Below are 56,857 nucleotides of genomic sequence, written 5' to 3'. Positions count from 1 at the left end.
TCATCGGTTCCGCGTCGTGGTGCCTGCTGCTGCTCGGGTCATCGGCGACCCGGCACGCGGTCGGGATCGGCGGGGACGTAGCGCCACGTCGACTCACCACGAACACCCTGACCGCGATGGCCGCCGCCACGGCGAGCGCCGTCCTCGTGATGGGCTTCCCGGTGCTGATCAACCTGACCGCCAACCTCCGCGGCACCCCCGACGCCGACGAGGCGCGGGTCATCGGCGCACTGATCCTGGCGGTGACGCTCACCCGCGCACCGCTGCTGGTGCCGCTCAACAGCTTCCAGGGCGTGCTGATCTCACGGTTCGTCGACCGTCGGGATCGTCGGATCGCCGCGCTGGCCGCTCCGCTGGGCATCGTCGGCGTGATCGGCGGGGTCGGGATCGCGGCCGCGTGGGTCGTCGGACCGTGGCTCTTGCGATCGATCTTCGGCGCCGACTTCGACCTCGACGGCTACGTCGTCGCCCTGCTCACTGCAGGTGCCACGTGCCTGGCCCTGCTGACCGTCACCGGCGCCGCCGCGGTCGCCGCCGGCGCGCACCGCTGGTACGCGGCCGGGTGGTGGGTCGCGACCGTGGTCGCCGTAGGGATGCTGCTGGTCCCGGCCGACGTCGAGATCCGCACCTGCGTCGCCCTCGTCGTCGGACCACTGGTCGGGCTGTGCGTGCATCTGGTCGGGGTGTTGCGGCGGCCGGCCACCTCCGCTCCCTGATCCGAAAGAACGCGACGTGAGTTCCGGAGTTCGCGTCCCCGAGAGCGACATCCGAGGGCATCATGCCCTCGGACACCCCTGAGCGGGACGCGAGTTCTCGCGCACCCGGTCCGTAGGAGGGTGAGCGCCGACGAACGCGTTCACGTGAGCACTGTCGGAGGGCGTATCGCCCTTGCCGGCCCCTGAGATGGACGCGATTTTCTGCCCCACCCGGCCAGAAGTGCAGCCTTCACTCCTGGCGGCTCCGGCGCGCACGGTATCGGGATCGGCCTCATCTTCTGCGCGGGTGCGACGAGCCTCGAAGACCCGGTGAGGTGGCGTCGCCCACCCGATCACCGGTCGACTTCAACCCGGCCTGCGGACGTCGATCGACGTCTGCAGCTCGAGTTGAGGTTCGGCAGTCAGGGCCTCGCCGGAAAGTGCAGCCCCTGCCGCCTGGCGACATACGTCGCCGACCCTTCGAGACGCGTCCTCCGCAAGCTCCGGACGCCCCTCAGCAAACGATCTTCTCGTCCTCCGCAACGGCCGACATGCCGGCCGCGGGTACTCAGGTGCGACGACCGGCGAGCCTACCCGCGGGTGAGCTTGCCGACCCCCGCACCCACCCGCGCCTGCAGGTGATTCAACCTCGACGTCGCGTGAAGCCGGGCAGCCCGCGCCGCCTTCGGCCAGTCGCGTTCGGCGCACCGCTGCGCCTCCCCCGCGAAGAAGCGGTTCTCCTCGTCGAAGCGCCGTCCGTCGACGGCCTGCACCGAACTCACCGATGCGCTGTGGCGGCGGTAGGAGAAGACGACCTCGGGGTCGTAGACGAGTGAACCGTCTGCGGCAGCGAGATCGACGAGCAGCGCGAGGTCGAGGACGATCTCCAGCCCCGGTCGGAAACCCACCTCACGCACCGCGGCGGTCCGCCACAGCAACGACGGGAAGTACGTCCAGTTGCCGTGGTAAAGGCTGGTCGCGAGGCGTTCGCCGGTCAGCACGGTCGCGCGGGAGGGGGCCAGCACGTTCTTCATGCGATCCCCGAGCGGACGAACCGTGCGGCCGTTCTCGTCGATGACATCGACGCCGGGCGCGATGACCGAGGCATTCGGGTGGTGTCCGGCCAGCGTGCGGACCGTCGCGAGATAGTCGGCGTGCATCACGTCGTCGCAACCCATGACGACGAACCAATCCGCGGTCACGAGGTCGACGCATCGTCGGAAATTGCCGTTGACGCCGAGGTTGGTCTTGTTGCGCACGTAGCGGACGCGCGCATCGTTCAGCGAGTTGAGCCATTCGCGGGGCGTCGGGTCGGGGTAGCAGTCGTCGACCACCACGAGCCGCAGATCCGGGTCGCTCTGGTCGAGGACGCTGGTCACCGCCTCGCGGAACTGCTCGACGTCGCCGTAGAAGGGCATCATCACGTCGATCGGCACCCGACAAGACTAGCCGGGCGTGCCGGGCGACGGGCGCCGCGACCGGCCGGGATAGGGTTGTTCACCATGGCCGAACCCATCACCAACGCCGACGTGTGGCTGGTGGTACCCGTCTTCAACGAAGGGCAGGTGATCCGGGAGGTCGCGGCCAAGGCACGCGAGACCTTCCCCAACATCGTCTGCGTCGACGACGGCTCGTCGGACAACTCGGCCGAGGAGATCAAGGCCGCCGGTGTCCATTTGGTGCGGCATCCGGTGAACCTCGGACAGGGCGCCGCCATCCAGACCGGCGTCGAATATGCGCGCAAGCAGCCCGGCGCCCGATTCTTCGTCACCTTCGACGCCGACGGCCAGCATCAGGTCGACGACGTGTCGGCGATGGTCGCACGTCTGCGGACCGAACCGGTCGACATCATCGTCGGCACCCGGTTCGCCGAGGGCCGCAGCGAGTCCGTCCCGCTGTTGCGGCGGATGGCCCTGCGCACCATCGTCTTCCTGAGCCCGCGCACGCGCCGGCTCGGTCTGTCCGACGCGCACAACGGACTTCGCGTCTTCAACAAGAAGGTCGCCGACGACCTCGACCTCCTCATGAGCGGGATGAGTCACGCATCGGAGTTCATCGCGCTCATCGACCACCACAAATGGCGGGTCGCCGAGCAACCGGTCACGATCCTCTACACCGAATACTCACGCGCGAAGGGACAGTCGCTGATCAACGGGGTCAACATCGTCGCCGACGGCCTGTTCCACACCCGGATGAGGAAGTGAGCAACGCATGATCTGGTTCCAGGTCCTCGCGATCATCGGACTGCTCGCGCTCGTCGGCTTCTTCGTCGTCAACCGCGGCACCGCACGGTCGTCGGCGGGGGTGAAGATCCTGTTCGTCGCGTTCGTGGGCTTCGGTCTCTACGCGATGCTGCGCCAGGACGACGTCACCTGGGTGGCCAACAAGATCGGCATCCAGCGCGGCCTCGACCTCGTGCTGTTCCTCCTGGTCATCGCGTTCGCGTTCACCACGGTGTCGACGTACCTACGGTTCCGCGACCTCGAGGTGAAATACGCCCGCCTCGCCCGCGCGATCGCGTTGCAGAACGCGGAGAAGCCGGAGCCTCCGCAGAGTGCGTCCTGAGTGCCGCTTTCCGACGCTCAGAACGCATTCTGGAATTTACTGTTCCGCGGCTAGGCCCTGCAGGAACGCCATCACGTCGTCGTAGTCCGGCAGCAGTCCGGCCTCGCGCGCCTCGGTGAGACCGGGTGCGGCGGTGTCCTTCTCGGACAGTTCGTACTCCAGCGGCGATCCGTCGCGGGCGTGCGTCGGCCATTCGATCCCCAACTCGGGGTCGAGCGGGTTGATGCCGTGTTCGCCCGACGGGTTGTAACCGGTGGAGCAGAGGTAGGTGACGGTCGAGTTGTCGGCCAGCGCGCAGAACGCATGTCCGAGCCCTTCCGACAGATAAACAGCACGGCGGTCGACATCGTCGAGCAGGACGGTGTCGTAGGTGCCGAAGGTCGGGGACCCCACGCGGATGTCGACGATGACGTCGAGGATGGCGCCCGACGCACAGGTGACGTACTTCGCCTGTCCCGGAGGCACATCGGCGAAGTGCACACCGCGCAGCACACCCGCCGCGGACACCGACAGGTTGACCTGCGCGAGGTCGAAGCGGTGGCCGATCACCTCGGCGAGCAGGTCACCTTTGAACGCCTCGGCGAACAGGCCGCGTGCATCGCCGTGCTGGACCGGTGTGAGTTCCCACGCGCCGTCGATCGTGAGCGGTCGCACCTTCATGGATGAGCCTTTCGCGTCGGATGTGTACTCAAAACCCCTTGCCTCGCCGGAGGAGTTCGAGCAGGTAGTCACCGTAGCCGGACTTGCACAGCTTCTCCGCGCGGGACCGGAGTCCGTCGTCGTCGAGGAATCCGCGACGCCACGCGATCTCTTCCGGCACAGCGATCTTGAGACCTTGACGTTGTTCGACGGTGCGCACGAAGTTGCCGGCGTCGAGAAGGCTGTCGAAGGTGCCGGTGTCGAGCCAGGCGGTGCCGCGCGGCAGGACCGTCACCGACAGTTTGCCGCGTTCGAGGTAGTGGGCGTTGATGTCGGTGATCTCGTACTCTCCGCGGGCACTGGGCTTCAGGCCGCGGGCGATCTCGACCACCTCGTTGTCGTAGAAGTACAGGCCGGGAACCGCGAAGTTCGACTTCGGTTGTGTCGGCTTCTCTTCCAGCGAGATCGCGGTGCCGTTCGCGTCGAAGTCGACGACACCGTAGGCCTCCGGGTTCGACACCCAGTAGGCGAAGACCGCACCGCCGTCGACGTTCTCGAATCCCTGCAACTGACTACCGAGGCCGGGGCCGTAGAAGATGTTGTCGCCCAGCACGAGTGCCACCGAATCGTCGCCGACGTGGTCGGCGCCGAGCGTGAACGCCTGCGCGAGGCCGTCGGGCGAGGGTTGGGTCTTGTAGGTGAGGTTGATCCCGAACTGATCACCGTTGCCGAGCAGTCCTTGGAAGGCCGGGGCGTCGTGCGGGGTGGTGATGATGAGGATGTCGCGGATGCCGGCGAGCATCAGCGTGGAGAGCGGGTAGTAGATCATCGGCTTGTCGTAGACCGGGACGAGCTGCTTGCTGACACCTTGCGTGATCGGATGCAGGCGCGTGCCCGTGCCACCGGCCAGAATGATCCCTCGCATGCGCCTCAGCCTAGTGCCCGACGATCCGGCTCACCGAGTACATACCCGGCGCCTCGGTAGAGTGACGTCCACCAAGACCTCAGGCGGAAGGAACGACGTGCGTGTTCTCGTGACCGGTGGTGCCGGTTTCATCGGCGCCAACTTCGTGCTGCGCACCCTGGCCACCCGCCCCGACGTGACGATCCGGGTACTGGACAAACTCACCTACGCCGCCAACCCCGAGACCCTGGCCCCGGTCGCCGACCGCGTCGAACTCATCGAAGGCGACATCGCCGACGCCGCCCTGGTCCACAGGCTGGTGGGCGAGGCCGATCTGGTGGTGCATTTCGCCGCCGAATCCCACAACGACAACTCCCTGGCCGACCCGTCGGCCTTCGTACACACCAACCTCGTGGGCACCTACACCCTGCTCGAAGCCGTGCGCGCCCACCAGGTGCGCTACCACCACATCAGCACCGACGAGGTCTACGGCGACCTCGACCTCGACGACCCCGCCCGCTTCACCGAAGCCACCGCCTACAACCCGTCGAGCCCCTACTCCTCGACCAAAGCCGGCTCCGACCTGCTCGTGCGCGCCTGGGTACGCTCCTTCGGCGTCGCCGCGACCATCTCCAACTGCTCCAACAACTACGGCCCGTACCAACACATCGAGAAATTCATCCCCCGCCAGATCACCAACGTGCTCTCCGGGGTACGTCCCAAGCTCTACGGCGACGGCCGCAACGTGCGCGACTGGATCCACGTCGACGACCACAACGACGCCGTGTGGACCATCATCGACAAAGGTCGGATCGGCGAAACCTATCTGATCGGCGCCGACGGCGAGGTCGACAACCGCACCGTCGTCGAAACCATCCTCGAACTCCTCGGCCGGCCGGCCGATGCGTTCGACTTCGTCACCGACCGCCCTGGCCACGACCGCCGCTACGCCATCGACTCCACCCGCCTACGCACCGAACTCGGCTGGACCCCCAACTACGTCGACTTCCGCGCCGGCCTGGCCGCCACCATCGACTGGTACCGCGACAACACCGACTGGTGGCAGCCCGCCAAGGACGCCGTCGAACAGAAGTACGCCGCCACCGAACGCGTCACCGGCTGACCTCAGCCTGCCGTTTGGCGTACTCCCAGGTCCGCCGCCTACGGTGTTCACATGCGCGTACTCGTCAGCGGCGGCGCGGGCTACATCGGCTCGCACACCGTGATCCAGCTGGTCTCCGCCGGTCATGACGTCGTCATCGTCGACGACTTCAGCAACGCCAAGCCCACCGTCGTCGGTCGGCTCGAGGCGCTGAGCGGTCACTCGATCCCGGTGCACGCCTTCGACCTGGCGGATGTGGACAAGACGGAACACTTCTTCGCCCACGAGGACGTCGACGCGGTCATCCACTTCGCCGGGTACAAGGCGGTCGGCGAATCGGTGGCCAAGCCGCTGGACTACTACCAGAACAACCTCGGCACCACGTTCTCGCTGCTGCGGGCGATGGAACGCCATGACGTTCACACGCTGGTGTTCTCGTCGTCGGCGACCGTCTACGGTGCGGACCCCGACCTACCGATGACCGAAGACCTCCCGACGTCGGCCACCAACCCGTACGGCTGGACGAAGGTGATGATCGAGCAGGTGCTGCGCGACGTCGCGGCCAGTTCCGACGCCTGGCGGATCGCCGCCCTGCGCTATTTCAACCCGGTGGGCGCGCACCCGAGCGGTCAGATCGGCGAGGACCCGTCGGGCATCCCGAACAACCTGATGCCGTTCGTCGCGCAGGTCGCGGTGGGCCGGCGCGAGAAGTTGTCGGTGTTCGGCGACGACTACGACACCCCCGACGGCACCGGTGTCCGCGACTACATCCACGTCGACGACCTCGCCGCCGGGCACGTCGCCGCTCTGGACCGGATCAGCACGGGCGACACCGGCATGTCGACCTGGAACCTCGGGACCGGACAGGGCGTCTCGGTCCTGGAAGTGGTGCACGCCTTCGAAAAGGCCAGCGGCAAGCCGATTCCGTACGAGATCGCTCCCCGCCGACCCGGTGACATCGCCGCGTCATACGCCGATCCCACCCGGGCCAACGCCGACCTGAATTGGCACGCCACCAAGACCATCGACGACATGTGCGTCGACACGTGGCGCTGGCAGTCCGAGAACCCGACGGGCTACCCCGACGCCTGAACCGTCACCGAGCGGCGTACGGATCGTCGGGATCGATGATCTCGTCGGTGGCCCAGCCGATGTAGCGCCGGGCTGATGTCTCGACGACCTCGCGTGCGTCCTTGCTCACGACGACGCCGAACGCGTCGTACAGCCGGTCGAACGGCAGGGCCGTGACCCGGTCGACGATCTGGTGAACGAGCCTGGGCGACAACGGGATCATGTTCGGATAGCTGCGCATGAACGTCACCATTCCCGGTTGCATGACTCCTTTGATGGTGTCGCCGGTCAGCAGCGCTCCCCGGCCATCGGCGGCGTCCGGTAGGTGCAGCACCGCGCTGCCGGGAAAGTGGCCGCCGCACTGGATGAGTCGCACTCCGCCGAGAACCTCGGCTTCGCCGGACCAGAACTCGACCACGGGGTCCGGCCGGGTCAGCCATCGACGATCGAGATCGTTGTAGAAAACCGGGACCCCGCCGAACCGGTGACTGAGCGAGACACTGGCGCCGTAGAGGTGCGGGTGGCTGGCGGCGATGGCCTCGACACCGCCGTGCTCTTCCAGCCAGCCGATGAGGGACGGACCGATGAACCCCGGCGGCTCCCAGAGGATGTTGCCGTTCAGGGTGGCCACCAGGAATCCTCGTTGCCCGATGCCGACCGACGGTCGCAGCGACAGCCGGATGAGACCCGGCTCCTCTTCGGCAGCATCGAGAGCGTTCTCGGCGGTCTCGTCAAGCCGGGTCCACTGCTGCCCGCTCGTCGGGATCCATTGCCGGTCGTCGTCACAGATCGGGCAGACCTCGGGGAGGTCCGCGTCGGGCGCGAACTCGTTGGCGCAGAAAACACACGTCCACGGCTGCATGGTTCGACGCTAACCCGAGTCCGATTCCCGCGTGCGCACTTCCCTGCCGCGGTTCTGCTTCCCTTGCGCTGACTGGATTCGTGATTTGATCAGCGGGAAGGAATCCGGATAGCGGGAATCGAATCGGTCAGCCAGCAGGCGGCGCCTCGACCGACGGCGCATTTTCGGCCGGCACAGACGGGTAGACCAGGTCGTTGACGCGGTAGACGACGGCCTCGCCGCGGCGGAACACCTCGGTCAATCCAGGAGCGCCGTTCTCGCGTAGTTCGAGGAACGGGTCGCCCTGGTGGCCGTTCGCCGGGTCGGGCCGGCCGCGCTGGAACTCCCAGTAGCTCGTCGGGGAGTCGATCACGTAGTGCACGTTCATGTCCCGGACGATCTGGTCGATCGCAGGGTCGGCGCCGATCTTCGCGACACCCCAGAAGAGGTCGCGCTGCCGGTCGGAGAACTCGTTGGCCCGGTAGAACGGGAACATCGGGGTGACGCCCGTGACCGGGTACAGCCAGCCGGTGCCCTGGTCGAGGTTGTTCAGGACGAGCACGTCCTGGGCGTCGGGTTGCGAGGCCAGCCAGGCGTAGGCCGCGAGGTCGTCGGGACCGACGTACTTGCCGCCGCGCTCTTTCGATGCGATCTGCGCGTTGGGGTGGGTAGCGGACCACCGCGGCACCGGCGATCAACGCCAGCAGCACCATGTACGTCGACGCGACCAGCCAACCCGCGCGAGCGGTGCCCTTGACGGACTTCTCGTCGGACTGCCCGAACCGCCGCCCGACGACGCCGATCAGCGCGACCACCGCCACGCCGATCGCGACACCCGCGGCCGCGGCCGAGAAGATCGCGACGACGAAGGTGAGTCGGTGCGGCGAGTTGTAGAAGTAGCCGCCGATCGCGCCGAGCGGATACGACAGCGGACCGAGCGACACCACCGAGTTGGTCGTCGCCAGTGCAAAGACCAACCACACGGCGAGTCCCGCCCAGCAGCGCAGCCAGGCCAGCACCCCGAGGCCGAGGACGGTCACGATGATCAGCGGCCAGAGCGGGAAGTGGTCGAGCTCCAGCGGGATCGTGCCGTTGAACGCGCCCTGCGCCAACCCGCGCAACACTCCGATCCCCTCTTCCCGGAAGTCGAAGAACGGGAGTTCGTTGGTGTCGGCGACGCGGATCGTGCCGATCACCACGGGGAAGATCAGGACCATCGTGAGGACAGCGGTGACGGCGAGGGTCGCGAGATCGGCGAGACGGCTCGTTGCCGGACGCCACAGCCCCTCACACAGCCACCACAGCCCGACGATGACGCCGACGAGGATCAGACCCGACGGATGCGTTGCCGTCACACCGGCCACAGCCAGGGCCGCGGGCGCCACCCGCGACCGGTCCCGCACGACGCTGAGAACCAGTACCGCCGCGACGGGAGCCAGGCTCACGCCGACGGCATTGGGCACCGAGGTCAGCTGCACCTCGACGTACGGCAGCGACGGGAACAGCGCGGCGACGGCGGCGGCGGTGCCGGCGATCAGCGCCGAGTTGTCGACGTCGTAGCGGTGACGGGCGAACCAGTAGGCCAACGACGCCACACCCAGCGGGACCGTGACGGCCAGCGCCGCAGGCGAATACGTGTTGTACAGCTCGACGGGGTTCGCGCCGGTCAGCGGGAACAGCAAGGCGCCCAGCGCATGCCACGTGTTCGGGTAGTAATTGAACCCTTGGGTGTCATAGTTCATCAGCTCGCCCATGCGCATGGCCGAACCGACACCCGTCTCGTCGATCCATCTCAGGGAACTGGCGTGCCACAACGAGTCCCACACCTGCGAGATGTTGTTCAGTCCCGCGAACGCGGTCTTGGCGACCGGCCGGATACAGGTGATGGCGATGATCAATCCGCCGAGTCCGATGCCGGCCCCTGCGCGCAGAATCGCGGTGCGCCCGACGCGCCGCTCACCGGTGTCCGCTGGTGCCGGCGCGAGCCGACGCCCGATACCGGTGCCGAGCAGGCGCGAGTACAGCCAAGCACCGACGAGCGCCAGGACCAGGCCGACGAGCGCCGAGACCGCGTTCCATTGGAAGCCGACCGCCGAGTACAGGACGGTGAGGATGGAGACCAGGGCGAAGGTGATGGCCGGTCCGGCCGCGAACGCCACCGGCCAGGGCAGATTCATCCGCCGACCCACCAAGGCGCCCGGCAGGATCAGCAGCAGCGCGGACACGATCACGACCCACGCAGCCAGCACCATCACCCCGCGCCTTTCCACACTCGCTCGTCACACCCCGCGGTGGGACCCGTTTCTGCTCCCTGCCGGGCCCCGACCAAACACTCAGCAGGGTACCCGGCGTCGACTCAGTGCGACTGTCCGGTGACGACGCCCTCGTCACGCATCGGCAGCTCGACGGCCACCGGCCGCGTCTCCGGGCGGATGCCTGGTGTGTCCCGACATGGCGACCGCGAGGCAAGCGAGCGCGGCGATCGCACCGAACAGGAACATCTCGGTGTAGGTGATCGAGGTCCAGGTCTCGGTGATCCACGCCAGGAGCGCGGGGACGGCGAAGCCCAGGTAGGTGACGCTGTAGAAGACTGCGGTCAGGCCGGCGAGGTCGTCGGGCCCGGCGATGCGCTGCACCTCGAGGAGGCCGGCGATCAGCGCCATGCCGTAGCCGCAGCCCAGCAGGGTCGCGGCGACCAGGGACAGCCAGACCGTGAGCACGTGCGCGGCCAGAGCAGCGACCAGCATGCCCGCGACGAGTGCCGTGAGGGCGACGACGACACCCCGCGAGCTACCCGGCATGTCGATGCGGCGACCCACAGACTGGATGCCGAACCCGGCGCCGAGTCCGAGGACGCAGCACAGGGCGGCGAAGGCGATCGGCGCTCCGGAGGTCCGTGCCGACATCAGCGCCGGGATGATCGCGTACGCCGACGCCGCGGCACCGAAGACCCACGGCGCGACCGGAAGGACGACGAACATGAACCGCCGGTGACCGGCAGCCGGGATGCGCAGGTCGTCGATCAGACGGCCCGGCGTCGAACTGCGGAAGCGCGTCTCCGGCACGACCGTCAGGAGGGCGAGCGCGCAGACCGCGATCGCGATGTTCACCAGGTACGGCAGCACATGCGGCCACGGACCCCACTCAGCGAGGACACCGGCGACGCCTGCGCCGACACCGAAGCCTGCGGTCAGGCTCATCGCCGCGCGACCGGCGCCGGCTCCGGCCCGTGCACCGTCGCGGTCGGACAGCTCCTTGATCCAGCTTCCGCCCACCGCCATCGACAAGCCGAGTGCGATGCCACTGCAGATGCGTCCCACGGTCAGCAGGGCCGCCGACTGAGATCCTGCGGCCAGCAATACCGAGCCCAGCGCCGCGAACACCGGCGCCGGAAGCATGAGCGGCCGCCGACCGAACCGGTCCGACAGCGGCCCGCCGATCAGCAGGGCGGGAACGATACCGAGCACGTAGGCGAACAGCAGGGCGTCGACGACGACCGGCGACAGATCGGTGATCTGCCGGTACATGACCAGCAGCGGGGTGAACTCGTTGCCGCCCCACGCGGCCGCGAAGACGGCGGGCCATCCGAAGCGGTTGCGGTTGTCGATCATGCGAGTTCCCCCGGGAGGTCGTGGACACCGGCGAGGTGCCCGGCCAGAAGGTGTTCGAAACGGTCGGCGTCGGTGGACTCGACGGCGCCGAGGAGTTCGAGGTGATCGGCGAGGATGCGCGTCGCCACCCCGGCGTCGCGATGCACCGAGGCGATCGTCATGCGGCGATGCCGCTCGCCCAGCGTCGTGTAGAAGTCGGCGAGGAGCGGGTTGTCGCCGGCCGCGGCGATGAGCTGGTGGAACTCGGCGTCGAGCCGGGAGAACTCGGCGACGTCGGTCGCGTCGGCCCGTCGATGGGCGTCGAGGTTGTCACGGAGTCGCTCGACCAGCTCGGCCACGGCAGCGGGGCGGGCCGTGACCGATCGGACCGCGTGACTCTCGAGAAGGCGTCGGGCGTCGACGACGTCACGCTTCTCGCGGTCGCCGATCGGCACCACGAGCGCACCCCGCTTCGGGTAGAGCCGCATCCACCCCTCGGTCTCGAGATGCAGGAATGCCTCGCGCACGGGGGTGCGGCTGACCGAGCACCTCGAGGCGATCTCACCCTCGCTGATCAGCTCACCACCGGCGATCTCGTTTGTGAGTATCTGCTCTTTGACCTCGGCATATACCCGTTCAGCAGCGGATTCAGCGAAGGCATGCGACATAGACACAAGTTGTACCTTACCAACGCCGCATGGCGTCGTCACCAGCGCCGACCCGCCTTCCGGGACGGTCCCAAGCAGTGAGACACTTAATGCGGCCGTAACGAGCGTCACCCCGCTCACGCGCCCTGATTCGCGCCCGCCGGGCTACCCGCTCTCGCGTCGATGCGATCTCGATAGCTCGCGGGCAGCGTGGCCGGCGAGACGATGCAACCCGCGTTTCGCGGTATTCAGGAGGACCCGACCGTGACAAGCACGGAGGACACACGTATGGGCGATACCCCCTTCACCGAACCGACCATTGCCGATCTGCCGATCACCGACGACGAGATCTTCTTGGCGCATGCCGGCGGCAAGCTGTCGGTCGAGCTGCGGGCACCCATCGACACCCAGCGTGACTTGTCGATCGCCTACACCCCGGGCGTCGCCCAGGTGTCGCGCGCGATCGACACCGACGCCACCCTGGTGAACAAGTACACCTGGACCGACCGCCTGGTTGCCGTGGTGAGCGACGGATCGGCCGTGCTCGGCCTCGGTGACATCGGCCCGCGTGCGTCGCTGCCGGTCATGGAGGGCAAGTCCGCACTGTTCCGCAGCTTCGCCGGACTCAACTCGATCCCGATCGTTCTCGACACCAAGGATCCCGACGAGATCGTCGAGACCCTGATCCGCCTGCGCCCTAGCTTCGGTGCGGTCAACCTCGAGGACATCTCCGCACCGCGCTGCTTCGAGATCGAGCGTCGTGTGATCGAGGCCCTCGACTGCCCGGTCATGCACGACGACCAGCACGGCACCGCGATCGTGGTTCTCGCCGCCCTGAAGGGCGCCGTCACCCACCTCGGCCGTGACATCACCACCCTCCGCGTCGTCATCTCCGGCGCCGGCGCCGCGGGTGTGGCGTGCGCCAACATCCTGCTCGCCGTCGGCATCACCGACGTCATCGTGCTCGACTCGAAGGGCATCGTCTCCGAGGGCCGCGACGGTCTGAACGAGTCGAAGGCCGACTTGGCCTCGCGCACCAACCCGCGCGGCCTCACCGGCGGCGCGGTGGAGGCCCTCGACGGTGCCGACGCCTTCATCGGCGTCTCGGCCGGCCTCATCCCCGAGGAGATCATCGCGTCGATGAGCGACGACTCGATCGTGTTCGCACTGTCGAACCCCGATCCGGAGATCCACCCCGAGGTCGCCGCCAAGCACGCGGCCGTCGTCGCAACCGGACGCAGCGACTTCCCGAATCAGATCAACAACGTGCTCGCCTTCCCGGGCGTCTTCAAGGGCGCACTCGACGCAGGTGCACGCCGGATCAGCGAGGGTATGAAGATCGCTGCGGCAGACGCGATCTTCTCGGTGGCCTCTGACGACCTGCGCGCCGACCGCATCGTGCCGAGCCCGCTCGATGACCGGGTCGCACCGGCTGTCGCGGCCGCGGTCGCCAAGGCAGCGCAGGACGAGGGTCTCTGCTCGTAAGTTCATGTGTCACAAGCCGGTTCGATCATCTCGATCGAACCGGCTTGTTTCGTTCCGCAGGTGTCTCAGTCCTGCTCCTGCCAGGTGCATAGGCAGATCTCGTTGCCCTCGGGGTCGGCGAGAATCCACCACGCCGGTGCGAACTCGTCCGAGAGCAGTTGCCCACCGGCGGTGATCGCCGCTTGCAGTCGTTCGTGCACCTCGTCATGCGGTAGGCACAGGTCGAAGTGAATCCGGTTGCGTTGCGGGCGAGCCTCATCCATCTGCTGGAACCACACCGACGGCAGCCGCCCGGTCGGGTCGGCGAGCTCGGCGAGTTCCCTGTCATTCCCGTCGGAGTAACCCAGGACTGCCTGCCAGAACGGCCGGATCGCACCGATGTCCATGGCGTCGATCGCGAGTTCGATCGCCGTCACCGGGCCCACGAGTTTCTCGAGCGCCATCTCGGCGGCGATCCCGGTGATCCGGTTGGCCAGCGCCACATCGGCTTCGGTCAGCTGATGCGCACTGTGTGTCGTGAGAGCGAGATGCACTGAGCCGTAACGCAGGTCGACGTCGGGATGATGGTTGGCTTCCTCTGCCGCGTCGACGATCCTGGTCACGAACTCGAGACCCCGCACCATCGAACCGGTGCGGTAGGCGGCCACGAGTTTGTCGGCGACGACGCGCCACGGGTCGGCGACGACCTCGGTGACCTGCTTGGCATTGAGCGGTGTGCGCGTGGACCCGGTCATACTGCCCCATGCTGCACCTTCGAGACCTGTTTCGAAAGGGCCCGGTTTTCCAGAGTGCGGCCTGGGTGCCGTTTTCCGGCACTCAGGCCGCACTCTGGAATCGCCGTCAGTGCCGGTTCGACGTAGCTGCCGCGAGTTTCGCGATGGACTCGACCGTTGCAGGCAGGAACCCGCGTCGAGCGTCCTGGTCGAGTGAGGTCCCGGCGCCGAGAACCGGGTCGTAGTCGAGGCCGATCACCGTGCCGACCGCCCCGGACACCACACCGACGAGCATGTCCGCGAGGCCCGTCTGCTGCTGTACCGGCAGCTGGGAGGCGATCACGACGACGGTGTTCTCGAGTACGCCGGCGCGGTCCCACTCCGTGAAGATGACGCGTGCCCGGTTGAGCAGGTCGGGGCGTGGGCTGATCACGAGGACGGGCGTGAGATTCGGGAGGTCGTCCTCGGCAAGTTCGGGCAGCAGTGTCAGCGGATGCGCCCCGGCGTCGAGCACCGGTACTGCTCCCTGCCGCCACACCTCGACGACGGCATCGGTGACCGCCGCTTCGTCAGGCGGCAGCCACAGGCCCGTGCCCGACGCGGTGCGCAGCAACTCTTCGTTGCCGGTTCCGCGGAGGCGGAGTTCGATGTCGCAGTCGTTGCCAGATGCGTCGACCCACCACGAGAGCAGGCCGAGGCTCGATGCGGCGCGATGTTCGGCGAGGAGAGCCGACACGACAGAAGTGCCGACCCCGCCGGCGGTTCCGCAGACGACAACGGCCCGCTCATCCCAGATCTGCGGGTCGCCGTCGCGAGGTGTTGCAGCAGTCATCGGTCCTTATGGAACCAGAAGGTAGGCGCCGTACCCAATCGACTGAGGCGCGCCCGCCGGGCCATTCGGCGCGTGTCCACGAACAGTGAACGGCACCACGGGAAGAGTCAGGGAACCAGCATGTAGATCGTCGCCCCATAACCGGCGGGCACCCGAACCTGACTATTAGGCGAGAAACCGCCGAACCCAAGACTGACGGGACCGGATCCCGTGGCAATCTCCCAGACCTTTTTCTCCCCTGGCCTCGGCCCGAACGTTCCGCTTACCCACTTTTCAAGGTTGTACCCACGCACGCTGGTAAAGAAATTCCCGAAGAGTACGCGACACTTGGGATTTCGTTTCCATCCGGCACCGTCTCCGGTAAAGCCGTGCGATCGCGCCGTCACCCGCACAACTCCACGCTTCTTCGCTGGTGCATCCACCGTCACATTGATCGCACCGCGACACGAGGCATGGTCACCGAACGTTCCGAAGTTGTACCCGGTCGGCGAGACTTGTGGAACCGGTGCGGCCGAGGCCGTCCCAACACCAACCAGACCCATCGCCGCCGCAATAACCCCGGCAAGCGCCACTAGTAACTTCTTCATCGATCTCCCTTCGACCGCCCTTCACGGGCGCGTTGAACGTGTCTTCCTCGCTTGCAATTTCATTCAGTGCGGACAACACGGTTGCGACCTGGTCGAGTAGCTTTACGCGAAACGGAGCAACTATTACCTGGACAGTTCCCCGGGCCAGAGAACTTCACTCCCCGGAATGGTCTTCTTCAGGTTGTCCGACTGCGCCCTAGTCCAGTCCCGAACGGACTTCTCAGCATGCGGACCGAACACGGCATACGGCGAGCGAGCCTGCTGACCGGACCACTTGTGGACCGAAGACCCGACCTTGACGTCCACATCTCCACGGTTGTTCACGACGTAATCGACTGCCGGCAGACCTGAACGACGAGCGTCCTCCGCCGATAGGTGGAATTCGAACTGGTTCAAGCCGCCGTTCTCCGGCAACGCGTGTCGGGGGCTGTCGTTCTTCCATGGTTCATCCGGATTAGCCCCGGGGTCGCCTGCACCGAGTGAGTACGCAAGCAGACCGCCTGCGGTGCCACCAATTGCGAATCCAAGTGCAGCTCCGGCCACGCCAACACCGACGCCTCCGATCGCAGCACCGGCTCCGGCCCCAATCGCCGCGCCCGGACCACCCCAAGATGTGGTAAGGAGGCAAGGACCCGACGATCGCACCGGCGACGGCACCGACCCCGGCCCCACCAACAGCACCAACCACCGCCGACGGAATACCCAGCGCAACAGCACCAGCCGTTCCACCGGCCATCACACCGATGATCGTGGCAGCAGCACGACGACTCGCCTCGTCCTCCGGCACACCCACCGAGATCAAACCCTGAGCGATCTTCGCCTCGCCATACGCCGACCACGCATTGATCGAGTTGACGTCCTTCTTCGACAAGCCCTTCGGGATGTCGGTGACGAAGTTACCCACACGGATCTTGTCCGGCGGCGGCGCGATCGGACGCACCGGCGGAGTGACCCGCGGCCCAACAGGATTGGTGATCGCCGGCGAGTACGGCTGCTGGTAACTCTGCGACAGCGACTGGTCGTACGGCTGGTACGGAGCCTCGACCGGCGGACCCGGAATCGAACCCGGACCCGGGACGACGACCGGTTGGACCACTGCATCGCCCGGAGCCGGGGCACCCGGCGCAACATCCGACGGACTCGTACCCCCTGACCCGGCACCGAATCCGACGGATCGGTGCCACCCTGCTCCGGGACAGCGAACGCCGCACCCGCACCAGCAGTGATCGACACTGCCACAACAGCAGACGTCACCGACAACAACGGACCACTCGGGGTCCGACGTTTACGATGCCGACCTCGGCTCTGGGTCACCTCGGGACTACCTTTCTGCGCCATCCGAATGGCTTTCTGTCTGAACTCATTCGACGGACTTGATGGACTGGATGAAGGTCTGGCCGCCTGTCGTGGACGTGCGGATGACCTGGCGATAGGTGATGGGCGCCGCGTCGGGCTGCAACTCGGTGAGCACCACCGAGTACTTGCCGGGCGCCCGTTCGGTGATCTTCAGACAGTGCCGCGTGCCGATGGGGCGCTGATCGATGTACTGCTGCATCACGTACTCGGAGGCGACGGCACCCGGGGCCGCCACTGCGCGTGCGGCTTTCGCCGAGCGCAGCACGTAGTAGGCGTGGTTGAACGCGCGGATCGCGCCCGGACCGGACTCCTGGTCGCCCTTCTCGTCGTCGTTCGACACAGTGGTCCCCGAACCGATGGGACGCGGCGCGCAGGCCGGGTGACGGACGACGCCCGACGTCGACGGCGCCTCGGTCGGTGTAGTGGACTCCGTGGTTTCTGCGGCAACCACCGGACTGTCCGAACCACCACCGGCAAAGGTGACAGCGAGGAGCACTGTGGCCACAATCGCAAGAATTGCGGCTGCCGCACCCGCGATCCGCGGTCCCGAACCAAGGAATCGTCGCCAGCCGGGAGCCCTGCCGGACACGGCCTTCCGCTTTGCGCGGACCGACGCCTCGGCCTCGGCGAGGAAGGAATCGAGATCGGACGACGGCTTCGCCGGAACCCCGGCGACCGGGGTATCGAACCTCGGCGTCGGCAGCTCTCCTGGCAGGACCGGAACGTCGAGCACCGCCACAGCGGCGCCATCGACATTGTTCGCAACCGCGTCGACGGATCGAAATCGCGCTAGGTGAGCAGCCAATTCGACTGCCGGCGTGGCGCCCGACGACGGCCACGCGGGAACGTCGGGGAACCACAGCGACTGCGGACGCGAAAGCACCATGAGACCCCCTCCCCCCGGCTGGTGATCGTCGTCAGCTGTGCATACGACGACACGACACCAAAAGGAAGATCCCCCGGGCGCCGGCACTGCCGTCGCTGATCTCGGGTCACCCTACAACAGCTCTCAGCAACATCTCAGACGTGCTCCACAAGCACCGCACCCGGTTCTGGACTGTCTGCGCGACCTCGGCGCCGTCGCTACGGTCGAAGATGTGCTTCTCACAGCTGCAGTGGCGCGCGGGGTCGCCGACGGTTCCGTCGACCTCGCCTACCGACGTTGGGGACATCCCCGCATCCGACCCGGGTCGAGCTTCATCGCACTCACGCACGTCATCGAGGTGACGTCCATGGAACGCGTCGATCCCGCAAAGATCACCGCGAAGGAGGCGCGACGGGCCGGTTACGACAGCGCCGACGAACTACGTGCGACGCTGTGCGTCAACACCCACAACCCGACCTACCGGATCGGACTCCGATGTATCGGCCAGGACCCGCGGATCGCACTACGGGCCGATGACGACCTCTCCGACGACGACGTCGCCGACATTCGTTCACGGCTCGACCGGATGGACGCCCGATCCAAGAACGGCCACTGGACGCGCCACACACTCGAGATCATCGGCCGCCGGCCCGGCGTCGTATCCACCGACCTCGCAGCCGAACTCGGCAGGGACCGAGCCGGTTTCAAGAACGACGTCACCAAGTTGAAGAAACTGGGACTGACCGAGAGCCTCGAGGTCGGTTACGCACTCTCGCCGCGTGGCGTCGAGTTCCTCCACCGCGACCGCGGTTAGCCCACCCCGAACGGGGCGCGCGCTGGTCGCGAGCTCCGCATAATCAGTCCATGCACGGCACACATCCTGCGCGCCACCTCCTGCGTGCCAAGGATCTCGCCGACGTCCGGTTCGCCGAACCGCTGACCGTCGACGACATGGCGGCTGCGGCGAAGCTGTCCCGCGCACACTTCTCGCGTGCGTTCACCGCCGCATTCGGACAGTCCCCGCACTCCTATCTGCAGACACGTCGACTCGAACGGGCCGCCGCGATGCTGCGCGGGACGGATCGCACCGTCGCCGACATCTGCATGGCGGTGGGATTGTCGAGCGTCGGGTCGTTCACCGCGAGCTTCGCCCGCGCCTTCGGCAAGACCCCGACGGCGTACCGGGATTCGTTCCCGCCCGCCGCGACGTACGCGCACGTCCCCGCATGCGTGCTCCGGGTCTATTCCCGGCCGGGACCGGCCAGCCGTGTCGACCGATCCACGTCGGGCGTCGCACCGACCGAGAACCCTGTTCAGGCCTCCGCGAAGACAGCACATGGGAAGAAGACCGCCACACCTGTACGCGCGTAGCTTTGGTCCCACCGGAGGGGAATCCCACCCCGGTCAGACCGATTCAAAAGGTGGACAACATGATTCGCATAGCGAGCGCACAGTTGTGGGTACATGACCAGGACGAGGCCCTGGACTTCTGGACGACGAAGGTCGGGATGGAGGTTCGCTCGGACGTCTCCCTGCTGGAGATGGGCGGGTTCCGCTGGCTCACCGTCGGACCGCCCGGACAGGACGACGTGTCCATCGTGCTGATGGACATCCCCGGCCCACCCGCCTTCGAGGCCGAGATCTCCGGCGAGATCCACAGCCTGATGTCCAAGGGGTTCGCGGGAACGGTCTTCCTCACCACCGACGACTGCAGAGGGGACTTCGAGGCCTTGTCCGCCCGCGGCGTCGAGTTCACCGAGGAGCCCGAAGAACGTCCGTACGGAATCGACGCAGGCTTTCGCGACCCGTCGGGCAACAGCATCCGCCTGACCCAGATGGCGGAGATCTTGGCGTAGGAGCGAGACCGCCTGTCGCGCTGGCGGTCATGGGCGACAATGCTGTTATGAACCGTCTCCGATCAGGTCTCGCCGCCGCTGCGACCGCGCTCGCCGCGGCCTGCGTGCTGCTGGCCCCGGGTACCGCGCAGGCCGCGCCCTTCCCCGTCACGACCGACGCCAACACGGCGATCGCCGAGCACTACCTGAGCCCGGCCGGCGAGTCACCGGCCGGCAGCAACCGGTTCAGCTGCAAGGATCGGCAAGGACGCGACCCGATCGTCCTGCTGCACGCCACAGCCATGAACCAGAGCGCCAACTGGGCGTACCTCGCACCGACTCTCGTCAACGCCGGCTACTGCGTCTTCAGCCTCACCTACGGCCAGGCCTCCTGGAGCGGTAACACCGGCGGCCTCGGCAACAAGGAACGGTCCGCGGCGCAGCAGGTCGCACCGTTCATCGACAAGGTCCTCGCCGCCACCGGCGCCGCCAAGGTCGACCTCATCGGCCACAGCCAGGGCGGAGCGATCGCCCAGCTGGTGACACAGCTCCCCGGCCGCGCCACACAGGTCGACACCCTCATCTCCCTGTCTGCGTCACACCGGGGAACCTCGCGCGTCGGCTCGATCACCGACCGACTCCCGGCCCGGGCTCCCGGCCAGAGCTACTGGGGTCCTCGGCACCCGTCGATCGAGTACGTCAACCTCGCGACCCGCTACGACGAGATCTCCACCCCGTACACGAACACCCTCATGACGCCCGGCCCGAACGTCGTCAACACGCTGATCCAGGACGTGTGCCCGGCGTCGAAGATCGGTCACGTCGGCATGGCCTACTCCCCGACCGTCGCCGCGCTCGTCCGCAACACCCTCGACCCCGCCCATCGGGTGCCGGTGGGCTGCGGCCCCGACTACCCGCTCTGAGCCCCGAGTGCCCGTCAGAAGCGCCAGGTCACGCAGGGTTGGCGAGCTACAAGCAGCGCACCTGGGCTCGCGACGCGGTCCTGCACGGCGGCACGTCGAGGCACACGAGTGGAGCCGGTTTTTGTTGCGGGCGGCGGACTCGCTAGACTCGTCTGCGCTGCCTCGCGTAGCACGCCGCCCTAGCTCAGTCGGTAGAGCAATTCACTCGTAATGAATAGGTCAGGGGTTCGATTCCCCTGGGCGGCTCCACCAGGATCGTGCGATCCAAGATCCGCACGGCGTTCCGCGATTCCCCGGGATTCAGCGCCGGCCTTCTTCATCCACCAGTGAATCGCTCACACGAGCCCCCTTAGCCGCGCTAAGACAATTGCGTGCCAGGATTGTCGGTGTTAATCCGTTCGGATGACACCTCCCGAGCCCCCTGCTCCTTAGACTCCATGCGACTGTAGGAGGTCAATTGGGGGCACGTCGGCGACGACAGCACCGGTCTCGACCGGCGCGTCCGGCCACATCTTCTCGGAGACCATCGCGCGCAACAGCCACTTCGTTGGCGCTCAGCGCGTTGTCTCTCGGTACCGTCGTGCCGATCGCCGTAGCGTCGACGAACGTCACCGCCGTCGTCGAATCCCTCATCGAGCGCGAAATCGTGCGGGAAGCCACGCAGCACGACAACACCAGCGACATCTTCACCGACGACCTGCCCGACGGCGCGATCATGGTCGTCACCCCAGGGACCAACGACACCACGCTGATCCCGCGTAACCTTCCGTACGTCGGCAAGCGGCAGACCCTGATCGTGAACTACGCCGAGTCCTTCGGACCCGTCATCGCCGGCCGCTCGAACACGCTCGCACCGTTCTCGCCGGGCTACGACGAGTCCAAAGAGCATGCGATGAACCAGAACCTGGCTGTGATGGCCGCGTTCGCCGACATGGGTGAGGATCGCCCGTTCGTCGTCTACACCGGCTATTCGCAGGGCGCCGACGCACTCGGCGACGCCGCCGAGGATCCCCGGGCCTACGACAACGACTTCCTCGTCCCGGGCAAGGACATGGTCGTCCTGGTGTCCGACCCGCGGAGCCCCTGGGGCATCAAGGCCTGGCTCGACACCGTGCCCTTCCTGAAGCCGTTCGTCGCGGTGGCCGGGATCGACGCCGACGGCGCCCGCGATCCGGAAGCCAGCGGCAAGATCAGGGTCGTGTCGGTGATCGTCGTCGGCGACCCGGTCAGCAACTTCCAGTGGGTGGCGTACCGGCCCGTCTCGTCGCTCGTCGTCAATGCGGCCGGGTTCCTCACCATCCACTCTGGCAATGGACCGCACACCTACGGTGACGTCGAACGTCTGGGTGACCCGACCGAATACACCAGCGGGAACACCACATACCTCGTGTATGACGCGGCGCATCCCCTGGCACTACTGGTGGCAGCCGTTTACGACACCCTCGGGATCACCTACGACAAGGACGATCTCGCCCGCTGGGACGCGCTCGCCGAGGCCTACTACCCGACCCAGGCGCCGAACCCCGACACCGCAGCGGTGCCGGTCACGGCCGCGGAGGTCAAGCAGGACCAGTCCGGCGACGGATACACCGTGACCGTGCCGTCCGAAGTCGCGACCGGCGCCGAGAGGCCGGAAGGTCCGCCCGAAACGCGGGGGATCGTCCCCGTCGGCGCGGTGCCATCGGCGGTCGACGACGTCCCCACGGACGACCGCGAACCGGCAGTCGATCGCGGCGAGGGTGAACCCGGCTCCGGCGCCGCCGGCGACCGTCCCGACGGTTCCGAGAAGCCGGATTCCGAGGGCTCGGGTTCGGGTTCGGGTTCGGAGAAACCGGACTCCGGCGACAGCGGATCCCGAGATACCGACTCGGCGACCGGCGACGACGACTCATCGAGTAGTAGCGCCGGCGATCGAGAGAGTTCCGACTCTTCCGAAACCGGTTCGGCCGGTGGGGATTCGACGGGCCGCGAGACCGCCTGAACCCCCACCGACCGAGGGCTGGCTAGGAGGAGCCGAACAGGCCGCTGAGGCTGCCGTTGCCCGAGTTCCCTCCGCCGTTATCGCCACCGCCGCTATCGCCACCGCCGTTGTCACCACCGCCGTTATCGGCCGGTTTGCCGGTGCCGGTGACCTTGTACACCTGTGCGAGGCCGTTGATCGTCAGGCCGGTGACCGGATCAGGCGTCGTGCATTCCTGGTAGATCGCGTACGACGTGTCGGCCCGGTTCGAGACCCAGGTGCCGGTCGCCGACGAGTCCTTGGCGACGGACTGGCCGGACCACACGATTTTCAGTGCCCCGTCGGCCGCGTCGGCCCGGGCATTGTCGAGCACCTGAGACTCGATACCGGAGGCGAGGATCGCGTTGACGGCAGCCACACGCAGACCGAGCTGGGTCTCCTTGCTCGCGTCATGTACGGACAGCCAGCACGTTGCCGTCTTCGACGTCTCATTGCCCACATTCACAGTCAGTGTGCCGTTGGTGAGCGACTGGGTGTGCGGGTACGACGACGGCGACAGCAGCGCCGCCGACGCCTCTCCGCTTCCGGTGAATGCCACCGCGGCGCCGGCCGCCATTCCGATTCCCGTCAGTGCCACGCGTGAAAACCGCATCTGATCCCTTTCCTACGCATGATTCATTGCCCCACAACATGTGTCGTCGGGTGAGCCCGACGAATCGACGACGTCGGGGGGATTGATTGTTCTGATAGCTGCGGGCACGACGACGTGCCCAGAGCATCGACATGACCGGCGCGAGAGTTACCACGCCGAATCGACGGTGGAGCCGACGAGCCGCGCCCGCCTCCCCACCGACCGGGGAACTATCCGAGCAGACCGCCGAACAGCCCGCCTAGGCTGCCGTTGCCCGAGTCATCAGGCGAGTCAGGGGACTTGCCGGTTCCGTTCACGAGGTAGACCTGTGCGACACCGTTGTAGGTCAGTCCCAGGAGCGGGTCAGGCGACGTGCACTCCTGGTAGATCGCGTACGACGTGTCGGTCCGACCGGACTTCCATGTCGCGGTGGCCGTACCGTCCTTCAGGATCGACTTGTTGGTCCACACGATCTTGAGCGCGCCGGCCGCCGCATCCTGGCGTGCCTCCGCGAGCGTATCGCTCTCCAGGCCGAAGCCGAGGAGCACATTGACGGCGGCAGCGCGCCCCTCGAGCTGCGACTTCTTAGATGCATCGTGGACGGAGAGCTGGCACTTCGTCGTCTTCGACGTCCCGTTGGTCACCTTCACGGTCACCGTCCCGTCGCTGAGGGACTGGGTGTGAGGAAAATACGACGGGAGAAGCGCCGCCGCCGACGCCCCTCCCGACCCGGAGAATGTCATCGCGGCCGCCGCTGCCAGACCGAATCCAGCCGTCGCCATCTTGGTGAATCGCATTGTGCACCTTTCCCAGCCCGAGATCCGTTGTGCGTCAGTCCTCCACAACGCAACACAAGGAATCGATTACGCCGGGACATTAGCAGACCGAATTAGAGATTCGGAACAGGTACGTTTGCCCAGGTCAGAATGATGACTCAATTTTGCTCTCGCGAGATTGATTACTGGGAATGTCTCTAACAATTGGTTCAGATGACCCACTAACAATGCAGTTGACGGCATTCCGTCAAACGAACGACAACCTATCCGAGAGCGTGGTCTATCAAAACCTCGGCAGCGCCACGTGCGTCATCAGCCGCCTGCGCGGTGCCGGCGATCGCCGCGGTCGTTTGCGCCCCCTCCGCCAGAATCGCCAGCTGAGCAGCCAGCTGCGACGGCCCGCCGAGCTCCTCGACCAGGCCGGCCACGTAGTCCTGGAATGCGCACTTCTGCTTGCGCACCGCCTCGGCCACCGACGGCAACTCCCCACCCAACTCGCCGTAGGCGTTGATGAACGCGCACCCCCGGAACTCGTCGGTCCCGAACCATCCGAGCAGGAAGTCGAAGATCGCCAGCAGCTTCGCCCGCGGCGTCGACAGCCCCTCCGCACATTCGGCGACACCGGCATTCCACTGCCGGGTCCGGTCGTCGAGGACCGCGAGGATCAGGGCCTCCTTGGAGGGGAACAGTGAGTAGATCTTCTTGAGCGATACGCCCGCGGCGTCACGAACCCTGTCCATTCCGACCGCATGGACCCCATGAGCGTTGAACAGCTCATCCGCGGCTCGAATGACCTGCTCACGTGGGTCGACCGCGAGGTTCTCAGAAGCTGCCACGACGCACCGTCCTCACTGATTCCCAATTACCCCTTGCGCGGGGAACGACCGTTCTCTAGTGTAGCAACCAGCTGAGAGAACGACCGTTCCCCACAGCTCCGATCAGACCCCCTCGGGTCGCTGCAGAAGAGAGAAGTGATCGCCATGGGTTACATCAACGTCGGCACCGAGAACACCACCGACATCGAGCTGTACTACGAGGACCACGGGACCGGTCAACCGGTCGTGCTGATCCACGGCTACCCGCTCGACGGCAACAGTTGGGAGTTGCAGGCTCGCGAGCTGGTCGACGCCGGCTACCGGGTCATCACCTACGACCGTCGGGGTTTCGGCAAGTCCAGCAAGGTCGGCACCGGATACCACTACGACACCTTCGCCGCCGACCTGAACACCGTGCTCGAGACCCTGGACCTGCGCGACGTCATCCTGGTCGGATTCTCGATGGGCACGGGCGAACTCGCACGCTACGCCGGGAAGTACGGCACCAAGCGGATCGCCAAGTTCGCGTTCCTCGCATCGCTCGAGCCGTTCCTGGTGAAGACCGACGACAATCCCGAGGGCGTCGACGCCGCGGTCTTCGACGGCATCGCACAGGCCGCCAAGGATAACCGCTACGCCTGGTACACGCAGTTCTACAAGGATTTCTACAACCTCGACGACACCCTCGGTACCCGCATCACCCAGGAGGTCGTCGACGCCAACTGGATCACCGCTGTCGGCAGCGCACCGGTCGCGGCCTACGCCGTCGTCCCGACCTGGATCGAGGACTTCCGCTCCGACGTCGCCGCAGTTCGCGATTCGGGGAAACCGACGCTGATCCTGCACGGTGCCGCCGACAACATCCTGCCGATCGACGCCACCGGCCGCCGTTTCCGCGATGCCGTCCCGGAGGCCGAGTACGTCGAGATCGAGGGCGCGCCCCACGGCCTGCTGTGGACGCACTCCGCCGAGGTCAACGAGGCGCTGCTGGGTTTCGTCAAGAAGTGAGCGCACGCGCAGGACGCACGACGGCCGCCGAGCGGGAGATCCCACCCGGCGGCCGTTGTTGCGACGTGTCTACTTGGTCGACTCGCCCTCGGCTTCGTCGACGGTGGCGTCGTCCGACGATTCCACGTCCTCGTCATCAGCCAGCGGGTCGTACCCCGGGACTCCTTCGAGCACGGTCAGCTCCTGGTCAATGGCAGCCGAGACGGCCCTGGCCTCTTCCTTGATCTTGCGGATGAAGTCCGACATCGCCTGCTCCCTTGCTCATCGGCTGCACGGCCACCGACCGTGCACCAATGATAGGGCGGGTCACCTCTTCAGGTCGGGGTTCTCCTCGTAGACCTCCTTGATGAGCGACATGTCGAAGATCTGCTCGGCCTCGAGGGCGAAGCCGCCCTTGGCCAGGGCTTCGATGTTCATCGCGATCAGTTCGTCGGTCATCGTGAGCAGGCCGTTGGCCTTGGTGTCCTCGGAGACGACGAGCGTGTTCTGCGCGATGGCCTCCTTCGTCTGCTCGGCCTCGTCGAGGCCCAGGTCCTTGCCGTACTTGGTCACGGCGAGGCGCGCGGACCCCGCCGGGTCGGCCACCGCGTCGTACCAGCCCTTGATGTCCGCCTTGAGGAAGGCCTTCACCTTGTCGCGCTCGTTGTCGATGGTGTCCTGCCGGACGACGAGGGTCTCGGCGACGAGCGGCAGGTTGAAGTCGGCGAACAAGAAGTTGACATTCGGGAAGCCGCTCTCCTCCAAGGTGATCGGCTCGTTGGTCATATAGCTGACCCAGCCGTCGACCTCGCCGTTCTTCAGCGGCGTCGGGTCGTACTGGACAGTGATCTTCTGGATGTCGGCCTCGGTCATGTTGTTGGCCGTGAGCAGCGCCTGGAAGACGTTCTCGTTGGTCGCCTGGACGCCGATCTTGCGGCCCTTCATGTCCTCTGGGCTGAGAATGGGCTTGTCGGCCGACGACACGATGCAGAACGGGTTGCGCTGGAACGTCGCGGCAACGGTCATCAGCTTGGCTCCCTGCAGGATGACCGGTGCGGTCAGCTGCGGCGAGGACATGCCGATCCACACCTTGTTCGACGTCAGACCGTTCTCGACGCCGGTACCCGCACCACCACCGGTGATCAGTTCGGGCGTGCCGAGACCTTCCTCCTCGAAGTAGCCGTTCTCGATGGCGAAGTACTCACCGGCGAACTCGATGTTCTTCTGCCACGACAGCTGCACCTTCGGGTTGGTCGAGGCCGTTCCCCCGCTCGCGGAGCCACCGGAACTGCACGCCGACAACGCGCCGGTCAGGCCGAGGGCACCGGCAGCTGCGCCACCCATCATCGAATAGCGGAGGAACGATCGACGGTCGAAGGAGTTGGCCATGTGAGAATTACCTTTCGCCAGAAGCAGATCGGGTCGTGCGTGCGCTCGACCTCAGTTGTGCTGCATTCCCATCTGTGACAGGACGACAGTCTCGATGACACCCACCACTGCGTAGATGACGATCGAAGCCACGGTGATGACGAGGACCGAGGCCCACAGCTCGTCATAGGCCGCCGCGGGCAGGGCCCGCTGAAGCGACGCACCGAGGCCTTTGTTGGTCCCCAACCACTCGGCGACGGTCGCGCCGATGAGCGCACCCGGCACCGAAACCTTGGCCGCGCTGAACAGCGACGGCACCGCCGACGGAATCGCGGAGCAGCGCAACGCCGTCCAGCGTCCCCCGCCGTACACACTGATCACATCGGTGATCTGTCGCGGCGCATTCGACAGCCCGGTCATGATCATCACGAGCGCGGGGAAGAACACGACGATCCCGCCCATCACCGCGACCACCGCGACTCCCCGACCGACGATGACGGTGATCAGCGGTGTCATCGCGACCAACGGCACCGACCTGAGGAGCATCGCGATCGGCATGAAGGTCTGTGCCGCCGAACGGGACACGACGAAGATCGCCGCCGTGGCGATCGCCGCGAGCATACCGACGACGAATCCGATTGCCGCGTCCTGCAGCGTGATCCAGAGGTTGCCGAAGATCTCGGCGCGGGCCGCCGGCGCGCCGGCGTCGACGAACAGGTAGTCGAACACGTCGACGGGCGTGCGCCCGATGATCGGGCCGATGTCGGGGAAGGCGAGTAGGAACAGCCACCAGATCACCAGGATCAGCGCGAACGACAGCAGCAGGGAGCCGAGGAAACGTCCTGCCGCCCATAGACCGCCGGTTCCGAGGCCACCCGCTCCGAGAGTCCCCACATCGGTGCTCATCGTCCTGCCGCCGTTCCGTTCGACCAGGCCGTCGCATACTTCGCGATCACCGCGACCACGGCGTAGCCGAGGCCCGCAACCGCCCCACTGATCAGGGCGATTGCCCACACCTGCGGGATGTTGCCGCTCTGTTGGGCGATGATCATCGCCGGTCCGGCACCGGTCTCGGGCATCGCGAGGAACTCGCCGAGCACGGCACCCAGTACGGCCGCGGGAGCAGCGATCTTGATGGCTGCCAGCGTGTTCGGCAGTGCGGCGACGGATCTCACCCGCCACAGTTGCGCGAAGCGGCCGCCGCCGTAGACCTTGACGAGGTCGAGACTGCCGGCATGCGGTGAGCGTAGACCCGACAGCGTCCCGATCATCGTCGTGAAGAACACCGAGATGGCGGCGAGGAAGACGATCATCGTCGTCACCTCGGCGAAAGCCACCTGGATGATCGGCGCGACGGCGATGATCGGCGTGCAGTACGACAGGATCGCGAGCTGGGTCGCGAGGCCCTCGACCGGCGGGAACAGGATCACGATGACGGCCAGCGCGATCGCGAGCCCGTTGCCCCAGAGGAATCCGCGGAGCGCGAGTTCGACTGTCAGCGAGAAGTTGTCGACGTAATAGGTGGACCCGGTCTCGCCGATCTCGGCGAGCACCGCCCACGGCGTCGGGACCGTTCCGCCGAACAACTCCATCGCACCGGTTGCCCACCACACCACGATGAGCCCGGCGATCCCCCCGAGACCGGCCAACCATCGGACCGATCCGAACTCAGCCACTCACGCCCTCCGCAACAGGTTCCGGCGCAACGTCTTCGGCCGGTTTCGCGGTCGCCTGCTTACCGAACAGCAGCCCGGAGAGATGGTCGTGGATCGCATGGAACTCCGGCGTGCGCATCATCTCCGGGACGCGGGGCCGCGGCAGATCGATGGGGACCACCTCCACCACCGTGCCCGGCCGCGGACTCATGACCGCGACCACGTCGGAGAGGAAGACCGCCTCGGCGATACCGTGCGTGACCATCAGCGTGGTCGCCGGTTTCTTGGTCCAGATGCGCAGCAGTTCGACGTTGAGTCGCTGCCGGGTCATGTCGTCGAGGGCGCCGAACGGTTCGTCGAGCAACAGGGCGGTCGGTTTCACCACCAGAGCGCGCGCGATCGAAACACGTTGCCGCATACCGCCGGAGAGCATCGCGGGCTTGGACGTCTCGAAGCCCTTGAGGCCGACCAGTTCGATCAGGTCGGCGACGAGGCCGTCGTCGGCCGGCATGCCACCGACCTGCAGCGGCAGCTTGATGTTGGACTCCACCGAACGCCACGGCAGAAGCGCCGAATCCTGGAAGGCGATGCCCAGCTCATGATTTCGCTGGAGGTCCTGCGGCGATTGCCCGTTCATCAGCGCAGTCCCCGAGGTGGCGTCCTCGAGGCCGGCGAGGATGCGCAGCACTGTCGACTTGCCACAGCCCGACGGACCCAGCAACGACAAGAAGGAACCCTCCGACGTGCTCAGCGAGACGTCGGACAACGCGGTCACCGTCGAACTGCCGCGCAGCGAACGAGAGGTGAACGTCTTGGTCAGTCCAGAGATGTTGATCCCCGTACCCAGGGGGCGTGTCATGACCGGAGACGTTAAAGAGGCCGTGTTGCAGCCTGATTACCGTCGCGTAAGAGTCGCGACGTGCTCAGCCGGCGAACATCTGCGCGTAAGGAGCCGACAGCGCCCGATAGTAGGCATCCCAGTCCACCGCGTCGACGCCGCTGCCGGACTCGGCCGCGACGAGCCGGTCGAGGTAGTACTCCCACCCGGGACCGACGTTCTCGGCCATCTCGGGGCGTGAGAGTCCCTGCGCGAACGTGAGGGTGGTCGTACCGTCGGCCTCGGTCAGATCTAGCTCCAGTCGCCACACATCGTCGGCCCCGCCGTCGGGGTCCGGGCTCTTCGATTCGACGACGAGCCGGTTCGGCGGCTCGCATTCCAGAATGGCCATTCGCTCCGCCTCCGCGTCCTCGCCCTCGGCGGTCATCCGGAAGTCGACGTAACCGTGTGTCGGATCCCCATCCCAGATCCCCACCCACCGTTCGAGCCGGGCCGGTTCGGTGATGGCTGCCCACACCGCTGCGACCGGCGCGTCAAAGGTGCGCTCGAGGACCACATAGGCCACCCCGTCGCGGATCTCCCGGCGCCCGGTGGCCGTCACTTCGGCTTTCATCCTGTCTCCTTCTGTTCGCCGGTCTGAATGCTCGGGTCGGCGAACTCCCGCACAGTGCGTCGAACCTCGAGGTCGAGCGCGTCTAGTGTCCTGAGTCATTAATTGTCATTCGGTTGATAGACTGGGGAATGGCAACCCGGGGTCCGCGAGCAGTGGATATTGTTCTGACCGATGACGAGCGCCGTGAGCTCGAAGGGTGGGCGCGTCGGCGAACGACGGCCTCGGGTTTGGCGATGCGATCACGAATCGTTCTCGCCGCCGCTGATGGCGGGTCGAATACCGAAGTGGCACAACGACTCGGCCTCAACCGAGGTACCGTGCGGCGATGGCGAGGCCGGTTCGTCGAGCACCGCTGCGAGGGGTTGCTCGACGAACCCCGGCCCGGGCGACCTCGAACCGTCGACGACGAGCAGATCAAAAACCTGATCACCGCAACTCTCGAGACCACTCCGAAGAATGCGACACACTGGTCGACTCGGTCGATGGCTGAGCATCTCGACATGTCGCAGTCAACTGTTTCGCGTGTATGGAGAGCGTTCGGATTGGCTCCACACAAACAGGATTCGTGGAAGCTGTCGAAAGATCCCATGTTCACCGAGAAGGTCCGCGACGTCGTCGGGCTCTACATGAACCCACCCGAACGTGCCCTGGTGCTCTGCGTTGACGAGAAGACCCAGATCCAAGCGCTCGATCGCACCCAGCCGATCTTTCCCATGCTCCCGGGCACCCCGCAACGGGCCAGCCACGACTACGTGCGCAACGGCACCTCCAGCCTGTACGCGGCGTTGGACATCGCGTCGGGAAAAGTCATCGGTTCGCTTCACTCACGGCATCGCGCAACGGGATTCATCGGATTTCTCCGCAAGATCGACGCCGAGGTACCCGACGAGCTCGACGTCCACCTGGTCATGGACAATGCCTCCACCCACAAGACACCCGCGGTCAAGCGATGGCTGACCGCGCACCCGCGGTTTGTTGTCCACTTCACTCCCACCAGCTCATCCTGGATGAACCTCGTCGAACGCTGGTTCGCCGAACTGACCACCAAGAAACTCCAACGCTCCACCCATCGCACCGTACGAGCACTCAATGCCGACATCAGAGCGTGGATCGAGACCTGGAACGACAACCCCCGCCCCTACGTGTGGGTCAAGACCGCTGACCAGATCCTCGACTCCATCGCCCACTACTGCACACGAATTAATGACTCAGGACACTAGATGATGCTCGCCGAACGGCTGCGTTGCTCCCGACGCCAGTCCGTCCAGCCAGTCGCGTACCGGCGCAAGTCCCCCGGACACGAGTTCGTAGTGCCGTTCACGGCCGTGGTCGACGGCCGCGACGACGCCGGCCTCGCCGAGGACCCGGAGGTGGCGCGAGATCGCCGGGCGGCTGACCGGATGCTCGGCCGCGAGATCGACCACGCGTGCGGGACGCTGCGCGAGACGTTCGACAAGCGCCCGACGGGTCGGGTCGGCGATCGCCTCGAATGCATCCACCCACTATTGGTAACACATCAGTTACCAATAGTGGGTGCTTTGCGAGATTGGGGAGTCCCCGCGATTGCTAGGCGTCGACCTTGCGCTTGAGCGCCAACCCGATCCGGGCGACCATGTCGTCGACCGCAAACTTGGGTTTGACGTTCATGTCCAGCGCCTCGCGGCAGTCGAGGACGGCCTCGACGCACGACAGCAGCTGCTCGGGGCGGGCATAACCGGCCAGGGGGATCGAGATGTCATCTGACTTGTCCGGGTGCATCGCGGTCACCTTCGCCCCGACCCCGACGACGAGCGCGTCGCGGAAGAGAGCGGCGAGGTCGACGAGGGCGCGGTCGAGGACATCGCGACCGACGCGCGTGGCGCGCGACTTCTGACGCTTCTCCAGCTCCTTCAGCGCGCCGGCACTCCCGCGGGGCATCCGGGCGGTCCCCTTGCCGGTACCGCCCGCACCGAGCGCGGTCTTCATCTCCTCCGTCTCGGCCTCGTCGAGTTCGGCACTGATCGCCTTGGCCGCGGTCTCCGCCGACCGCACCAGCTCCTCGGCCGCGGCATACGCCGTCGAATCCCGGGAAGCGGCCCGCGCCAGCGACAGCGCCTTCTCGCGCTGCGAACGGGCGTCGGGATCGGTGGCGAGGCGTCGGGCACGACCGATGTGGCCGCCGCAGACCGACGCCGCCCAGCGGGCCTGCTCGGGGTCGAGGCCGTCGCGTTCGATCAGCACGCGCTCGATGGCCGCGGGTGTCGGCGACACCAGCGCGACGTGGCGGCATCGCGATCGGAGGGTCACCGAGATGTCCTCCGGGTCCACCGAGGGCGCGCAGAGCAGGAACACGGTGCGCGGTGGCGGCTCCTCGACGACCTTCAGCAGCGCGTTCGCGGCCTGTTCGGTGAGGCGGTCGGCATCCTCCACGATGACGATCTGCCAGCGCCCGGTTCCGGGGCGGCGGGCGGCGGCCTGCACGATGTCGCGCATCGCGCCGACCGCCAGGCTCAGGCCCTCGGGCACGACGTGCCGGACGTCGGCGTGGGTCTTGGCCATCACCGTCACACAGGCACGGCACTCGCCGCACCCGACGTTCGCCGACTCGGGCGACTGACACTGCAGCGCAGCCGCGAAACAGGTCGCGGCCACCGAACGGCCGCTTCCGGGCGGTCCGGTGAAGAGCCAGGAATGCGTCATCGACGCGCGTGACCACCCCGCGTCGACGCCCGGGATCTCGTCGTCGGGCACGAACAGGCCTTCGCTGCTGCCGGCATCGAGTTGCTGCGCGAGGACCCGCGCAGCACGCGCCGCCGCACGCAGATCGTCCGCGATCGCCTCTTGGCCGGTCAGCCGATCAAAGACATTGGTCACAACCACACCCTAAACCGCAGTTCGGACACGCCATCGGGGCGGAACCGTGTTTAACGACTGCAAGCAGCCAGCTACCGTAGTCTCCGTGGTGGAACAGCGGTCGCGGTGGTCCAAGGTGCTGCACCTTGGCCGGTGGCTGATTCATACGCCCTGGCCGATCCTCGCCCTCGACATGCTCCGCGCCAACCTCGTCGGCGCACTGTTCACCTTCGCATTCCTCCGTTTCGGGATGCCGCTCCAGGATTCGATCAGCCTCGACGAGATCACCGCACTGAACCAGGTGATCTTCGCGGCTTACCTGTTGATCGCGATGGTCATCGGCGGCTACGCCAGCATCCAGCTCTCGCTACCCGTGCTCGTGTGGCACCGCAGACGCACCCGGCTGGACAACGAGGCCGCCCGACGCCGCGCGCTCGCGCTGCCAACGCTGCTGACCGTCGTCAACGCCGCGCTGTGGGTGGTGGGCGGCACGCTCTTCACGCTGGTCAATCTGACCGTCTCGTCGAAGAACGCCTTCATCGTCGCGATCGCGAGCGCCATCGGTGCGATGGTCACCTGCGCGCTGAGCTACATGCAGGCCGAGAAGGTCATGCGGCCGATCACCGTCGCCGCGATGGCCAACAATCCCGACCACGCGATCGCCCCGAGCGTCACCACCCGCATCACCGCGTTCTGGGTGATCAGCGTCGTCGCGCCGATGGTCGTGATCATCGGCCTCATCGTGCTGCACAGGCTGGGCATCTTCGAAGGCGACTCCACCGGGCTCGAACGCCCGATCCTGTGGATGGCGGTGTCGGCTCTCGCATTCAGCGTCATCGCGATCGTGCGCGTCGTGGCCGCCATCAACGACCCCATCAAGCAGCTTCGTCGCGCCCAGTCGAAGGTCAGTGACGGCGACCTCAACGTCGCGGTGAAGATCTACGACGGCAGCGACCTCGGCCTGCTGCAGGCCGGCTTCAACGACATGGTTGCCGACCTGCGCGAACGACAGGAACTACGCAACTTGTTCGGCCGCTACGTCGGCGAGGACGTCGCACGACGCGCCATCGAGACCGGCACCGAACTCGGCGGCGAGGAACGCTACGTCGGAGTGCTGTTCGTCGACATCGTCGGTTCGACGCGCCTGGCCGTGAACCGTCCGCCGCGCGAGATCGTCGAACTGCTCAACGAGTTCTTCCGCGTGGTCGTGGCCGTCGTCGGACGCCACGGCGGTTTCGTCAACAAGTTCCAGGGTGATGCGGCGCTCGCGATCTTCGGCGCTCCCCTCGACCTCGACGACTTCGCCGGCCGCGCGCTGGCCTCCGCCCGCGAACTGCGCGCCGAGCTGTATCAGACCCTCGGCGACACCGACATCGGCATCGGCGTCTCCGCAGGCAAGGCGATCGCCGGTCACATCGGCGCCGAGCAGCGCCTCGAGTACACCGTCATCGGCGACCCGGTGAACGAGGCCGCCCGCCTCACCGAACTCGCGAAGGACGAGCCCACGCGCGTGCTGGGATCGGCCCGTGCGGTGTTCCTGGCCTCGCATCAGGAGGCCGAGCACTGGGAGATCGGTGAAGGCGTCGAACTCCGCGGACGCGGGATCGAGACGCTCCTGGCCCGCCCGCACATGGCGCCGTACCGCCTGGACTGAGCAGCTCCGGACGCGTTCTCACGAGGGCCTTCGTGGCGCGTCGACTTCGATGCGCCCCTTCGTCGCTTACTCAGCCGGCTTCCGCTCCTCGCACCCTCAGGCGGCGGTGGGTCGCGCCTAATCCTCCGCGGGCGGCGCAGCCTTCTTGGCCGTCGTCTTCTTGGCTGCTGTCTTCTTGGCCGTCGTCTTCTTGGCGGCCGCCTTCTTCGCGGTCTTCTTGGCGGCTGTCTTCTTCGCAGCCTTCTTGGCCGGGGCCTTCTTGGCGGCCTTCTTCGCCGGGCCGCGGGCACGGCGATCGGCGAGGAGTTCCATCGCGCGTTCCGGCGTGATCGAGTCGACCTCGTCGCCCTTGCGCAGGCTGGCGTTGGTCTCGCCGTCGGTCACGTACGGACCGAAGCGGCCGTCCTTGATGACCATCGGCTTGCCGCTGACCTCGTCGTCCTTGCCCAGTTCCCGCAGCGGCGGCGCAGCGGCCTGCCGTCCACGACGCTTGGGCTCGGAGTAGATCTTCAGGGCCTCGTCGAGGGTGATCTCGAAGAGCTGTTCCTCGCTGGCGAGGGACCGCGAATCGGACCCCTTCTTCAGGTACGGACCGTAGCGGCCGTTCTGCGCGGTGATCTCGTCGCCGGACTCGGGGTCGACGCCGACGACGCGCGGCAGCGACAGCAGCTTCAGCGCGTCCTCGAGGGTGACCGTCGAGATGTCCATCGACTTGAACAGCGAGCCGGTGCGCGGCTTGGGGCCGGCCTTCTTCGCTGCCTTCTTGGCGGCCTTCTTCGCCGCCGGCTTGGTCTTGGTGGTGGTGCCGCCGCCCGGGGAATCGAGCGGGACCACATCGGCGTCGCCGGCACCGCTGCCGCCGGCGCCGGGGGATCCACCGTCGCGCGGCGTCGGACCCGCGGGGATGGTGATCGGAGCCTCGCCGTCGTCGTCATCGTCGTCGGAGGGCAGGATCTCGGTCACGTACGGACCGAAACGTCCTTCCTTGGCGACGATCTCGTGGCCGGTCAGCGGGTCGACGCCCAGCGAGCGACCCTCCTGCGGCGTCGAGAACAGCTTCTCCGCGATCTCCAGGGTCAGTTCGTCCGGCGTGATGTCGGCGGGCAGGTTGGCGCGCTGCAGATCGGGTTCGGCATCGGCGTCGGTCTTCTTGTTCGCGTTGAGGTCACGCTCGAGGTAGGGACCGAAGCGGCCGACGCGCACGTAGATCGGACGGCCCTCTTCGTCGTCGAAGAGCCGGATCGAGTTGACCTGGCGGGCGTCGATCTCCTCGAGATTGACGCCGACGAGCTTCTTGAGGCCGCCGTACTGGGCGATCGCCGAGTGCGCCGAGCGTGCCTCGGCATCGCCGGACCGCTCGTCGCCGAAGTAGAACTCCGACAGCCACTTGGTGCGGTTCTCGTTGCCGGTGGCGATCTGGTCGAGGTCGTCCTCGAGGGTCGCGGTGAAGTCGTAGTCGACGAGACTCTCGAAATACGCCTCGAGGAGCCCGACCACCGCGAAGGCGATCCACGACGGGACGAGGGCGTTGCCCTTCTTCACGACGTAACCGCGGTCCTGGATGGTGCCGATGATCGAGGCGTAGGTCGACGGACGGCCGATGCCCAGCTCCTCGAGCACCTTGACCAGCGACGCCTCGGTGAAGCGGGCCGGCGGGTTGGTCGAGTGGCCGTCGGCGGTCAGCTCGGTCGCGGTGAGCGACTGGCCCTCGGTCAGCTGCGGCAGGCGGTTCTCGGCGTCGTCTGCCTGGCCGCCGGTCTGCTCGTCGACGGTCTCGACGTAGGCCGACAGGAAGCCGGGGAACGTGATGGTGCGGCCCGACGAGGCGAAGGTCGCGCGCTCACCGGACGACGCGGTACCCGCGATGCGCAGGCTCAGCGTGGTGCCCTTGGCGTCGGCCATCTGGGAGGCTACGGTGCGCTGCCAGATGAGCTCGTACAGGCGGAACTCGTCGGCCTCGAGCTGGCCGGCTACCTGGCCGGGGGTCCGGAAGGTCTCGCCGGCGGGACGGATCGCCTCGTGGGCTTCCTGCGCGTTCTTGACCTTGCGGGTGTACTGACGCGGCGTCGGATGCACGAAGTTGTCGCCGTACAGCTCGCGGGCCTGTGTGCGGGCGGCGTTGATCGCCGACTCGCTCAGGCTCGTCGAGTCGGTACGCATGTAGGTGATGAAGCCGTTCTCATACAGCCGCTGCGCGATGCGCATGGTGCGGTCGGAGGTGAACCGCAGCTTGCGTCCGGCCTCCTGCTGCAGCGTCGACGTCATGAACGGCGCGTACGGGCGACGAGTGTAGGGCTTCTCCTCGACCGACGTCACCGTCATGGCGGCGCCGCGCAGGCCTGCGGCCAGGCTCTCGGCACGGTCGGCGTTGAGCACGACGACCCCGTCGGACTTCTTCAGTTCGCCGGTCGCCTCGAAGTCGCGACCGGTGGCGACGCGGGCGTCGTCGACGTTGACCAGACGTGCCTTGAACGTCGAGGGGCTGGCCTCGGCGCCGGCGTCCATCGTGGCGGCGATGTCCCAGTACTCGGCGGACACGAACGCCATGCGCTCACGTTCACGCTCGACGATGATGCGCGTCGCGACGGACTGCACGCGGCCCGCCGACAGCTTCGGCATGACCTTCTTCCACAGGACCGGCGACACCTCGTAGCCGTAGAGGCGGTCGAGGATGCGGCGGGTCTCCTGGGCATCGACCAGGTCGATGTCGAGATCACGCGGGTTCTCGGCGGCCGCGCGGATGGCGGGTTCGGTGATCTCGTGGAACACCATCCGCTTGACCGGGATCTTCGGCTTGAGCGTTTCGAGGAGGTGCCATGCGATGGCCTCCCCCTCGCGGTCACCGTCCGTGGCGAGGTAGAGCTCGTCGACGTCCTTCATCAGCGACTTCAGCTCGCTGACGGTGGTCTTCTTGTCCGGCGAGACGACGTAGAGCGGCTCGAAGTTGTCGTCGACGTTCACCCCGAGGCGCGCCCAGGGCTGGCCCTTGTACTTGGCCGGGACGTCGGCGGCGCCGCGCGGCAGGTCGCGAATGTGGCCGCGGGACGACTCCACCACGTAGTTGGAGCCGAGGTAACCGGCGATCTTGCGCGCCTTTGTAGGGGACTCGACGATCACGAGTCGTCGGATTCCCCCACTAGAGCGGGATGCGGTGCTGGTCTCGGCCACCGGGGCGTCCTTCGGTTGACTGGGTGGAGAACCACCTGCATGTCTCAACAGGTGTGTTCGATGGGTTTGTACCTTATGTATAGCGCCGTTTGCACATCCGAATTCCGTGTGACGCTGTCTGATGTGACCCATACCGCGCTTTCGGTCGGCATTTTCCCAGGCCAGAACGATCTAGATGAGATCGCTAATGTATGTCCGCAGGTGGCCAATCCGGCACTGCCGCTGCATTCGGCGGCGGACCCACGTATTCGTGCAGACGAACGAGACGACGGTGGCCGGCGATGCGAAGTGCAGGTGAATGACCCCGCGTGCCGACCAGGGTGGGTGCGATCCCGACCCTCATCAGTGCGGTGGCGAGTGCCGCGTGGGTGTCGGGGGCGTGCGGGTCGAGACCGAGTTGGTAGCGGCCTTCGTCGGAGTGGCCGGAGGCGATCACCCAGAGCCGCAGCGCACGGTATGACGGAATCCAGCCGGAGGGCATCGCCTTGACCGCGCCGGCCGACCATGCCTGATGAAGTGCGTCGAGTTCATGACACGCCGCGGTGCGGGCCAACGGGGTGCCCTCGTCGGAAGTGGTGACCTCGGCGTCGAGACCGGAGGCCCGCATCTCCTCGACGATCTGCTCCGCGCGCCAGCGATCGCGGACGACGATCGAGACCCGCGTACCGGAGTCCGAACGGACTGCCTGACCGTGCGCCGCGAGCAGGCCCGCGAGATCGGAGTACGCGGGCTCCTCGGTCTCCGCGGAGAAAAACGACAACTGGCCCACAATCCGAGATTAGGTGGTCCGGGTCCCCGGCACCGGTCTTTCCCGCGGCGGTTCGCGCCGACGCTTCAGCGACCCCCCGGAAAAAACAAACCGCTCCCGTCTCGACTGAACGAGACGGGAGCGGTTGTCGGCAAGCTGCGTAATGCAGTTGCGCAGGTGGTCTCAGACCGCGCGAACGCCGGTGGCCTGCGGGCCCTTGGTGCCCTGGCCGACCTCGAACTCCACCCGCTGGTTCTCCTCGAGGGTGCGGAAACCGGATCCCTGGATCTCGGAGTAGTGGACGAACACGTCGTCGGAGCCCTCGTCAGGCGCGATGAAGCCGAAGCCCTTTTCCGCGTTGAACCACTTCACAGTTCCCTGTGCCATGTCTTGCAATCCTTTACATATCAACTGTCGCGACACGATGGGTCATCGCGTCGTGGCCGGTTGACCGCCATACCTCAAAGAGCCCCGCGAAGATCTGCTTCGATCCGCCAAACTAACCTCAGTACCACGGCTGCAACACGCTTGTCGCCCGCCTCGACGGGTTGCGAAAGCTGCGGCCGCACCCAGTCAATCATGTCCGGCCCAGTTGCGATAGTCGCATCAACCAAGATGAGCAAAAACCTCGCCAAACTTCAGCAGCACGACATCCGTCGGTAACATCCCGACCTCTCCAGACCTCCCGCGTCAACACCACTTTGAAGAGTTTCCTCCATAAAATGCAGTACTCCACATTCGGGACAGGCCTCCTCGCGAGGTCCCTCGCAGGCACCGACCCCGACGAGTCCCCACTCACACACCTGTCGGTAATCCCGTCGCGCCCTGCGTCTTTCGCCGAGTGGCCGGATTGGGTGCCGAGGCCACTCCTCGACGCCTACGCGGACAACGGAATCGAACGCGTCTGGACACATCAGGCCCGCGCCGCCGACGAAGCTTTCAGGGGAAATCATGTTGCCATTTGCACAGGCACCGCATCGGGTAAATCACTGTCTTACCAAATGCCGATTCTTTCGGCGCTGCTGAATGAAAAGAATTCGACAGCGCTATATCTCGCTCCGACGAAAGCGTTGGGCGCGGATCAGATCCGGGCGGTGTCCTCGGTCATCGCCGGCCGGCCGGAGTTCGGGCACCTGCAGCCCTGCGCCTACGACGGCGACACCGACCCCGAGATCCGGCAGTGGGCGCGCGTGCATTCACGGTGGATCTTCACCAATCCCGACATGCTGCACATCGGCATCCTCTCGCATCACGCCCGGTGGCGTCAGTTCTTCCGGCATCTTCGCTTCATCGTCGTCGACGAATGCCACCACTACCGTGGCGTCTTCGGCTCCCACACCGCACTCGTCATGCGCAGGCTCCTGCGGATCGCCCGCGCGGCCGGCGCGAACCCGACGGTCATCGGCGCCAGCGCGACGGTCGCGCAACCCGCGGAGGCGTTAAGCCGCTTGATCGGTGAGCCCGCGGTCGCGGTGACCGAGGACAGCTCACCGCGCGGCGAGCGCACCGTCGCATTGTGGGAGCCGGACTTCCTGCCGGCGGTGACCGGCGAGAACGGCGCACCGGTCCGACGCTCCGCCGGCGCCGAATCCGCAAGGCTACTGGCCGATTTCGTGGTCGAGGGCGCACGGACACTGTGCTTCGCCCGCAGCCGGCGCGGCGTCGAACTGACAGCACTGTCGGCGCGGAACCTGTTGTCGCAGAGTGCGCCCGAACTCGAGTCGAGGGTCGGGGCCTACCGTGCGGGTTACCTCGCCGACGACCGGCGCAAGCTCGAGAAGGCCATCTCCGACGGCGAGCTGCTCGGTGTCGCGACCACCAACGCGCTCGAACTGGGTGTCGACATCAGCGGATTGGACGCCGTCATCGTCAGCGGCTACCCCGGTACGGTCGCATCGTTCTGGCAGCAGGCGGGTCGGGCCGGACGCCAGCGCGAGTCCGGGGATTCGCTGGTCGTCCTGGTCGCCCGCGATGATCCGCTCGACACCTATCTCGTCCACCATCCCGAGTCGCTCCTCGGCAAGCCGGTGGAGGCCACCGTCACCGACCCGGCCAACCCCTACATCCTCGGGCCACATCTGCTGTGTGCCGCCGCGGAGAAACCGCTGTCGGACGCCGAGATCGACGCCTGGGACGCGCGGCCGGTGGCCGAGGACCTCGCGGCGGAAGGTCTGCTGCGCAAGCGGAAGTCGGGTTGGTATGTCGCCGCCGGGGTCGAACCGCACGCCGAGATCGACATCCGGGGCGGCATCGGCGGGCAGGTCCTGATCGTCGACACCACGACCTCGCAGGTCCTGGGTACCGTCGACACCGGGCGCGCGATGTCGACGGTGCACCCCGGGGCGGTGCACATCCACCAGGGCGAGACGTACCTCGTCGACGAACTCGACCTCGACGACGGCCTGGCCCTCGCACATCCCGAAGACCCAGACTGGACCACCTCCGCACGCGAGACCACCGACATCTCGATCACCTCGATCATCGAGAGCCACGAGTTCGGTCCGCTGACCGTCGCCTTCGTCGAGGTCGACGTGACGCACCAGGTGGTCGGATACCTGCGCACGCTGCGGACCGGCGAGGTCCTCGACGCTGTCGAGCTCGACATGCCCGAGCAGACCTTGCACACCCGGGCGGTCATGTACACGCTGACACCCGAGGTGCTGGCCGAGGCCGGGATCGACGAGACGAGGCTGCCCGGTTCCCTTCATGCGGCCGAGCATGCCGCGATCGGGCTCCTCCCGCTCGTGGCGACGTGCGACCGCTGGGACATAGGCGGGGTCTCCACCGCCCTGCATCCCGACACCGGATTGCCGACCGTCTTCGTCTACGACGGGTACATGGGCGGGGCGGGCTTCGCCGAGCGCGGGCACTCCACCTTCCTCACCTGGATCGACGCCACCCGGGACGCGGTCGCGAGCTGCGGATGCGAGAGCGGCTGCCCGTCGTGCGTGCAGAGCCCCAAGTGTGGCAACGGCAATGATCCGTTGGACAAAGATGGCGCAGTGGCCGTACTCGAGCTGCTGTCTCGGCAATACTTGGCTCATGCATGACGAGGCATCCGGTCGGGGAATCGGAACGAAGCGGCTGGTGACCCGGCCCTCGCGTGCCTTTTTCCTGCTCGCGCGGCCGACCCAGGACACCGACAACCTGCCGGCCTCCATCGGCGAACGTGACGTGTTCTTCTCGGAAGAAGCGGCCCTCGACGCCCTCGACCTGCACTACGGGTGGTGCGCGGCCCGGTCGGGCGGTTTCACCCCGGTGGTCACCACCGCCCAGTGGTACCTGCAGACCGCGATGATCGGCCCGCGGATCACTCCGTCGCTCGGCGAGGTGTATCTGGCGTCGTCCGACGCACAGTCCGGCGAAACCTGGGCTGCTGCAGGCGGCTTCCTGACCGAGGGCGAACTGATCCACTGGTCGTCGTTCGTACGGGCGGTCCGCCCGTGGATTCCGCTCAACACGGGGACCGAGGCCTTCGAACTCGCCTACCGCGGCGACACGGACGTGCATTTTCACCAATTGTGGTTCGCCCCTATGCAATCGGTACGGGTGTACCCGAAACGGATCGTCGTCGACGAGGACAGTCGCGGGTAGCGCTCCCGACTACTCGACCGGCCCGGCGCGCGCCGACGCCGTGGCGGCACGGACCCCGAAGCTGCCAAGGTCGACAGGGACCCGAACCGCGACCAGCACGTCCTCACCGGCCGTTCGGCACGAGACCACCTCCGCCGATGGCCGCTGTGCCACCGCCACTGCACGCGCAGTGGCGCAGGGTTCGGACTTCCCTGCCAAATGGTCTGCGGCGGCGGCCAGCGCAGACAGGTCGGCCGCGGACTGTGCGCGGTGACGGGCGAGCACGGCCGCGCCGACGTAGATCACCATGACCAGCACCGCGGCGAGGGCGGCGATCGCGAACGCACCCAGCACCGTCGCATTGCCCTGGTCGTCGGCGACGAGACCGCGGATGGCTCTCATGGTTCGACGCCAGGAGCGAAGACCACCTGGTCCTCGCCGCGCGGTTCCTTCGCGGCGACGGCCTGTGCCGACAACGTGAGTCCTGGCAACAGTGGCACCGAGGTCCGCACCTGGGCGACTACACGTTCGCCTTGAACCGACACCGACACCACCGCCCGATCCCCCGCTATGCGCTTCGCGACCTCGCGCGCCGACCCATCGTCCGCCGCCGTCAACCGGGCTGCCTCCCGCGCAGCATCGGTGCAACGGATCTGGGCCGTCACGCCACCGATCGCACCGACGGCGAGCAACACTGCGACGACGATCGCCACGACCGCGTAAGCCGCCTCGACCGTCACCATCCCGTCTTCGTCGCGACCCAGCTGCGCCAGCCGAATCTGAGACGCGCGCAGACACATCAGCCCACCGAGGTGTTCAGTGCCTTTCCGATGATGCCGGTCAACGCACTCACAATGTTGTCCCCGGTGATCACCGTGTAGAGGATCGCCCCGAAGGCCGCGGCCGCAACTGTGCCGATGGCATATTCCGCCGTGGACATGCCGTCCTCGTCGGTGAGCAGCCGCGTGGCGTGCGCACCTGCGCGGTCGATGAGACGAGAAAGGTTGTGGGTCATGGGTTCTCCTGTCGGGACGAGCGACCTTCGTTCTGCACTACTTGGACGCATCAAAGCCCCGTTGGGATCCATCGAGTTTTCGAACCCGCAAACCCACCCATTTTCGGCAAAATCACCATCCGTCGCGGGGGGTGGGTCTGCCGGGATGGGGCTGCGAGCCGAGACCTCAGGCGGACGACCACACGCCGAGCTCGTTACCGCTCGGGTCGGTGAAGTGAAACCGGCGGCCGCCCGGAAAATCGTAGGGACCGTTGACGACCTGACCTCCCGCCGCACGTACCTTTTCGACCGTTGCGTCGAGGTCATCGGAGTACAGAAGGACCAGCGGGCCGCCCCGGGTGGGCGCCGAGTCGCCGAGCGCGAGGCCGCCCGCCTCGGGCGACCCTGCTCCTCCCGGCCCGACGATTCCCGAGTAATCCGGTCCGAAGTCGTTGAACTCCCAGCCGAATGCGCCCGCATAGAAAGTGCGCGCCGCAGCCATGTCCGTCACGGTGAGCTCTACGTAGTCGATCGCATGGTGTCGATGTCCGGTGTCAGCCATGTCCTGATTGTGCTCGTGAGCACCGACAGTCCGGGAGCACTTCGGCGCTCGGAGTCAGAACGCGACGAGCACCGTCGACGCCAGACCGACGACAACCGGCACGATCCCGAGACAGATGAACGCCGGCAAGAAGCACAGCCCGAGCGGACCGCTGATCGCCACGCCGGCACGTTCAGCTGCAGCCAGCGCATCGTCGTGAGCGCGGCGTCGAACGTCATCGGCCAGTTCCGCGAGTCCGCCGGCCAGCGACGAACCGGCCCGGGCCGACCGTCGCGCCAGCGCTGCGAGAGCCTCGAGATGGTCGTCGCCCGATGCCTTTGCATCCGGAGGATCGTCGAGCAGCGCCGACCATGCGGCGTCCGGGTCGGCGCCGAGCTGCAGCAGGTCGGCAACGCGCGCGAGTGGCCGGGCGAGCGACCGCGGGGCACGGCCGGCGACGACCGCCGCGGCGAGACCGACCGGCAATCCGGCCCGCAGGCACACAGCGAAGAGGTCGAAGGCAGACGCCACGGCGAACGGGTCCTCACGTGGCGGCCCCGCACCCAGCCATCTCGGTGACCGGTCGGGACCCGGCGGCGGGTCGACGACGCGGTACAAGCGCCAGCGTGGCGCGGGCCAGACCAACAACCCCGCGGCGAGGGAGGCCAATGCGATGACCACTGCAGTCAACGGGCCAGCACCTTGCCGGTGATGCGTTCCGACCATGCGACTCCAGCTGCAGCCAAAGCAGTTCCGACCATCAGCAGGATGCCGCCGAGACCGCCGCCGAGGAGCACCTGGATGGGTCCGGCGCCGGTCGCCTGGCCCAGTGCGATACCGAGCAGGGGCAGACCGGCCAGCACCATCGCGGTCGCGCGCGGTCCCGACAGGCCGGCACGTGTTCGGTCGGCGAATCCGCGCCGCGCTCGCAGATCGGCCCGCAAAGCCGCCAACATGTCCACCATCGGTAGGCCGTACTGTTCTGCCGTCTGCCAGGCGATTCCGATCCGACGCCACGACGCCGCCCCAGACGCGTCCTCCGAGCCCGGTGTCGTGTCCGGATCTGCGATCGCCGACCCACCGAGCGACGCGCGCGATGCCATCGCCTCGAGGCCGTCGGCGATCTCGGAACGACGAAGCACGCCAACGGTTGTGCGCCGTCGCAGCTCGACGACCGCGACCTCGCAGGCGTGGACCGGGGGCGCGCCGACCGACAGTTCCGAGATCATCAGTGACAACGCCAACAGCAGGTCGTCCAACCGACGATCGAACCCCCGCTCCGCCCGTCGACGGCGTCGCAACCACAGCACGAGGGCCACGACCATCCCCGCCGCAACCGCGGCCGAGAATCCGCCCAGCACCAAGGCCGCCACCGGCGAACCCGCGGCGACCAGCGCCATCGGATTCGGCGAACGGGCCGCGCGCGGCCTGCCCACGACGTCCTCGAGACGATGCCCGGCCCGCAGCGGCGACCACAGCAGGACACCGAAACCGAGTGCCGCCAACACCGGCGCCATCGGCGGGATCGCGGCCATCATGCCGACAACCGCCGCGGACCGTCGGGCGGACGATGCCTGGCGATCATCGCGTCGAAGAGTGGTCGGTTATCGGTGAAACCACTGTCGCGCAACCAGATCGGCACGATGTCGATCCTCCCGTCAGGAGCGCGACGTACGACGCCGATCTCGACGAGCCCGCGTGAACCGTCGGCTCGACGCGCGACACCGAGCACCGTCTGTAGCGCCGCGCCCAACTGGCTGTGCAACGCATCCCGACCCATTCCACCAAGCGCGGCAAGGGCTTCCATTCGTGCCGGGACCTCGGAGGTCGAGTTGGCGTGCACGGTCCCGGCACTGCCGTCGTGTCCGGTGTTGAGTGCGGTGAGCAGATCGATCACCTCGCCGCCTCGTACCTCGCCGACGACGATACGGTCGGGCCGCATGCGCAGTGCCTGCCGCACCAGTGTTCGCACCGGAACCTCGCCCACGCCCTCGACATTCGCCGCGCGCGCCACGAGTCGCACCACCTGGGGATGACGGGGCGCGAGTTCGAGGGCGTCCTCGACGCACACGAGCCGCTCACGGGGGTCCATCTCGCCGATCAGCGCGTTGAGCAGGGTGGTCTTCCCGGAGCCCGTGCCGCCGATCACCAGGAAGGAGAAGCGGTGTCGGAGGATGTCGCCGATGATCCCGACCACCTCGGCCGGGATCGCGCCGCCGCTGATCAGGCTCGGCAGGTCCTTCGACGCCGAACGCAGCACCCGCAAAGAGATGCAGGTGCCGTCGGCGGCGAGTGGCGGGATGATCGCATGGAGTCGCACCGTGTATCCGCGTCGGCCGACGTCGGACAACTGGCCGTCGACCCACGGTTGGGCGTCATCGAGACGACGCCCCGCGCTCAGCGCGAGACGTCCCGCCAGGCGGCGGACCGATGCCTCGTCGGGAAACCGGATCGTCGTCGGCTCGAGTCCGCGTCCACGGTCCACCCACACGTCGTCGGGCCCGGCGACGAGGATGTCGGCGATGTCGGGTTCGGCCAGTAGCGCCTCCAGCTTCCCGGCACCGGTGAGCTCGGTTTGGAGGAATCGGAGTGCCGCGAGGAGGTCGGTGTCGCCCAGGACACCGCCGGCCTCGGCGCGGATCGCCTCGGCGATGACCGCCGGGCTCGGTTCCGCGGCATCTGCGGCCAGACGCGAACGGACGCGGTCGAGCAGAGCGTCATCGGCCCGATCCGGCGTCACGCCGCCCTCCCCTGCCCGACCACCCTCGAGTGAACGGCTCGTGCTGCACGACCAAGTGGACTGCGGGGTCGAACACGGAGCGGTCCGCCCTCCAGCCGGACCGGGAGGCGCGGGTCAGGCCGGTAGGCGGCGATCAGCGGGACCCCGATCGCGTCGGCGACCTGGGCGGGTCGCAGACCACCCGGTGACGGACCCCGGACCACGAGTTCGACAGAGACCTCGTCACCTATGAGCCGACCGACGACCCGACGTGCCGCCGCGCAGCCACCGACCGAGGGAGCCGAGACCAGGACGACGAGATCCGCCGACGCGACCGCAGTGCGGACGACCGGCGTGTCGGCGCGCGGGAGGTCGACCACCACGAGATCTCCGTGCGTCCGACCCGCGTCGATGACTGCGGCCACCGCGTCCGCACCCGGACCCCGGGCCGGGAGGCGTTCCGAGGTCAGCACGGCGAGACCGCTCTCCGCGCGTGGTAGGGCGTGGTGCAACGCCGTGCCTCCGACAACTCCCCCGTCCAGGGACAGGTCCTGCCACCGCAATCCCGGGCGTTGTTCGATCCCGAGCAGCAGGTCGGCACCGGGCGCGACGTCGTCGAGATCGAGGAGCAGGGTGGGCGATCCGTTTCCGACGCCGGTCAGGGCCACGGCCGCGGCCAGCGTCGACGCGCCGGCTCCTCCGTGCGCGCCGATGACCGCCAGGACACCCGCAGGCCGGCGCCGCGGTACGCGGACCTCGGTCAGCGTTCTGACCAGGCGCTTCTCGTCCGCCGGCAACGCGGCCGCGTCGGTGGCCCCGATATCCATCGCCATCCGCCAGGTGTCGGTGTGCAGCTCGTCCGCACTGACGAGGATCAGACCGTCGCGACGCGGCGGATGTATGAGAGCAAGGGCGGCGATCGCCGCCGGATCGGCCACCACGGCGCGGGTGGTCAGCCATTCACGGCGGCAGTCGTCGGGTCGACCGACTACGGTGCGATATCCGGCAGCCGCCGCGCAGCGCGCGACGTCGTCGTAGAGGTCCGGGTCGACGAGAACGAGCAGATCATCGGGCATGGGTCGATGATGAGGTGGAGAAGGACCTGTACCCAGGCGGGCGGCCGGCTCTGTGGAGATCTCCGTGTGGCTGTGGAAAGAATCCACAAGACGCTGACCGCGTCGACTACAACTGCTGTGTGAGCGACAAACCTCGGGGCGAAACAACCTTCAGATAGAAGACAACCCCGGCCAGGGGGGAGGAGGCCGGGGTTGTCGCGTTTCAGCCCCGGGGGGTCGGGCTGAAAGGCGCCGGTATCAGAACCGGGTACCACGACTATACACACGGCTCCGGATTCTTTGCAAGTACAACAATTGGTTTTCGCAAATGTCCGTTCTGATCCTCGGGGTGCCCCTGGGGCCAATACGCCACGATTCGACAAGCGCGTTCTTGTAAGGAGTATTGCCGTTGGTAAATATCGGACAGGCGCATCGACAACCCCGGTTGCGGTAGGCCCCCGGGGTCGGATCGTCATGACGAATCTGAATCCAGCGGGAACCCGGAACCGTCCTCGCGACACGCCGGCCGCGCCACCTTCAGACCCTTCCGGAGCCCTCGCGACCCTCGGATGCGCTGCCCCGCAGCACTTCCCGGCGAGTTCGGGAAGTCGTTCAACATTTGGACCCGGATCACTTGATGTGACCGCGATCACGGTGTACAACAGTGGTACGGAAGTTCGGAGGGCCAAGCCCGATCCGGAAGAGAAGGACCGAGCCCCCACTCCAGCACTTCCCAGCACGGGCGGCAAGCACCCACGCGGAGCACGCCGCATAAAGGCAAAAGCGTTGTGCGCCTGCGAAATCGCGGCAGGAGAAACGACCGCCACACTAGTTGCGCCACTGCCTTCCCCCGCCGGCAAGGAGCCCGGGGAGAACGGCCCTGAAGATGGCAGCACGTGGACGGTACGGGCGACCTGACCCGCGTTCAATCGCCGAGGCGGTGACCACAACCCACCAAGCACGCTTGGTAACTTGAGTCCGTGCTACGCGGGCGGCAACCTCGTCGGTGAACGACAGGGAGGCCGCCCGCAGTGTTGTCCGGGGTCGGTTCGGAACTATCCCGCCCGCGCCGCGTCGGCGATCGACTTCGCTTCCGCCGCACCGGCTTCGAGAGCATCGCAGCAGAACACCAGCCAGTCCCGCAGCCCGTCCGGGCTACCCGAGGCGAAGGCCGCGGACAGCGTCCGATACTCCGACGCGCGTTTGAACCAGGTGACCTCCGGGACACCCAGGCAATGCGGGTCGAGCCCCGTCGCCGCCCCCACGAGTCGAGACGTGGCACGCGCGACCACCCCGTTCGCAGTGGGGAACGGCTGGAGGCCGAGAAGCTCGCCGTGCACCACCGCGGCAAGAACCGGCGCCGGCACTGATGTCGCGCCGGTTATCAACTGCCCCAACAGATCGAGACGGTTTGCCACATCAGTCTCAGGTCGTGGGCGGCCCAGCTCGTCGGGGTCTTCGACCATGTCGGCGGCGGCGAGAGTGTGTAGCCGGGCGAGCGCCTGGGCAGGGGCGCGGCGAATGACGCCGGTCAGGGTCTCGAGCGATTCACCGTCCAGAGCCTGCGATACGCGCATCGCCCCCGCGAGGATCGGATCGTCGAAGTCCCCGTCGCGGCGGAGCTCCACACTGCCGCCGTCGATCGCGGCCGACGACCGTCCCGCCCGCCACGACGCCTCGGTGGCCGTCTTGTCCCACCCGCGCAGGTTGGCGGGGTGCCGGTGCACCGCGGACAGCGCATCACGCGCCCGGTCGGCGGCGTCGGCCACGCCGGGGAGGTCCAGCAGAGGAGCCAAAGGATCGTTGGTCACGCCCTGACGATAGTTGCGCGAACTCGTCGCGTGCGCCCCCGACCCCGGTCCGGCCATCTCGATGCCCGGCGCGCTCGAACCCGGGCATCGGCGCGGCCCCGCCTCAGCGGATATCGAAGATCACGCAAACCAACCATGACATCACTTATTGTTAGTGACGGTTTCGAAAAGGCGCTTTCGTCCATTCTTTCGGTGGTCCCGACAAGGCCTCGGCCATGCCGGAAGAATGGCGGTGACCGCTCGTCGCGACAGAGCCACCGCTCGTCGCGAATAGATCACGCTCGACGTTGCACCGGTACCCCGTTGCAACGTGGCGTGACTACGCTCACACCAGCGATCCGTCATCCCGTCGGGTCACCTTTACTGTGGGTTGACCCGCCGTCGAGAAGCGAAAGGCTCATTTCACTGATGTCCTCCACCACCGTCCAGGCGTTCCCGCCATCCGAAGAGTTCGCCGCGCAGGCCAACGCCAACGCCGAGATCTACGACCGTGCAGACGCCGACCGACTCGAGTTCTGGGCGGAGCAGGCGCGTCGACTCGATTGGGCCACCGACTTCACCGACACCCTCGACTGGTCGAACGCGCCGTTCGCGAAGTGGTTCGTCGGCGGCAAGCTCAACGTCTCCGTCAACTGCGTGGACCGGCACGTCGCCGCAGGTAAGGGCGACCGCGTCGCCATCCGCTGGGTCGGCGAACCCGGCGACACCCGCGACCTCACCTACAGCCAGCTGCTCACCGAGGTCAGTAAGGCGGCCAATTACTTCACCTCCATCGGCCTGCAGGCCGGCGACCGCGTCGCCATCTACATGCCGATGGTCCCCGAGGCCCTGATCTCGATGCTCGCCTGCGCGCGTCTCGGCCTCACCCACTCCGTCGTGTTCGCCGGCTTCTCGTCGGGCGCCCTGCGCTCCCGCGTCGACGACGCCGAGGCCAAGCTCGTCATCACCACCGACGGCCAGTACCGCCGCGGCGAGCCTGCTCCCCTCAAGACCAACGTCGACGAGGCGCTGGGCACCGGCGACGACGCCGCGAAGTCGGTCGAGAAGGTCCTCGTCGTTCGTCGCACCAACCACGACCCCGATCTCAACTGGGTCGAGGGACGTGACGTCTGGTGGGAGGACACCGTTGATCAGCAGTCCGACGTGCACGAGCCGGAGGCCTTCGACTCCGAGCACCCGCTGTTCCTGCTGTACACCTCGGGCACCACCGGCAAGCCCAAGGGCATCGTCCACTCCTCCGGGGGCTACCTCACCCAGGTCAGCTACACCTTCCATTACGTCTTCGACCACAAGGAAGGCCGCGACGTCTTCTGGTGTGGCGCCGACATCGGCTGGGTGACCGGCCACTCGTACCTCGTCTACGGCCCGCTCTCCAACGGCGCCACCGAGGTGGTCTACGAGGGCACCCCGAACTCGCCCAACGAACACCGCCACTTCGAGATCATCGAGCGCTACGGCGTCACCATCTACTACATCGCCCCCACGCTGATCCGCACGTTCATGAAGTGGGGCCAGCAGATCCCCGAGGCCCACGACCTGTCGTCGGTCCGCCTGCTCGGCAGCGTCGGCGAGCCGATCAACCCCGAGGCGTGGAGGTGGTTCCGCGAGGTGATCGGTGGCGGCAAGGCACCGATCGTCGACACCTGGTGGCAGACCGAGACCGGCGCGATCATGATCTCGCCGCTGCCGGGCGTGACCGCGACCAAGCCCGGTTCGGCGATGAAGCCGCTACCCGGCATCAGCGCGAACATCGTCGACGACCAGGGCAACCCGGTCGGCGCCGGCGAACAGGGCTACCTCGTCCTTGATCAGCCGTGGCCGTCGATGCTCCGCGGCATCTGGGGCGACGAGGAGCGCTTCCGCGACACCTACTGGTCGAGGTTCGCCGAGCAGGGCTGGTACTTCGCGGGTGACGGCGCCCGCTACGACGAGGACCATGCCCTCTGGGTTCTCGGCCGCGTCGACGACGTGATGAACGTGTCCGGCCACCGCATCTCCACCGCCGAGGTCGAGTCGGCTCTCGTCGGGCACTCCGGCGTGGCCGAGGCCGCGGTCATCGGTGCCGCCGACGAGACCACCGGCCAGGGCATCGTCGCCTTCGTCATCCTCCGTGAGGGGGTAGAGAACACCGGCGACGCACTGATCGCCGAGCTGCGTCAGCAGGTGTCGGTGGAGATCTCCCCGATCGCCAAGCCGCGCGAGATCAACGTGGTACCCGAACTACCCAAGACGCGTTCGGGCAAGATCATGCGCCGCCTGCTCAAGGACGTGGCCGAGGGCCGCGAACTCGGCGACACCTCGACCCTCGTCGACCCGTCGGTCTTCGAGGCGATCCGCTCGAAGAAGGCCTGACCCTTCGAGACGCTCGCAAGCTCGCTCCTCAGGGAGCACAAGAGACGCTCGCAAGCTCGCACCTCAGGGAGCTGGACGATGCGCCGCCGGTGAGCAGATCACCGGTGGCGCATCGAGCTTTTTGCGGCCACTCACCGGCATCTCGCCGGGTGGGCCGCCACCTCGTGAGCCCACGCATGGCAACATATGGCCATCAGCCGAACAACGGAGGATTCTGTGAGCCCCAACGAGCACGGCCTGCCCGAAGCGGGCCGGGACTCCGTCCCGTCGATCCCTCTCTCCGACGCGAACGCCGGTCCGAACGGTGAGCCGAGCATCGGGAGCCTGGTCAAGGACGCCACCGCGAGCGTCTCGACCCTGTTCCGGTCCGAGGTCGCCCTCGCCAAGGCCGAGCTCGTCGGTGAGGCCAAGAAGGCGGGCGCGGGTACGGGTCTGCTGATCGTCGCCGGCGTGATGGCGCTGTACTCCAGCTTCTTCTTCTTTTTCTTCCTGGCCGAACTGCTCGATGAGTTCGTGTGGCGCTGGCTGGCGTTCCTGATCGTCTTCCTGATCCTCGTCGTGGTCACCGTCATCGCGGCGTTCGTCGGCTACATCTTCTTCAAGAAGGTCCGAGGACCGAAGAAGACGATGGAGTCGGTCAACGAGTTGTCGACCGTGCTGCCCAACCGCGGCCCGGGCCATCCGCAGGTCCCGGCGCACCCGAGGATTCCCCCGCCCGCGAGGGGTGAGTCGTGAGCGAGGCACCTGACCCGTCGAGCGTTCGTCTTCCCGGCGACTGGGAGCACCTCGATGTCCGCGCCAACGGTGTCCGGTTCCACGCGGTCGAACCGGCGGGGATACCCGCCGGTGATCGTCCGCTCGTACTGCTGCTTCACGGTTTCGGCGAGTTCTGGTGGAGTTGGCGTCACCAGCTGAGCGCGCTCACCGAGGCCGGTTTCCGTGCCGTGGCGGTCGACCTCCGCGGCTACGGCGACACTGACAAGCCGCCGCGCGGCTACGACGGCTGGACCCTCGCGGGCGACACCAACGGTCTCATCCGCGCTCTCGGCCACACCAGCGCCACGCTCATCGGCCACTCCGACGGCGGCCTGGTCTGCTGGGCGACCGCAACCCTGCATCCCCGCGTCGTCGACCGGATCGTCGTCGTCGCATCTCCTCATCCGCGGGCACTACGACGACGCGCGCTGCGAGACCGGGACCAGCGAGGACAGTTCCTCGACCTCTTCCTACGCAATCAGATCCCGCGCGTCGGCGAACGACAGATCACCCGGGACGACGCGGCGTTCATCGCCGACTACTTCGCGCAGCGGTCGTCGTCGTCGTGGCGGTCCGGACCCGACTATGCGCAGACGGTTGAACTGAACCGGTCCGCGATGCTGATCCCCTACGTCGCGCACTGCAGTCTGGAGTACCGGCGCTGGGCGTTCCGGTCCCAATTCCGGCCCGACGGGATGCGCTTCATGGAGCTCATGGACCAGCGGCTACACCTGCCGGTCCTCGCGCTGCGCGGCCGCGACGACCCGTACATTCTCAGCGACGCCATGGCCGACGGCCACCGTTGGGCGGCGCACCAGACCTACCGGCAGATCGAGGGCAGCGGGCACTTCGTGCACCAGGAGCAGCCCGCGGCGGTGACCGAGGCGATCCTCGAGTTCCTCCGGACCGAACCGGAGGCGACCAACGACGTCGCCGCCAAGCAGGCGCGGCGGATCAGGCCAGCACGCAGCGCTTGGTACTCACCCGCTCGCTTCGCCGCTCGGATTCGGCGAAGTCGGCGCGCACCTGACGGGCGGTGAGCACGAAGCCGGTCTCGTCGGCCGCGTTCTCCGCCGCACCGAACACGACGCCGAGCACCTCGCCGTCCGAGTTCAGCAGCGGCCCACCCGAATTGCCCTGCCGGATGGATCCGCGGACGGCGTAGACCTCGCGCGTGACCTGGCCGGTTCGGTAGATGTCGTCGCCGGTGTGCATGAACGTCGACCGGACACGCAGCGGACTGACGTAGAACGGTCCGGCCTCGGGGAAGCCGAGGGCGATGGCGTCGTCGCCGGTCGAGGCCGGCCGCGGGGCGAACTTCAGTGCGGGCGCGCGGAGACCGGGGACGTCGAGGACTGCGATGTCGGTGTCGCTGTCGAAGAGGACGACCTTCGCGGGCAGCCGCGCCCCGGTGGAGGTCTCGACCTCGAGCCGTTCGGTGCCGGCCACGACGTGGGCGTTGGTCATCACGCGCTCGGGCGAGACGACGAAGCCGCTGCCCTCGAGGGCCTGGCGACAACTGGGCGCGACACCCTCGATCTTGACGACGCTCGGCCGCGCCTGACGGACCACGGGCAGGTCGGCCAGCGCCGGGTCGGGTGCGTCGACGTTGGTCGACGGCGTGCTCTGGAACGGGAACTTCGGTAGACCCGAACTGTCGAGAAGCGCCTTGAAGTCGCCGGGCAGATCGTTGACCCACTGAGGCGACAACACCTCGACGCCGGTCAGGACCTTGGAGTCGCGAACAGCACCGGCGATGGCCGGGTCGGCGGACTCGCGCAACGGGATCGCCAGTAGTCCCGCGGCCAGCAGGACGGCGACGACCTGGAGGATCGAACCCACACCGCTGTCGACGGCCCGCAGTCCCGGCGACCGGATGCCGCCGCGCGCGGCCCGGCCCAGCACCATGCCGGCCACCTCACCGACGACCACCAGCACGACGAGGACGACGATCCCGACGAGCACGCGTACCTGCAGGTCGTCGAAACGCTCGAGCAGATGCGGCGCCAGGAGCAGTCCCGCGACCGCCCCGAGTGCGACACCGATGAACGCGAGCGCCGAGGCGACCGCACCGGACCGGTAGCCGCTGATCGCGGCGAGGAGCGCGATGCCGATGACGATGACGTCGACCCACGCGGACCCGGTCATCAGCTCGCACCGGGGTCGGCGTCGGGGTCGGTCGTGCCACGCGGATGGACCGCGCTGAATCCCGATTCCTGGCGGTTGCCTGCGAGCTCGATCATCTCGTCGAGCGGTCGCACATCGTTCTTGTCCCACGGTCGGTCCCAGCCAGAGGCCTCGCTGATGGCCGCGATGAGTCCGCCGGTGAAACCCCAGACCAGCAAGCCGTCGACGAAGAAGGCCGGCCCCTGATAGAGCCGGCCGCCCATCACCGATCGGCGCACCTGGAAGCGGTTCTCCGGGGCGAGGAGCTCCCGCAGGTTGATGCGGTCGACGCGGGCGGTCTCGCCCGGGTCGACGACCCGCACCTCGCTCGGCTCGCGCCAGTAGCCGATCACCGGTACGACGTCGAAACCCGACGGCGGGACCGGGAAGGTCGGCAAATTGGCCACGATGTGCACGCCCGACGCGTCGAGACCGGTCTCCTCACGCGCCTCGCGCAACGCGGTGCCGACCGGGAAGTCGTCGCCCGGGTCGGCTGCACCTCCGGGGAAGGCGACCTGTCCGCTGTGCTGACGCAGGGTCGAGGCACGTTCGGTCAGGAGGACCTCGGCGTCGGCGGGCACACCGCCGGGATGATCGTCGGCGGCCTCCCAGGAACCGGAGAACAGCACCAGGACCGCGGCCGCTCGGCGATCACGCCGGAACATCTGGGCCCAGCGGGTCCGGTCCCCACCTCGATTGTTGACGCTCTCGGAGACGGCGCCGACGTCACCGGTCAGCGCGTGCAACCACGGCGGGATCTCGTCGGAATGCACGAGCGGGCCCACGTGCGGGTCGCGGTGCGGGTCGCCGCTCATATGGTCACGCCCAGGTGTTCCTCGACCGCGTCGGCGATCTCCTGCGGGCTGTCGAACACACCGGGGTACACCTTGGCGATCGTGCCGTCGGGTCGCAGGAAGACGGTTGACGGGAAGACCCGCGGCGCGGTGATGGCGGCGGCCACCCGGCCGTCGGGATCGAGGACGGACGGCAAGCGAACTCCGATCTCGGTGAGCAGGGTCAGCGGGAAGAACGGGTTGGTCCCGCCCTCCTTGGCGTGGAGTGCCAGCACCGTTACGCGGTCGCCGGCGCGGGCCGCGAACTCCTCGAAGTACGGCAGCTCGGTCTTGCAGGGACCGCACCACTGCGCCCACACGTTGACCACGAGCGGCTTCCCGGCGGTGGCGGCGCCGAGGTCGTAGGGCGCCCCGGTCCCCAAACAGGGTTCGACGATGCCGGCCAGCACCGAGTCCGGGTTCTCCGGCAGGCCCGTGACCGGACAGTCGGCGAGCTGCGCGTCGGCCCGCGCCTGTGCCACGCGGTCCTCGTCCACCGGCGCGTCGAAGGGACGTGGACCGCTGACCGACGGCGGTGCACCGGTGGTCGGCGACGGGGCGTCGCCGCGCGGCCAGATCGCGACGATGAGCGCGATCATCACGATGACGAAAACGAGGGTCCAGCGCGCGGCAGCCGGGAAACGAGAGGTCGGCCGCGCGGGGTGTTCAGAGGAATCGGCGGGTTGCGGGGTCGCCGGTTCGGTGGCGTTGTCGTTCACGGGGCGGCTAGTCCGGCCAGTCGGAGGAGGTGCTCGGTCTCGGGGCCCTTGACCAGCGCTGCGGCCTCGGCCTTGTCCATCGGGCCCGTGCCCACCGACGGGCAGTCCTTGGCGAGGATGCAGACCCCGCACGCCGGCTTGCGGGCATGGCACACACGCCGGCCGTGGAAGATCACGCGGTGGGACAGGTCGGTCCACTCCTTGCGCTCGATCAGCTCGCCGACGGCGTGTTCGACCTTCACCGGATCTTCTTCCTCGGTCCACTGCCAGCGTCGGACGAGGCGGCCGAAGTGGGTGTCCACGGTGATCCCGGGGACCCCGAATGCGTTGCCCAGGACGACGTTGGCCGTCTTGCGGCCGAAACCGGGCAGCGACACCAAGTCCTTCAAATTGTTCGGGACCTCGCCGTCGTACCGCTCGACGAGCGCCTGGCCGAGTCCGATGATCGAGTTCGCCTTGTTCCGGTAGAAACCGGTCGAGCGGATCATCTCCTCGAGTTCGATGCGGTCGGCCTCTGCGTAATCGCGGGCGGTGCGGTACTTCGCGAAGAGCGCCGGGGTGGTCTGGTTGACCCGCACATCGGTGCACTGAGCCGACAGGATGGTGGCCACCGACAGCTCGAGCGGGTTGGTGAAGTCGAGTT

At 67.2% G+C, this 56,857-nt stretch carries 56 protein-coding genes, 1 tRNA gene and 1 pseudogene (2 of these 58 cut by a window edge); 20 read left to right on the top strand and 38 right to left on the bottom strand.

Translation table 11 applies throughout. From position 1 onward, the window contains the following. A protein-coding gene (locus RVF83_RS08315) for a hypothetical protein (RefSeq protein WP_005198389.1) crosses the window boundary here: on the top strand, positions 1 to 716 show its 3' portion. The gene continues 580 nt to the left of window position 1, outside the view; only the last 716 of its 1,296 coding nucleotides appear in the window; the start codon falls outside the window, past its left edge; it ends in the stop codon at positions 714 to 716. Positions 717 to 1,285: 569 nt separating this feature from the next. On the opposite strand, the gene RVF83_RS08310 is transcribed toward RVF83_RS08315, so the two are convergent. Further along, positions 1,286 to 2,131 carry a glycosyltransferase family 2 protein gene (locus RVF83_RS08310; protein ID WP_005198388.1) on the bottom strand — a complete coding sequence of 282 codons (846 nt, stop codon included), beginning with the start codon at positions 2,129 to 2,131 and terminating at the stop codon, positions 1,286 to 1,288. 66 nt (positions 2,132 to 2,197) lie between these two features. On the opposite strand from RVF83_RS08310, the gene RVF83_RS08305 reads away from it, so the two are divergent. Together RVF83_RS08305 and RVF83_RS08300 are read left to right on the top strand one after the other, a co-directional pair. After that, entirely contained in the window at positions 2,198 to 2,899 is a 702-nt protein-coding gene (locus RVF83_RS08305) for a glycosyltransferase family 2 protein (RefSeq protein WP_005198386.1), read from the top strand. Positions 2,900 to 2,906: 7 nt separating this feature from the next. Further along, entirely contained in the window at positions 2,907 to 3,260 is a 354-nt protein-coding gene (locus RVF83_RS08300; RefSeq protein WP_005198384.1) for a DUF2304 domain-containing protein, read from the top strand. A 36-nt stretch (positions 3,261 to 3,296) separates the two neighbouring features. On the opposite strand, the gene RVF83_RS08295 is transcribed toward RVF83_RS08300, so the two are convergent. Further along, complete coding sequence (locus tag RVF83_RS08295; protein WP_005198381.1) at positions 3,297 to 3,920, bottom strand: dTDP-4-dehydrorhamnose 3,5-epimerase family protein; 624 nt, start codon at positions 3,918 to 3,920, stop codon at positions 3,297 to 3,299. Between the two features lie 28 nt (positions 3,921 to 3,948). Then, complete coding sequence (rfbA, locus tag RVF83_RS08290; RefSeq protein WP_005198380.1) at positions 3,949 to 4,824, bottom strand: glucose-1-phosphate thymidylyltransferase RfbA; 876 nt, start codon at positions 4,822 to 4,824, stop codon at positions 3,949 to 3,951. A 97-nt stretch (positions 4,825 to 4,921) separates the two neighbouring features. Here rfbA and rfbB point away from each other — a divergent pair, with 97 nt between their 5' ends. Together rfbB and galE are read left to right on the top strand one after the other, a co-directional pair. Then, positions 4,922 to 5,926, top strand: a complete 1,005-nt coding sequence (gene rfbB, locus RVF83_RS08285; RefSeq protein WP_005198379.1) for a dTDP-glucose 4,6-dehydratase — start codon at positions 4,922 to 4,924, stop codon at positions 5,924 to 5,926. A 51-nt stretch (positions 5,927 to 5,977) separates the two neighbouring features. Further along, on the top strand, positions 5,978 to 6,997 hold the full coding sequence (gene galE, locus RVF83_RS08280; RefSeq protein ID WP_005198377.1) for a UDP-glucose 4-epimerase GalE: 1,020 nt from the start codon (positions 5,978 to 5,980) through the stop codon (positions 6,995 to 6,997). Positions 6,998 to 7,001: 4 nt separating this feature from the next. On the opposite strand, the gene RVF83_RS08275 is transcribed toward galE, so the two are convergent. From RVF83_RS08275 to RVF83_RS08260, 4 genes and pseudogenes are all read right to left on the bottom strand, one after another. Continuing rightward, positions 7,002 to 7,838 (bottom strand): MBL fold metallo-hydrolase, encoded by an 837-nt coding sequence (locus RVF83_RS08275; protein ID WP_005198375.1) that lies wholly within the window; start codon positions 7,836 to 7,838, stop codon positions 7,002 to 7,004. 127 nt (positions 7,839 to 7,965) lie between these two features. Then, positions 7,966 to 9,994, bottom strand: a pseudogene (locus RVF83_RS08270) (DUF6541 family protein). A gap of 210 nt (positions 9,995 to 10,204) precedes the next feature. Further along, positions 10,205 to 11,428, bottom strand: a complete 1,224-nt coding sequence (locus RVF83_RS08265; RefSeq protein ID WP_005198369.1) for an MFS transporter — start codon at positions 11,426 to 11,428, stop codon at positions 10,205 to 10,207. Then, on the bottom strand, positions 11,425 to 12,075 hold the full coding sequence (locus RVF83_RS08260; protein WP_005198360.1) for a GntR family transcriptional regulator: 651 nt from the start codon (positions 12,073 to 12,075) through the stop codon (positions 11,425 to 11,427). Before RVF83_RS08260 ends, RVF83_RS08265 begins: the two co-directional genes overlap by 4 nt. 267 nt (positions 12,076 to 12,342) lie before the next feature. On the opposite strand from RVF83_RS08260, the gene RVF83_RS08255 reads away from it, so the two are divergent. Continuing rightward, entirely contained in the window at positions 12,343 to 13,539 is a 1,197-nt protein-coding gene (locus RVF83_RS08255; protein WP_039880401.1) for an NAD(P)-dependent malic enzyme, read from the top strand. 65 nt (positions 13,540 to 13,604) lie between these two features. Here RVF83_RS08255 and RVF83_RS08250 read toward each other — a convergent pair whose 3' ends face one another. From RVF83_RS08250 to RVF83_RS08230, 4 genes are all read right to left on the bottom strand, one after another. Next, positions 13,605 to 14,273 (bottom strand): VOC family protein, encoded by a 669-nt coding sequence (locus RVF83_RS08250; protein ID WP_005198352.1) that lies wholly within the window; start codon positions 14,271 to 14,273, stop codon positions 13,605 to 13,607. 106 nt (positions 14,274 to 14,379) lie between these two features. After that, the gene (locus RVF83_RS08245; protein WP_005198350.1) at positions 14,380 to 15,084 is read right to left on the bottom strand and encodes a hypothetical protein; all 705 of its coding nucleotides are present in this window, start codon (positions 15,082 to 15,084) and stop codon (positions 14,380 to 14,382) included. 107 nt (positions 15,085 to 15,191) lie between these two features. Beyond that, positions 15,192 to 15,671, bottom strand: coding sequence for a hypothetical protein (locus RVF83_RS08240; RefSeq protein WP_005198347.1), 480 nt, complete (start codon positions 15,669 to 15,671; stop codon positions 15,192 to 15,194). A gap of 1,360 nt (positions 15,672 to 17,031) precedes the next feature. Beyond that, positions 17,032 to 17,913 carry a hypothetical protein gene (locus tag RVF83_RS08230; RefSeq protein ID WP_005198342.1) on the bottom strand — a complete coding sequence of 294 codons (882 nt, stop codon included), beginning with the start codon at positions 17,911 to 17,913 and terminating at the stop codon, positions 17,032 to 17,034. 211 nt (positions 17,914 to 18,124) lie between these two features. Here RVF83_RS08230 and RVF83_RS08225 point away from each other — a divergent pair, with 211 nt between their 5' ends. From RVF83_RS08225 to RVF83_RS08200, 6 genes are all read left to right on the top strand, one after another. After that, positions 18,125 to 18,706, top strand: a complete 582-nt coding sequence (locus RVF83_RS08225; protein ID WP_005198341.1) for a hypothetical protein — start codon at positions 18,125 to 18,127, stop codon at positions 18,704 to 18,706. A gap of 50 nt (positions 18,707 to 18,756) precedes the next feature. Further along, complete coding sequence (locus RVF83_RS08220) at positions 18,757 to 19,263, top strand: helix-turn-helix domain-containing protein (RefSeq protein ID WP_005198339.1); 507 nt, start codon at positions 18,757 to 18,759, stop codon at positions 19,261 to 19,263. Positions 19,264 to 19,322: 59 nt separating this feature from the next. Next, positions 19,323 to 19,748: a VOC family protein gene (locus RVF83_RS08215; RefSeq protein ID WP_005198337.1), complete on the top strand. Its 426-nt coding sequence runs from the start codon at positions 19,323 to 19,325 to the stop codon at positions 19,746 to 19,748. 47 nt (positions 19,749 to 19,795) lie between these two features. Next, positions 19,796 to 20,650: an esterase/lipase family protein gene (locus RVF83_RS08210; protein WP_168432690.1), complete on the top strand. Its 855-nt coding sequence runs from the start codon at positions 19,796 to 19,798 to the stop codon at positions 20,648 to 20,650. Positions 20,651 to 20,823: 173 nt separating this feature from the next. Further along, positions 20,824 to 20,899: transfer RNA gene (locus RVF83_RS08205), tRNA-Thr, on the top strand. A 331-nt stretch (positions 20,900 to 21,230) separates the two neighbouring features. Beyond that, positions 21,231 to 22,631 carry a hypothetical protein gene (locus RVF83_RS08200; protein WP_005198333.1) on the top strand — a complete coding sequence of 467 codons (1,401 nt, stop codon included), beginning with the start codon at positions 21,231 to 21,233 and terminating at the stop codon, positions 22,629 to 22,631. A gap of 22 nt (positions 22,632 to 22,653) precedes the next feature. Here RVF83_RS08200 and RVF83_RS08195 read toward each other — a convergent pair whose 3' ends face one another. The 3 genes from RVF83_RS08195 to RVF83_RS08185 all read right to left on the bottom strand — a co-directional run bounded on the left by RVF83_RS08195 (position 22,654) and on the right by RVF83_RS08185 (position 24,853). Further along, positions 22,654 to 23,262 (bottom strand): hypothetical protein, encoded by a 609-nt coding sequence (locus tag RVF83_RS08195; RefSeq protein ID WP_005198331.1) that lies wholly within the window; start codon positions 23,260 to 23,262, stop codon positions 22,654 to 22,656. A gap of 209 nt (positions 23,263 to 23,471) precedes the next feature. Beyond that, complete coding sequence (locus RVF83_RS08190) at positions 23,472 to 24,038, bottom strand: hypothetical protein (protein ID WP_005198329.1); 567 nt, start codon at positions 24,036 to 24,038, stop codon at positions 23,472 to 23,474. 242 nt (positions 24,039 to 24,280) lie between these two features. Continuing rightward, positions 24,281 to 24,853: a TetR/AcrR family transcriptional regulator gene (locus RVF83_RS08185; RefSeq protein WP_005198328.1), complete on the bottom strand. Its 573-nt coding sequence runs from the start codon at positions 24,851 to 24,853 to the stop codon at positions 24,281 to 24,283. Between the two features lie 144 nt (positions 24,854 to 24,997). Between RVF83_RS08185 and RVF83_RS08180 the strand changes: the two genes are divergently transcribed. Further along, positions 24,998 to 25,840 carry an alpha/beta fold hydrolase gene (locus RVF83_RS08180; RefSeq protein WP_039880400.1) on the top strand — a complete coding sequence of 281 codons (843 nt, stop codon included), beginning with the start codon at positions 24,998 to 25,000 and terminating at the stop codon, positions 25,838 to 25,840. Positions 25,841 to 25,909: 69 nt separating this feature from the next. Here the strand turns inward: RVF83_RS08180 and RVF83_RS08175 are convergent, their stop codons facing one another. From RVF83_RS08175 to RVF83_RS08150, 6 genes are all read right to left on the bottom strand, one after another. Next, positions 25,910 to 26,086, bottom strand: a complete 177-nt coding sequence (locus tag RVF83_RS08175) for a hypothetical protein (RefSeq protein ID WP_005198324.1) — start codon at positions 26,084 to 26,086, stop codon at positions 25,910 to 25,912. Positions 26,087 to 26,146: 60 nt separating this feature from the next. Beyond that, positions 26,147 to 27,208 (bottom strand): ABC transporter substrate-binding protein, encoded by a 1,062-nt coding sequence (locus RVF83_RS08170; RefSeq protein WP_005198323.1) that lies wholly within the window; start codon positions 27,206 to 27,208, stop codon positions 26,147 to 26,149. 51 nt (positions 27,209 to 27,259) lie between these two features. Then, on the bottom strand, positions 27,260 to 28,093 hold the full coding sequence (locus tag RVF83_RS08165) for an ABC transporter permease (protein ID WP_005198321.1): 834 nt from the start codon (positions 28,091 to 28,093) through the stop codon (positions 27,260 to 27,262). Then, positions 28,090 to 28,863, bottom strand: coding sequence for an ABC transporter permease (locus tag RVF83_RS08160; protein ID WP_005198320.1), 774 nt, complete (start codon positions 28,861 to 28,863; stop codon positions 28,090 to 28,092). The genes RVF83_RS08165 and RVF83_RS08160 overlap by 4 nt, the downstream gene beginning before the upstream one ends. After that, on the bottom strand, positions 28,856 to 29,701 hold the full coding sequence (locus tag RVF83_RS08155) for an ABC transporter ATP-binding protein (protein WP_005198319.1): 846 nt from the start codon (positions 29,699 to 29,701) through the stop codon (positions 28,856 to 28,858). Before RVF83_RS08155 ends, RVF83_RS08160 begins: the two co-directional genes overlap by 8 nt. A gap of 64 nt (positions 29,702 to 29,765) precedes the next feature. Beyond that, the gene (locus RVF83_RS08150) at positions 29,766 to 30,293 is read right to left on the bottom strand and encodes an SRPBCC family protein (protein WP_005198318.1); all 528 of its coding nucleotides are present in this window, start codon (positions 30,291 to 30,293) and stop codon (positions 29,766 to 29,768) included. Between the two features lie 128 nt (positions 30,294 to 30,421). Between RVF83_RS08150 and RVF83_RS08145 the strand changes: the two genes are divergently transcribed. Continuing rightward, the gene (locus RVF83_RS08145) at positions 30,422 to 31,513 is read left to right on the top strand and encodes an IS630 family transposase (RefSeq protein WP_341262013.1); all 1,092 of its coding nucleotides are present in this window, start codon (positions 30,422 to 30,424) and stop codon (positions 31,511 to 31,513) included. Here RVF83_RS08145 and RVF83_RS08140 read toward each other — a convergent pair. Both RVF83_RS08140 and RVF83_RS08135 read right to left on the bottom strand, forming a co-directional pair. Further along, the gene (locus RVF83_RS08140; protein ID WP_312029656.1) at positions 31,502 to 31,792 is read right to left on the bottom strand and encodes a metalloregulator ArsR/SmtB family transcription factor; all 291 of its coding nucleotides are present in this window, start codon (positions 31,790 to 31,792) and stop codon (positions 31,502 to 31,504) included. The genes RVF83_RS08145 and RVF83_RS08140 overlap by 12 nt on opposite strands. 67 nt (positions 31,793 to 31,859) lie before the next feature. Continuing rightward, positions 31,860 to 33,146: a DNA polymerase III subunit delta' gene (locus RVF83_RS08135; protein WP_005201065.1), complete on the bottom strand. Its 1,287-nt coding sequence runs from the start codon at positions 33,144 to 33,146 to the stop codon at positions 31,860 to 31,862. Positions 33,147 to 33,261: 115 nt separating this feature from the next. Here RVF83_RS08135 and RVF83_RS08130 point away from each other — a divergent pair, with 115 nt between their 5' ends. After that, a complete protein-coding gene (locus RVF83_RS08130; RefSeq protein ID WP_119033584.1) occupies positions 33,262 to 34,779 on the top strand; it encodes an adenylate/guanylate cyclase domain-containing protein in 1,518 nt (505 codons plus the stop codon). 117 nt (positions 34,780 to 34,896) lie between these two features. Here RVF83_RS08130 and topA read toward each other — a convergent pair whose 3' ends face one another. The 3 genes from topA to RVF83_RS08115 all read right to left on the bottom strand — a co-directional run bounded on the left by topA (position 34,897) and on the right by RVF83_RS08115 (position 39,082). Next, positions 34,897 to 37,947: a type I DNA topoisomerase gene (gene topA / locus RVF83_RS08125; RefSeq protein WP_005194610.1), complete on the bottom strand. Its 3,051-nt coding sequence runs from the start codon at positions 37,945 to 37,947 to the stop codon at positions 34,897 to 34,899. Between the two features lie 184 nt (positions 37,948 to 38,131). After that, positions 38,132 to 38,716: a hypothetical protein gene (locus tag RVF83_RS08120; RefSeq protein WP_005194608.1), complete on the bottom strand. Its 585-nt coding sequence runs from the start codon at positions 38,714 to 38,716 to the stop codon at positions 38,132 to 38,134. 162 nt (positions 38,717 to 38,878) lie between these two features. After that, entirely contained in the window at positions 38,879 to 39,082 is a 204-nt protein-coding gene (locus RVF83_RS08115) for a cold-shock protein (protein WP_004022110.1), read from the bottom strand. A 335-nt stretch (positions 39,083 to 39,417) separates the two neighbouring features. On the opposite strand from RVF83_RS08115, the gene RVF83_RS08110 reads away from it, so the two are divergent. Then, positions 39,418 to 41,745: a DEAD/DEAH box helicase gene (locus RVF83_RS08110; protein WP_005194599.1), complete on the top strand. Its 2,328-nt coding sequence runs from the start codon at positions 39,418 to 39,420 to the stop codon at positions 41,743 to 41,745. Continuing rightward, positions 41,738 to 42,289, top strand: a complete 552-nt coding sequence (locus RVF83_RS08105) for a hypothetical protein (RefSeq protein WP_039879873.1) — start codon at positions 41,738 to 41,740, stop codon at positions 42,287 to 42,289. Before RVF83_RS08110 ends, RVF83_RS08105 begins: the two co-directional genes overlap by 8 nt. Positions 42,290 to 42,298: 9 nt before the next feature. Here RVF83_RS08105 and RVF83_RS08100 read toward each other — a convergent pair whose 3' ends face one another. From RVF83_RS08100 to RVF83_RS08060, 9 genes are all read right to left on the bottom strand, one after another. Then, positions 42,299 to 42,670 carry an Rv3654c family TadE-like protein gene (locus RVF83_RS08100; RefSeq protein WP_005194596.1) on the bottom strand — a complete coding sequence of 124 codons (372 nt, stop codon included), beginning with the start codon at positions 42,668 to 42,670 and terminating at the stop codon, positions 42,299 to 42,301. Next, positions 42,667 to 43,068, bottom strand: a complete 402-nt coding sequence (locus tag RVF83_RS08095; protein WP_005194594.1) for a TadE family type IV pilus minor pilin — start codon at positions 43,066 to 43,068, stop codon at positions 42,667 to 42,669. The genes RVF83_RS08100 and RVF83_RS08095 overlap by 4 nt, the downstream gene beginning before the upstream one ends. Then, positions 43,068 to 43,283, bottom strand: coding sequence for a DUF4244 domain-containing protein (locus RVF83_RS08090; protein ID WP_005194593.1), 216 nt, complete (start codon positions 43,281 to 43,283; stop codon positions 43,068 to 43,070). The genes RVF83_RS08095 and RVF83_RS08090 overlap by 1 nt, the downstream gene beginning before the upstream one ends. A 166-nt stretch (positions 43,284 to 43,449) precedes the next feature. Beyond that, entirely contained in the window at positions 43,450 to 43,824 is a 375-nt protein-coding gene (locus tag RVF83_RS08085; protein ID WP_005194592.1) for a VOC family protein, read from the bottom strand. A 54-nt stretch (positions 43,825 to 43,878) separates the two neighbouring features. Beyond that, a complete protein-coding gene (locus RVF83_RS08080) occupies positions 43,879 to 44,493 on the bottom strand; it encodes a type II secretion system F family protein (protein WP_005194591.1) in 615 nt (204 codons plus the stop codon). After that, the gene (locus RVF83_RS08075; RefSeq protein ID WP_005194590.1) at positions 44,490 to 45,341 is read right to left on the bottom strand and encodes a type II secretion system F family protein; all 852 of its coding nucleotides are present in this window, start codon (positions 45,339 to 45,341) and stop codon (positions 44,490 to 44,492) included. Before RVF83_RS08075 ends, RVF83_RS08080 begins: the two co-directional genes overlap by 4 nt. After that, the gene (locus RVF83_RS08070) at positions 45,338 to 46,543 is read right to left on the bottom strand and encodes a TadA family conjugal transfer-associated ATPase (protein WP_005194589.1); all 1,206 of its coding nucleotides are present in this window, start codon (positions 46,541 to 46,543) and stop codon (positions 45,338 to 45,340) included. The genes RVF83_RS08075 and RVF83_RS08070 overlap by 4 nt, the downstream gene beginning before the upstream one ends. Beyond that, positions 46,540 to 47,598 (bottom strand): septum site-determining protein Ssd, encoded by a 1,059-nt coding sequence (gene ssd, locus RVF83_RS08065; protein WP_005194586.1) that lies wholly within the window; start codon positions 47,596 to 47,598, stop codon positions 46,540 to 46,542. Before ssd ends, RVF83_RS08070 begins: the two co-directional genes overlap by 4 nt. A 1,034-nt stretch (positions 47,599 to 48,632) precedes the next feature. Then, positions 48,633 to 49,388, bottom strand: coding sequence for a hypothetical protein (locus RVF83_RS08060; protein ID WP_039879879.1), 756 nt, complete (start codon positions 49,386 to 49,388; stop codon positions 48,633 to 48,635). Positions 49,389 to 49,796: 408 nt separating this feature from the next. Here RVF83_RS08060 and acs point away from each other — a divergent pair, with 408 nt between their 5' ends. From acs to RVF83_RS08045, 3 genes are all read left to right on the top strand, one after another. Then, positions 49,797 to 51,740 (top strand): acetate--CoA ligase, encoded by a 1,944-nt coding sequence (gene acs, locus RVF83_RS08055; protein ID WP_005194583.1) that lies wholly within the window; start codon positions 49,797 to 49,799, stop codon positions 51,738 to 51,740. Between the two features lie 216 nt (positions 51,741 to 51,956). After that, a complete protein-coding gene (locus tag RVF83_RS08050) occupies positions 51,957 to 52,475 on the top strand; it encodes a phage holin family protein (RefSeq protein WP_341262012.1) in 519 nt (172 codons plus the stop codon). Next, complete coding sequence (locus RVF83_RS08045) at positions 52,472 to 53,536, top strand: alpha/beta fold hydrolase (protein WP_005194578.1); 1,065 nt, start codon at positions 52,472 to 52,474, stop codon at positions 53,534 to 53,536. Before RVF83_RS08050 ends, RVF83_RS08045 begins: the two co-directional genes overlap by 4 nt. Here RVF83_RS08045 and RVF83_RS08040 read toward each other — a convergent pair. The 4 genes in view from RVF83_RS08040 to nth are tightly spaced (each overlapping or abutting the next) and all read right to left on the bottom strand, a layout consistent with a single transcriptional unit that may run on beyond the window. Then, a complete protein-coding gene (locus RVF83_RS08040) occupies positions 53,451 to 54,644 on the bottom strand; it encodes a MarP family serine protease (protein WP_005194576.1) in 1,194 nt (397 codons plus the stop codon). The genes RVF83_RS08045 and RVF83_RS08040 overlap by 86 nt on opposite strands. Next, positions 54,644 to 55,477 (bottom strand): NUDIX hydrolase, encoded by an 834-nt coding sequence (locus RVF83_RS08035; protein ID WP_039879872.1) that lies wholly within the window; start codon positions 55,475 to 55,477, stop codon positions 54,644 to 54,646. The genes RVF83_RS08040 and RVF83_RS08035 overlap by 1 nt, the downstream gene beginning before the upstream one ends. After that, on the bottom strand, positions 55,474 to 56,214 hold the full coding sequence (locus RVF83_RS08030; RefSeq protein ID WP_005194572.1) for a TlpA family protein disulfide reductase: 741 nt from the start codon (positions 56,212 to 56,214) through the stop codon (positions 55,474 to 55,476). Before RVF83_RS08030 ends, RVF83_RS08035 begins: the two co-directional genes overlap by 4 nt. Then, on the bottom strand, positions 56,211 to 56,857 hold the 3' portion of the coding sequence (gene nth / locus RVF83_RS08025) for an endonuclease III (RefSeq protein ID WP_005194570.1). Its footprint extends 157 nt past the window's final position; the window shows 647 of its 804 coding nt (coding positions 158-804); its start codon lies off the right edge, out of view — the gene reads right to left on this strand; the stop codon is at positions 56,211 to 56,213. Before nth ends, RVF83_RS08030 begins: the two co-directional genes overlap by 4 nt.

The organism is Gordonia rubripertincta (genome assembly GCF_038024875.1).
Taxonomy (GTDB): domain Bacteria; phylum Actinomycetota; class Actinomycetes; order Mycobacteriales; family Mycobacteriaceae; genus Gordonia; species Gordonia rubripertincta.
Note: the sequence above shows the minus strand (reverse complement) of the source record. Positions and strands in the feature narration are given on the sequence as shown.

Coding starts and splice junctions, on each gene's coding strand:
- RVF83_RS08240 (WP_005198347.1), bottom strand. CDS start 15,671: ATGAAGAAGTTACTAGTGGCGCTTGCCGGGGTTATTGCGGCGGCGATG.
- RVF83_RS08245 (WP_005198350.1), bottom strand. CDS start 15,084: ATGACTGCTGCAACACCTCGCGACGGCGACCCGCAGATCTGGGATGAG.
- RVF83_RS08155 (WP_005198319.1), bottom strand. CDS start 29,701: ATGACACGCCCCCTGGGTACGGGGATCAACATCTCTGGACTGACCAAG.
- RVF83_RS08275 (WP_005198375.1), bottom strand. CDS start 7,838: ATGCAGCCGTGGACGTGTGTTTTCTGCGCCAACGAGTTCGCGCCCGAC.
- RVF83_RS08095 (WP_005194594.1), bottom strand. CDS start 43,068: ATGTGTCTGCGCGCGTCTCAGATTCGGCTGGCGCAGCTGGGTCGCGAC.
- RVF83_RS08150 (WP_005198318.1), bottom strand. CDS start 30,293: ATGAAAGCCGAAGTGACGGCCACCGGGCGCCGGGAGATCCGCGACGGG.
- RVF83_RS08105 (WP_039879873.1), top strand. CDS start 41,738: ATGCATGACGAGGCATCCGGTCGGGGAATCGGAACGAAGCGGCTGGTG.
- RVF83_RS08170 (WP_005198323.1), bottom strand. CDS start 27,208: ATGGCCAACTCCTTCGACCGTCGATCGTTCCTCCGCTATTCGATGATG.
- RVF83_RS08100 (WP_005194596.1), bottom strand. CDS start 42,670: ATGAGAGCCATCCGCGGTCTCGTCGCCGACGACCAGGGCAATGCGACG.
- RVF83_RS08195 (WP_005198331.1), bottom strand. CDS start 23,262: ATGCGGTTTTCACGCGTGGCACTGACGGGAATCGGAATGGCGGCCGGC.
- RVF83_RS08115 (WP_004022110.1), bottom strand. CDS start 39,082: ATGGCACAGGGAACTGTGAAGTGGTTCAACGCGGAAAAGGGCTTCGGC.
- RVF83_RS08260 (WP_005198360.1), bottom strand. CDS start 12,075: ATGTCGCATGCCTTCGCTGAATCCGCTGCTGAACGGGTATATGCCGAG.
- RVF83_RS08180 (WP_039880400.1), top strand. CDS start 24,998: ATGGGTTACATCAACGTCGGCACCGAGAACACCACCGACATCGAGCTG.
- RVF83_RS08145 (WP_341262013.1), top strand. CDS start 30,422: ATGGCAACCCGGGGTCCGCGAGCAGTGGATATTGTTCTGACCGATGAC.
- RVF83_RS08265 (WP_005198369.1), bottom strand. CDS start 11,428: ATGATCGACAACCGCAACCGCTTCGGATGGCCCGCCGTCTTCGCGGCC.
- RVF83_RS08250 (WP_005198352.1), bottom strand. CDS start 14,273: ATGACCGGGTCCACGCGCACACCGCTCAATGCCAAGCAGGTCACCGAG.
- RVF83_RS08110 (WP_005194599.1), top strand. CDS start 39,418: ATGCAGTACTCCACATTCGGGACAGGCCTCCTCGCGAGGTCCCTCGCA.
- RVF83_RS08075 (WP_005194590.1), bottom strand. CDS start 45,341: ATGATGGCCGCGATCCCGCCGATGGCGCCGGTGTTGGCGGCACTCGGT.
- RVF83_RS08175 (WP_005198324.1), bottom strand. CDS start 26,086: ATGTCGGACTTCATCCGCAAGATCAAGGAAGAGGCCAGGGCCGTCTCG.
- RVF83_RS08035 (WP_039879872.1), bottom strand. CDS start 55,477: ATGAGCGGCGACCCGCACCGCGACCCGCACGTGGGCCCGCTCGTGCAT.
- RVF83_RS08085 (WP_005194592.1), bottom strand. CDS start 43,824: ATGGCTGACACCGGACATCGACACCATGCGATCGACTACGTAGAGCTC.
- RVF83_RS08295 (WP_005198381.1), bottom strand. CDS start 3,920: ATGAAGGTGCGACCGCTCACGATCGACGGCGCGTGGGAACTCACACCG.
- RVF83_RS08300 (WP_005198384.1), top strand. CDS start 2,907: ATGATCTGGTTCCAGGTCCTCGCGATCATCGGACTGCTCGCGCTCGTC.
- RVF83_RS08090 (WP_005194593.1), bottom strand. CDS start 43,283: ATGACCCACAACCTTTCTCGTCTCATCGACCGCGCAGGTGCGCACGCC.
- ssd (WP_005194586.1), bottom strand. CDS start 47,598: ATGCCCGATGATCTGCTCGTTCTCGTCGACCCGGACCTCTACGACGAC.
- RVF83_RS08210 (WP_168432690.1), top strand. CDS start 19,796: ATGAACCGTCTCCGATCAGGTCTCGCCGCCGCTGCGACCGCGCTCGCC.
- RVF83_RS08040 (WP_005194576.1), bottom strand. CDS start 54,644: ATGACCGGGTCCGCGTGGGTCGACGTCATCGTCATCGGCATCGCGCTC.
- rfbA (WP_005198380.1), bottom strand. CDS start 4,824: ATGCGAGGGATCATTCTGGCCGGTGGCACGGGCACGCGCCTGCATCCG.
- RVF83_RS08165 (WP_005198321.1), bottom strand. CDS start 28,093: ATGAGCACCGATGTGGGGACTCTCGGAGCGGGTGGCCTCGGAACCGGC.
- RVF83_RS08190 (WP_005198329.1), bottom strand. CDS start 24,038: ATGCGATTCACCAAGATGGCGACGGCTGGATTCGGTCTGGCAGCGGCG.
- RVF83_RS08255 (WP_039880401.1), top strand. CDS start 12,343: ATGGGCGATACCCCCTTCACCGAACCGACCATTGCCGATCTGCCGATC.
- RVF83_RS08215 (WP_005198337.1), top strand. CDS start 19,323: ATGATTCGCATAGCGAGCGCACAGTTGTGGGTACATGACCAGGACGAG.
- RVF83_RS08305 (WP_005198386.1), top strand. CDS start 2,198: ATGGCCGAACCCATCACCAACGCCGACGTGTGGCTGGTGGTACCCGTC.
- RVF83_RS08220 (WP_005198339.1), top strand. CDS start 18,757: ATGCACGGCACACATCCTGCGCGCCACCTCCTGCGTGCCAAGGATCTC.
- RVF83_RS08230 (WP_005198342.1), bottom strand. CDS start 17,913: ATGGTGCTTTCGCGTCCGCAGTCGCTGTGGTTCCCCGACGTTCCCGCG.
- acs (WP_005194583.1), top strand. CDS start 49,797: ATGTCCTCCACCACCGTCCAGGCGTTCCCGCCATCCGAAGAGTTCGCC.
- galE (WP_005198377.1), top strand. CDS start 5,978: ATGCGCGTACTCGTCAGCGGCGGCGCGGGCTACATCGGCTCGCACACC.